Below are 54813 nucleotides of genomic sequence, written 5' to 3' on the forward strand. Positions count from 1 at the left end.
GTTCCGTTCCAGCCCCGGTTCCAGCCCCCGCTCCTGCTCCCGCGACGCCCGCGACTCAGACGACACCTGCGGCTCCTGCAGCTCCTGCGACTCCTGCCGCCTCATCTGCGGTAGCGGCCCCAGCGACGGCGGCCGCCGCGGGCGCGGAAGCGGGCGCCAAGAGCTCCGAAACGAAAACCCCCGAGGACACGTCGGCGACGGCACAGTCCGAACAGAACGTGGTCGCGCCCGCCCCGGTCGCGCCCGAATACCGAAACGAAATGCCGATCTTCGCCGCCCTGCCGGCACAGATTCGCCAGGGCGATCTCGCGATGCTCGGCAACCTGCACCGCCGCGTCGGTGATACGAGTGCCGGCCGCGAGGCCTGGGCGCGAGCCATCTACACCGACCTCGACATCAGCCAGGACGGCAGCGCCGCCCCGCACAGCCAGGGGCACCTGAGCGGCCTGCAGGCCGGCACCGACCTGCTGGCCAGCGACGGCTGGCGCGTCGGCATCTTTGCCGGCGCGCTGGACGGGGGCGCCGACGTGAGCGGCAACGCGCGCGGCACCTTCGGCCGGGTCGGCAGCACCGATCTGCAATCGAGCTACCTCGGCGGCTATGCGACCTGGAAGGATGCAAGCGGCTGGTATGCCGACGCCGTGCTGCAAGCGGGCAGCCACCGCTACGACGTACGGCCCGACGGCAGCCTCACGACATCGGGCAAGGCGCGCAGCTTCTCCGCATCGATCGAAACCGGCAAGTCCTTCGCCCTGGCCGAGGACTGGACCATCGAGCCGCAGGCACAGCTTGTCCGCCAGAAGACAAGTTTCGACGATGTGTGGACCCTCGGCGCGCGCGTCCATCAAGACGCCGAAGGCGGCTGGATCGGCCGCCTCGGTGTGCGCATCAAGGGCGACATGGCCACCGGGGCGGGGCGGCTGCAGCCTTATGCACGGGTCAACGTCTATAGCGCGAGTTCGGGCGCCGACGTGGTGACTTTCATCGGCCCCGCCGCCAGCACCCGCATCGCCAGCGCGAGCGGCTACACCTCGGCGGAAGTGGCGGCGGGCTTCTCGCTGGCGCTGACAACCGTCACCACGTTGTATGGCGAAGTCGGGCATTTGTTCAGCACCGGCGGCGACGCCCAGGTGAAGTCGTCGGTGCAGGGCACGATCGGCCTGCGTGTGAGCTGGTAGCGCAAACCCGTGCCCCGGCCTCAGATCGCGTATTCGCTCTGGACCATGCCGTTTGCATACGCCGCGGTGCGCAGGTGCCGCAGGGGGAGGTCGCTCTCCAACGGGCCGAACAGAGGAATGCCGCTGCCCAGAAGGACCGGAATTCGCGTGACGATGAGCCGATGGATCAGGCGGGCCTGCAGGAACCCCTGGATGGTCCGTCCGCCGTCGATGTACAGGTGCCTGGCGCCTTCGGCGGCGAGCTGCTCCAGGATCCGATGCGGTGGGCCCTCCATCCACGCGCCCCGGCCTGCGAGCCTGGCCGGGATGTTCGCGCTTCGGGTGCTCAGGACCACCACGCGCTTGCTGCCGAACGGCCAATCGCCTTCGAAACCCAGGACCGTCTCGTAGGTGTGCCGGCCCATGACGATCGTATCGACCGAATCCAGGAACGCCTGGTAGCCGAAGTCACCCCCATCGACGTCCTTTTCCATGGGCAGCCAGTCGAGGTCGCCGTTGGGTCGCGCGATGAATCCGTCGATGCTCGCGGCAATGAATACGGATGCTTTCACGGGGAGATGAGAAGCGGAGGTGGCATCGAGCATACCGCCTGAAGGCTTCGATCTTCAACGGCCCGCGTAGTGCGCCGCCGCCATCACGAACGGAAGAACCAGTTCGGGAACCAGGTAGGCCAGCCAGACGGAACGGGGCTCGGGCAGACCCACCTTGGCCATGGACACCAGCCTGCCGATGCCCGCGAGAAGCACGCCCAGGGCCAGCAGATAGACCAGCACGCCCTGCTCCCGGACGGTGACCGCGGCCCAGAAGCAGATCACGCCGACCGAGAAGTAGACACCCGCCATGAAGCGGTGGACATTGTCCAGGCGCGCGCTGGTGTCCGGCTGCCCCAGGAACATCTGAAGGGCACCGCCGAACAGGGCGATGGCGGCCACCAGGAACAGGCAGGCCCGCACGATGAGCTGGCTGGCGAGCAGCGGTGCGTCGGGTGTCATGGTTCCTCTCGCTCTCTCTGCGGCGCGTAGCCAAGCGTCTTCATGGCCGCACCGAGGGCCTTGCGGCTCTTCTCCATCTCGGCCCAGGGCCGATTGCCGGTGGGAAGGCGGTGCGCGATGTTCCGCACGGTCCACTGCGCGGCGCTCGTGAGCTCGGGAAGCTCGTCCCACGCCAGCGGCACCGAAACACCGAGCCCCGGGCGCGACCGTGCCGACCAGGCGCTCACCGTCGTGGCGCCGAAGCCGTTGCGCAGGTAGTCGACGAAGATCTTGCCGACCCGGTTGCGCGGCCCGCTCCTGGCGACGAAGCGCTCGGGAATCGTGCCGGCCAGGTGCTGCACGACCGCCTGCGAGAAACCCTTCACGGCGTCCCATCCGTAGTGCCGCTTGATCGGCACCAGCACATGCAGTCCCTTGCCCCCGCTGGTCTTCAGGAAGGCCGGCAGGCCCAGCTCGGTGAGCAGCGTCCGCACCAGCATGGCGGCCTCCTGCATCCGCTCCCAGGGCACGCCCTCGCCCGGGTCGAGGTCGAAGGTCATGCGGTCGGGCGTGTCGATGGCCTTCGAGGTGGCGTTCCAGGTGTGGAACTCGATCACGTTCATCTGCGCCGCCGACAGCAGGCCGCGCGCGGTGTCGATCTGCAGCAGCGGCTCGTGGTCGCGGTCGAGCGAGGGGTCGAGCAGCTTCACGCCCGGCATCTCGCCCTGCTGCGCATGCTTCTGGAAGAACAGCTCGCCGCCGATGCCTTCGGGCGCGCGCACCAGCGCCACCGGCCGGCCCTTGAGGTGCGGCAGCATCGCTTCGGCCACCTGGTCGTAGAAGGCCACCAGTTCGCCCTTGGTGATGCCGCTCTTCTTGTCGATCACGCGCTCGGCGTGGGTGATGCGCAGGTCCATGGACTTCCTTGCTCCTTTCCCGGCGTCGGCGCCTGCCGGCGCCGCTTCGGGCGGCTCGGCGCGCTCGCGCCGGATCTGCGCCGCCGGCTTGTCGCTGCGCAGCCCCTGGAACACCGAGTGGCGGATCCGGCCCTCGCGGGTCCACTCGCCGAAGGACACTTCGCAGACCAGCACCGGCTTGACCCATTGCGCCTTGGCGCCGGCCGGCCTCTCGCTGAACGGGCAGGTGTCGCTGGCTTGCTTGTCGAGCCGGGCCTTGATGTCGGCGAGCCGGCTTTCGTCGAAGCCGGTACCGACGTTGCCGCAATAGGCCAGCCGGCCCTCGTCGTCGTGCACGCCGAGCAGCAGCGAACCGAAGCCCGAGCGCGCACCCTGGGGCGCGGTGTAGCCGCCGATGACGAACTCCTGCCGCTGCTGGTTCTTGAGCTTGATCCAGTCGGAGGATCGGCGCGACACGTAGCCCGAGCCCTTGCGCTTGCCGACGATGCCCTCGAAGCCCAGCTTGGCCGACGCCGCCAGCAGGTCGCGCGGTGCCGCCTCGAAAGCCTCGCTGAACCGCAGCGGCGCCGGTGGCTCGCTGCCCAGCAGGCGCGCGAGTTGCGCGCGCCGCTCCTCGACCGGCAGCGCGCGCAGGTCGAGGCCGTCGAGGAAGGGCGCGTCGAACAGCCAGTAGACGATGGCCGAGGTGGCGCCGCGGTCGAAGGCGTTCTGCAGCAGCTGAAAGTCGGGTGCGCCGTGGTCGCCCTCGACCACGATCTCGCCATCGAGCCAGGCCGAACGCGTCTTGAGCCTCGCGAGCGCCTTCGCCAGCACCGGCAGCTTCGCGGTCCAGTCGTGGCCGTTGCGCGTGATGCATTGCACCTTGCCGCCATCGATGCGCGTCAGCAGGCGGTAGCCGTCGAACTTGAGTTCGTAGAGCCAGTCGCCGGACGTGGCGGGCGCTGCGGCGGCCAGGCTCGCCAGCTGCGGTGCCAGCGCTGGCGGCAAGGCGGCCTTGCGGCCCGCATGCTTCGCGGGGCTCTTCGTCGCGGCAGGGGCCGCGTGCGGCGCCGGGTCATCGACGCCGCGGCCGCTCAGCACACTGTCGGGCTCGGCCTCGACCACGTCGTAGTCCGCCAGCGGTCGCGCCTCGGCGTCCCTTTCCTTGATCAGCAGCCAGGGTGTCTGCTTCTCGCCCTCGCCGCGCATGCGCACCAGGGCCCAGCGGCCGCGCAGCTTGCCGCCGCGCAGGGAGAACTTGAGCTGCCCCTCCGCCAGCGCCTGGCGCGGATCGCCCTCGGGCGACCACTCGCCGCGGTCCCAGACGATCACGGTCCCGGCGCCGTACTGCTTCGGCGGGATGGTGCCTTCGAAGCCGCCATAGGCGATCGGATGGTCCTCCACCTGCACCGCCATGCGCTTGACCGTGGGGTCCAGGCAGGGCCCCTTGGGCACCGCCCAGCTCTTCAGCGTGCCGTCGAGTTCGAGCCGGAAGTCGTAGTGCAGATGGCTCGCGTGGTGCTTCTGCACGACGAAGGACAGCACGCCCTGGGCCGGCTTGCCGACGGCGCGGGGTTCGGGCGTCTTCTTGAAATCGCGCTTGCCGTGGTACGGCGCCAGGGCTTCGCGCGCTCGGGAGGCTGCGGGCATGGATATCCTCCAGCCACGAATCCTAATGCGGGTCGCGTCCGCCGCTGTAAGAAAGGGCGGCCGAGCGTGGCGTCAGGACGCGACCCGCGAAGCGAGGCCTGTTCGTGAAACACCGCGGAACCGGCTTTGCCGGGCCGCTGGTGTTGCCCCCGGTAGGGGGTGGGCGTCCCGACACGAAGTGCGGGACAACCTGGGGGCGAGTCACCCCTTCTTGGCGACCAGCGTGAGGATGTCGTAGCTCGCGACCAGCTCGCCGTCCTGGTTGGTCACCTCGACGTCCCAGGCGACCACGCCCTGGCCGACGCCGTTGGCGTCCTTCTTCTGGCGGTCGATCTTGCGCTTGCAGGTGAGCCGGGCGCGGATCGTGTCGCCGATGCCCACGGGCTTGACGAAGCGCAGCGTGTCGAGGCCGTAGTTCGCGAGCACCGGTCCGGGCGCCGGCGAGACGAACAGCCCGGCCGCCGCCGACAGCACGAAGTAGCCGTGCGCGATGCGCTTGCCGAACGGGCTTTCCTTGGCCGCGATCTCGTCGAAGTGCATGTAGAAGTAGTCGCCCGAGATGCCGCCGAAAGCCACGATGTCGGCCTCGCCGACGGTGCGGCGGTGCGTCAGCAGCGAGTCGCCGATGGCGAGGTCCTCGAAGTGCTTGCGGAACGGGTGCAGCTCGGATTCATTGAGTTTGGCGCCGCGCATGTATTCGCCGGTGACGGCCGCGATCATGCTGGGCGAGCCCTGCAGCGCCGCGCGCTGCAGGTAGTGCTTGACGGCACGCAGGCCGCCGAGCTCCTCGCCACCGCCCGCGCGGCCCGGGCCGCCGTGCTTGAGGAAGGGCAGCGGCGAGCCATGGCCGGTCGATTCGGCGGCGGCCTCGCGGTCCAGCACCAGCATGCGGCCGTGGTGCGCCGCTGCGACCGGGATCACCCTGGCCGCCGTCGCCGGGTCTTTGGTGACCAGCGTGCCGACCAGACTGCCGCGGCCGCGCGCGGCCAGCGCCAGCGCTTCGTCGAGGCCGTCGTAGGCCATCAGCGTGCTGACCGGGCCGAAGGCCTCGATGTCGTGCACCGCGTCATTGCCGAGCGGATCGCGCGCGAGCAGCAGGGTCGGCGCGAAGAACGCGCCTTCGGCCACGCCCTCGCCCTGCGGCGCAAAGCCGTCGCGCTCGCCATAGACCAACTCGGCGCCCTCCATCAGCAGCCGCACGCGCTCGGCCACGTCGGCCTGCTGGGCGTGCGAGGCCAGCGCGCCCATGCGCACGTCCTCGCGCGCCGGGTCGCCGACCACCGTCTTGGCGAGCCGCGCGCGCAGCTTCTCGGACACCGCATCGAGGTGCTGGCGCGGCACGATGGCGCGCCGGATCGCGGTGCACTTCTGGCCCGCCTTGACCGTCATCTCGCGCGCCACCTCCTTCACGAAGAGATCGAACTCCTCGTCGTCGGGCGACACGTCCGGCGCCAGGATCGCGCAGTTCAGCGAGTCGGCCTCGGCGTTGAAGGGAATCGACTGGCGCACGATGTTCGGGTGCACGCGCAGCTTGGCGGCGGTGTCGGCCGAGCCCGTGAAAGTCACGACATCGCTGCCGTCGAGCCGGTCGAGCAGGTCGCCGGTGCTGCCGATCACCAGCTGCAGGCTGCCCTCGGGCAGCAGGCCCGAGCGATGCATGAGGCGCACCAGCGCTTCGGTCAGGTAGCTGGTCGAGGTGGCCGGCTTGCCGATGCAGGGCATGCCCGCGAGGAAGCTCGGCGCCCATTTCTCGAGCAGGCCCCAGACCGGGAAGTTGAAGGCGTTGATGTGCACCGCGACGCCGCGGCGCGGCACCAGGATGTGGGTGCCCGCGAAGCCGCCCTTCTTGCCCAGCGGCATCGCCGGGCCTTCGTGCACCAGGTTGCCCGAGGGCAGTTCGTTGCCGCCGATGCCGGCATACGCCGCCAGCGTGCCGGCGCCGCCCTCGATGTCGACCCAGCTGTCGGCGCGCGTGGCGCCGGTGTGGACCGAGATCGCGTAGAGCTCTTCCTTGTGCTCGGCGAGGTACTTGGCGATGGCGCGCAGGCGCTGCGCGCGCTGCTGGAAATCCATTGCCAGCAGGTTCGTCAGGCCGACCGTGCGGGCGTGGTCCAGCGCCTCCCCGAAGTCGATGGCCTCGGCATGGGTGCTCGCCACGGCACGGCCATTGATGGCGCTGCGCAGCACTTGCGCGCCCTGCGCGCCGAGCCAGCGGCCGCCGATGAAGCTCTGAAGGATCTGGGTCATGGGGTTCTCCCGGAAGGGTTGGGTTAGGCGGTCACGGCGACCGCGGCGTTCTTGTTGCCGAGGCCGAGGTAGGTGTCGATGATCCGGCGGTCGTGCAGCAGGTCCTGCGCCGGGCCGGTGAGCGCGACCGCGCCGGTTTCCAGCACATAGCCGCGGTCGGCGACCTGCAGGGCGGCACGTGCGTTCTGCTCCACCAGCAGCACCGAGACGCCGTGCGCGCGCAGCGAGGACACCACGTGCAGCACCTCGCGCACGATCAGCGGCGCCAGGCCGAGCGAGGGCTCGTCGAGCATCAGCAGGCGCGGCCGCGCCATCAGCGCGCGGCCGATGGCCAGCATCTGGCGCTCGCCGCCCGACAGCGTGTTGGCGAGCTGCGCGCGGCGCTCCTTCAGGCGCGGGAAGATCGCGAAGACCTCCTCCATGCGTTCCTTCTGGTCGCGGCGGCCGGTGCGCCAGCGGTAGAAGCCGCCGAGCAGCAGGTTGTCCTCGACCGGCATCTCGCCGAACAGCTCGCGCCGCTCGGGCACCAGCGCCACGCCGCGCGCGACCATCGCCTCGACGCTGGGCCTGGCGATGCGCTCGCCCGCGAGGGTCAGGCTGCCGCTGGAAGGCAGCAGGCCCATCGCGGCGCACAGCAGCGTGGTCTTGCCGGCGCCGTTGGGGCCGATGACGGTGACGATCTCGCCTTCATCGACGCGCAGCGCGACGCGGTGCACCGCCTCGACCGCACCGTAGGCGACGCTGAAGTCCTGCAACTCGAAAAGTGGATTCGTCATGCGGCCACCGCGATCGGTTCGTCGTCGCTGCCGCCCAGGTAGGCGTCCAGCACACGGGGGTTGGATTGCACCTGGGCCGGCGTGCCCTCGGCGATGACGGCGCCGAACTCCAGCACCGTGATGCGGTCGGCCAGGTTCATGACGAATTCCATGTCGTGCTCGACCACCAGGATGCCCAGGCCTTCGGCGCGCAACTGCGCGAGCAGATCGGCCAGCGCCTGCTTCTCGAGGTGGCGCAGGCCGGCGGCCGGCTCGTCGAGCAGCAGCGCAGCCGGCTGGCCCGCCAGGGCGCGCGCGATCTCGACCACGCGCTGCTGGCCCAGTGCCAGCGAAGCGGCCGGCGCATCGGCATGCGCGCCGAGGCCGCAGCGCTCGATCTGCCGCCTGGCTTCGGCCAGCAGCGCCGCCTCCTCGGCGCGGTCGAGCCGCAGCATCGAGGCGATCCAGCCCCGGTGCCCGCGCCGGTGCGCGCCGAGCGCCACGTTCTCGAGCACGCTGCGCGTGCCGAGCAGCCGCACGTGCTGGAAGGTGCGCCCCAGGCCGCGGGCCGCGAAGTCGCGCGAGGGCTTGCCGGTCATGGCAGCGCCCAGCAGGCGGACTTCCCCCTCGGTCGGGTCGTCGACGCCCGAGATCATGTTGAAGAAGGTGCTCTTGCCGGCGCCATTCGGGCCGATCAGCGCATGCACCTCGCCGGCCTTGAGCGTCATCGCAACCGCATTGTTGGCGACCAGGCCGCCGAAGCGCTTGGTCACGCGGTCGGCCTCGAGCAGCAGCTCGCCGGCGGGCGGCAGCTCGCGGCTCGCGAGGGTCGCCAGGCCTTTGGCCGGCTTGACCGGGGTCGGCTTCAGGAAGCGCCCCGTCACGCGCGCCAGCGTCGGCCACAGGCCTTCGGCGAAACGCTGCAGCACGAACAGCATCAGGAGGCCGAACACGATCACCTCGAAGTTGCCGCTGGCGCCCAGGAGCTTGGGCAGGATGTCTTGCAGCTGCTCCTTGACCAGCGTGATCAGCGTCGCGCCGAGCACCGCGCCCCACAGGTGGCCCGATCCGCCCACCACCGCCATGAACAGGTACTCGATGCCGATGTTGATGTTGAAGGGCGTCGGATTCACGAAGCGCTGCATGTGCGCGTAGAGCCAGCCCGACACGGCCGCCAGCAGCGCGGCGAGCACGAACACCTTGACCCGGTAGCGCGCCGTGTCGACACCCATCGACTCGGCCATCACGCGGCCCGACTTGAGCGCGCGGACGGCCCGGCCCTCGCGCGAGTCGAGCAGGTTGTGCAGCGCCCAGAGCGCGAGCAGCAGCACGGCCCAGATCAGGGGCCCCAGCGCACGCGGCGACGCCAGCGACAGGCCGCCGATCGTGAGTGCCGGCACGCCCGTGATGCCGGTCTGCCCACCGAGGAACTCCAGGTTGCCGAACAGGAAGTAAAGGCTCAGGCCCCAGGCGATCGTGCACAAGGGCAGGTAGTGGCCCGAGAGCTTCAATGTGATCGCGCCCAGCCCCCAGGCCACGGCGAAGGTCAGCACCAGCCCGAACAGCAGCCCGACCCAGGGCAGCAGCGCGGGCGCCACCAGGCCGCCGAGCGCCGCGGTGGCCGCCGGCGAGGTGCAGACCCAGGCGGTCGCGTAGGCCCCGATGGCGACAAAGGCCGCCTGGCCGAAGGAGGTCATGCCGCCGACGCCGGTGAGCATCACGAGCCCGGCCGCGACCAGGGAATAGAGCGCGATGTAGCTGAACAGCGTGACCGTGAACTCGGGCAGCCAGGGCCAGCTGAGCGCCAGCGCGGCAATGCACAGAAGCGTGAGATGACGCCGGGTCATTCTTCATCCTCCACGTGACGGCTGCGGAGCGACCGCCACCACAGGACGGGAATGATCAAGGTGAACACCAGCACTTCCTTGAAGGCGCTGGCCCAGAACGAGGAGAAGGCCTCGAGCTGGCCCACCAGCAGTGCGCCGACCAGCGCGATCGGGTAGCTGGCGAGCCCGCCGACGATCGCGGCGACGAAGCCCTTGAGGCCGATCAGGAAGCCGGTGTCATAGTAGACGGTGGTCAGCGGCGCGATCAGCAGGCCCGAGACCGCGCCGATCAGCGCCGCGAGTGCGAAGCTCAGGTCGCCCGACAGGTCGGTCGGAATGCCCATCAGCCGCGCGCCGACGCGGTTCATCGCGGTGGCGCGCAGCGCCTTGCCGACGATGGAGCGCTCGAAGAACAGGAACATCAGGACCACCAGTACGAAAGCGACGCCCACCACCACCAGCGACTGGCCGGTGATCGGCACGCCGCCGAGGTCGAAGCGCGCTTCCGAGAAGGCCGGCGTGCGCGAGCCTTCGGCGCCGAAAAAGAGAAGGCCGAGGCCGACCAGCACGCCGTGCAGCGCCACCGAGACGATCAGCAGGATCAGCACGCTCGCGTGCGCCAGCGGGCGATAGGTCAGCCGGTACAGCAGCGGGCCGAGCGGCGTGATGAGAAAGAGCGTCGTGACCGCCTGCAGCGCGAGCGAATCCGGGCGCAGGCCCAGCACCAGGCCGGCGGCCAGCGCGGGGAAGAACAGCGTCCAGACCAGCGTGGACTTCCACTCGACCGTGGCGCCGCGCTTCCAGCGCCAGGCCTCGACCACCAGCGTCGTCGCCGCCAGCGCGACCAGCAGCCACAACGTGGCCGGCACGCGCCCGGCCGTCAGCGCCGCCATCGACAGCGCGCCGAACGCGACCAGTTCGCCCTGCGGGATGAAGATCACCCGCGTGACGGAGAACACCAGCACCAGGGCCAAGGCCATCAGTCCGTAGACCGCGCCGTTGACGATGCCGTCCTGCCCCAGCAAGAGGGCGATCTGCAAATCCATTTGAGCTTTCTAAAGCGCGGCTTAAGGCCAAGCGAAGCGAAGGCTGTTCGGGAAACACCGCGGAACTGGCTTCGCCAGGCCGCTGGTGTTGCCCACTTGAGGGGCTGAGGAGCCGCGGCTCCAAGCCTGCCTGCGCAGGCTTGGACGGCTCCGAAGAGCCGCTGCCTCTGGCAGCGACACGGGGCGGGCGACGAAGTGAGCCGGCATCGGGGGTGGGTCAAGGATTCGGGGGCAGGTACTTCCAGGCGCCGTTTTCGATCTTGACCATCACGCGCGCGCGCTGGTCGAGGCCCAGGTGGTCGTTGGCCGTCATGTTGAACACGCCATGCGCGCCGGGCAGCTCCTTGACCTGCTCGAGCGCATCGCGCAACGCGGCGCGGAACTCGGGCGTGCCGGGCTGCGCCTTCTTGAGCGCGACCGGAACCGCGGCCGCCATCAGCAGGCCGGTGTCCCAGGCATGCGCGCCGAAGGTCGACACCGTGCCCTTGCCGTTGGCGGCCTCGTAGGCGGCCACATAGGCCAGCGCCGACTTCTTCACCGGATTGCCCGCGGGCAACTGGTCGGCGACCAGCACCGGGCCGGCCGGCAGCAGCGTGCCCTCGACGTCCTTGCCGCCGACGCGCAGGAAGTCGGCGTTGGCAACGCCGTGGGTCTGGTAGACCTTGCCCGTGTAGCCGCGCTCCTTGAGGCTCTTCTGCGGCAGCGCCGCAGGCGTGCCGGAACCGGCGACCAGCACCGCATCGGGCTTGGCCGACATCAGCTTGAGCGTCTGGCCCGTGACCGAGGTGTCGGTGCGCGCATAGCGTTCGTTGGCGACGATCTTGAGCTTCTTCAGGTCGGCCGCCTTGGTGAACTCCTGGAACCAGCCTTCGCCGTAGGCGTCGGAGAAGCCGACGAAGCCCACCGTCTTGACGCCGCTGGCGGCCATGTGCTCGGCGATCGCGAGCGACATCATGATGTCGTTCTGCGGCGTCTTGAAGACCCAGCGCTTCTTGCCGTCCATCGGCTCGATGATGCGCGCCGAGGCGGCCATCGAGATCATGGGCGTCTGGCTTTCGGCGGCGACGTCGATCATCGCCAGCGAGTTGGGCGTGGTGGTCGAGCCGAGGATCACGTCGACCTTGTTCTCGGAGATCAGCTTGCGCGTGTTGTTGACCGCGGCCGTGGTGTCGCTGGCGTCATCGAGCACGATGTAGTTGATCTTCTGGCCGCCGATGGTCTTGGGCATCAGCGCGATCGTGTTCTTCTCGGGGATGCCGAGCGATGCGGCCGGGCCGGTGGCCGACACGGTGACGCCGACGTTGATGTCGGCCTGGGCCAGCGCCGAGGCCAGCAGCAGCGCTGCGAGGGCAATGGGTTTGAGAAGTTTCATTCGGGTTGTCTCCGGTTTTTTCGAGGGGGTTGAGGATAAGGGTGAATACTGGCGCGAAGTGCCGGGGCTTCAGCCGTCGACCGCGGCCACGCGCACCGGCAGTTGCACCGCCGGCAGGCCGCCGAGGAACAGGTCGGCCACCACCGGCGCCATCGAATCGTAGTCAAGCTCGCCGTCGGGGCGCATCCAGATGAACATCCAGTTGATCATGCCGAACAGCAGCATGGTCAGCGGCTTGGCGAGCGCGCCCTCCTGCAGGTCGGGCCGCAGTTCGGCCACCACGCGCGCGAAGCCGGCGACCACGGTGCGCTGGGTGTCGAGCACGCGCTGGCGGTCGTCTTCCTCGAGGAACTTGACGTCCTCGGTCAACACGCGGTGCGCATGCTTGGCGCCGGCGTATTCCTCCACGAAGCGGCGGATCAGCTCGCGCAGGCGGGCCTCGGGCGCCAGGCCCTGCCGCTCGACGTCGCTCACCAGGTCCTCGAGGCGCGACACGTGGTTCTCCGCGATGCTGACCAGCAGGCTGTACTTGTCGCGGTAGTAGTGATAGAGCAGCGCCTTCGAGAAACCGCAGGCCTCGGCCACCTGGTTCATCGAGGTGGCCGAGTAGCCGCGGTTGGCGAACAGCAGCGCGGCATGCGCGAGGATCATGTCGCGCTGGTCGTCGTATCCGGCAGAACGTCCGCGGGCCATGTCAGTGCTCCACCACGCGACCGCGTGGCCCGTGACGCATGAAACCGGCGCAGCCAAATGCCAGGGATGCCGCGGAACTGGCTTTGCCAGGCCGCCGGAATCGCCCCCCTTGAGGGGGGAGGCACCGCAGGTGCATCGGGGGGTGTTTCATGGCCTTAGCGTTCGTCGAACGAGAGCACCACGCGCTCGGTCAGCGGGTGGGCCTGGCAGGTCAGCACGAAGCCGGCCGCGAGCTCGTTCTTGTCGAGCGCGAAGTTTCGCTCCATGCGGACCTTGCCTTCCATGACCTTGGCACGGCAGGTGCCGCAGACGCCCGAGGTGCACGAGAAAGGCACCTCCATGCCGGCCGCCGAGGCGCAGTCGAGGATGCTGGGCTGGTCTTTTCGGAACTCGATCTCGCGCTGCAGGCCGTCGCGCACGATGACGATCTTCGCCACCTCGGCATCGCCGGGCCGGGCCTCGTGGATCACCGCGCCGACCGGCGCGCCTTCGGGCGCGGCGACGCCGAAGCGCTCGATGTGGATGCGTTCCTCGGGCACGCCGGCGGCCAGCAGCGCGGCCTCGGCCTCGTCGTTCATCTGGAACGGGCCGCAGATGTAGGCATGGTCGATGCTGCCCGCCGGCACCACGCTCGCCAGGAACTCGCCGAGCTTGGCGCGGTCCATGCGGCCCATGTGGAGCGGCGCGTCGGTCGGCTCGCCCGAGAACACGTGATGCAGCACCAGCCGCGTCATGTAGCGGTTCTTGAGGTCCTCGAGTTCTTCCTTGAACATCGTGGACTGCAGCTTGCGGTTGCCGTAGATCAGCGTGAAGCTCGACAGCGGCTCGCGCGCCAGCACGGTCTTCATGATCGACAGGATCGGCGTGATGCCGCTGCCGCCGACGATGCCCACATGCTGGCGCCGCGCCTCGGGCTCGATCGGCACGAAGAAGCGGCCCTGCGGCGCCATCACGCTGATGGTGTCGCCCGGCTGCAGCTTCTCGTTGATCCAGTTCGAGAAGGTGCCGCCCTTGACCTTGCGCACGCCGACGCGCAGTTCGCCGTCGTCGACGCCGGCGCAGATCGAGTACGAGCGGCGCAGGTCTTGCCCCTCGATGTCCTTGCGCAGCGTGAGGTACTGGCCCTGGGTGAAGCCGAAGGCCTCGCGCAGGTCGGCGGGAACGTCGAAGGAGACGATGACGGCTTCGTCGGTGTCGGGCTCGACGGCACGCACGCGCAAGGGATGAAAGATGACACTCATGGGAGGCCCGTCAGATCGGTTTGAAATGTTCGAAGGGTTCGCGGCAGCTCACGCAGCGGTACATCGCCTTGCAGGCGGTCGAGCCGAAGGCCGACAGCCGCTCCGTGTTGCTGCTGCCGCAGCGCGGGCAGGCGATCGCATCGACCCTGCGGCCGAAGAAGCGGATCGGCACCGTGCCGTCGGGTGACGCCGGTCCGGGCGGCGCGATGCCGTAGTCGGTCAGCTTGCGCTTGCCCTCGGCGCTGATCCAGTCGGTGGTCCAGGCCGGTGCGCGCTGCAGCGTGACGTAGGCCGGGCCAAGGCCGGCCTTGTCGATCGCCGCCAGCACGTCGTGCTCGATCACCTCGGTCGCCGGGCAACCCGAATAGGTGGGCGTCAGCACGACCTCGAGCGCATCGCCGTGCGCGATCACGTCGCGCACGATGCCCAGGTCGCGCACCGACAGCGCCGGCACCTCGGGGTCGAGCACGGTGCCGAGCACGTCCCACGCCTGCGCGCGGCGGGTGTCGGCTGCGACGGGCGAAGTCACCACACGCCTCCGGGGAAAGTGCGCTGCAGGTGCTGCATTTCCGCCAGGATGTATCCCATGTGCTCGCTGTGCACGCCGCGCTTGCCGGTGCTGCGGAAGGCCGCTTCCTTGGGTTCGGCCAGTGCCGCTTCGCCGAGGATCGTGCGCATCTCGGCCAGCCACGGCGCCTGCAACTCCGACCAGCGCGGGCCCAGCCCTTCAGAGGCTGCGGCTTCGTCGACCGCGTCCGACTCGAACATCTCGGGCACATAGCGCCAGAGGTCTTCGAGCGCGCGCTCGATGCGCCGGCGCGATTCCTCAGTGCCGTCGCCCAGGCGCACCACCCAGTCGGCCGCATGCTGCTGGTGGTAGCGCGCCTCCTTGACCGCCTTGCCGGCGATGCCCGCGAGTTCGGCGTCGCCGGAGTCGCGCAGCCGCTCCCACAGCAGCTTCATCAGCGTCGCGACCATCGCGTTGCGCAGCACCGTGAAGGCGAAGTCGCCGTGCGGCAGCTCGACCAGCGTGAGGTTGAGGTAGTCCTTCTCGTCGCGCAGGAAGGCCAGCTGGTCCTCGTCGTGGCCCCGTCCCTCGATGCGGCCCGCGTGCGTCAGCACGGCACGGGCCTGGCCGATCAGGTCGAGCGCCATGTTCGACATGGCGATGTCCTCCTCGAGGATCGGCGCGTGGCCGGACCACTCGGAGATCCGCTGGCCGAGGATCAGGCAGGTGTCGCCGAGGCGCAGCAGGTACTGCACGGCCGGCGTGGATTCGATGGCGATGGAGGCTTGCATTTCAGTAGTCCCTGGCGCAGCGCGCCTTGCACAAGAAACCGGCGCGGCCCAGAGCCAGGGATACCGCGGAACTGGCTTTGCCAGGCCGCTGGTATCGCCCCCTTGAGGGGGAGGCGCCGCAGGCGCTTCGGGGGAGTCTCTTCATTTCACATGTGGTCCACGGAACCCGGGAGCTTGTAGAAGGTCGGGTGGCGGTAGACCTTGTCTTCCATCGGATCGAAGTACATGTCCTTGTCGGCCGGGTCGCTGGCGACGATCTGGTCGGAGCGCACCACCCAGACGCTGGTGCCTTCCTGGCGCCGCGTGTAGACGTCGCGCGCCATCTGGATCGCCATCTTCGGGTCAGCCGCGTGCAGGCTGCCGCAGTGCTTGTGGTCGAGGCCCGAGCGGCTGCGCACGAAGACCTCCCAGAGGGGCCATTCGGCGGCGGAGGCGGGTGTGGGGTTCGTCATGGAGTCGTTCCTTGATTCGTTTTCGGTAGGCGGCGCGTCTCAGGCCGCGAGCGGTGTCGGCTGCGCCCGCTTGGCGGCATGGGCGAGCGCGGCGTCGCGCACCCAGGCGCCGTCTTCCCAGGCCTTCACGCGGGCGCCGAGGCGCTCGCGGTTGCAGGGGCCGTCGCCGCCGATGACACGCCAGAACTCGCTCCAGTCGATCGCTCCGTGGTCATGGTGCTGGCGCTCCTCGTTCCACTTCAGGTCGGGGTCGGGCAGCGTCACGCCGAGCACCTTGGCCTGCTCGATCGCCGCGTCGATGAACTTGGCGCGAAGATCGTCGTTGGTGAAGCGCTTGATGCCCCAGCGCATCGACTGCGCCGAGTTCGGCGACTGGTCGTCCGGCGGACCGAACATCATGATCGAGGGCCACCACCAGCGGTTGACCGCGTCCTGCACCATCGCCTTCTGCGCCTCGGTGCCCTGCTGCATCATGGTCAGCAGCGCCTCGAAGCCCTGGCGCTGGTGGAAGCTCTCTTCGCGGCAGATGCGGATCATGGCGCGCGCATACGGCGCGTACGAGCAGCGGCAGATCGGCACCTGGTTCATGATCGCGGCGCCGTCGACCAGCCAGCCGATCGTGCCCATGTCGGCCCAGGTCAGCGTGGGGTAGTTGAAGATCGAGCTGTACTTGGCGCGGCCCGAGTGCAGCGCATCGACCATCTGGTCGCGCGAGGTCCCGAGCGTCTCGGCGGCCGAATACAGGTAGAGGCCGTGGCCGGCCTCGTCCTGCACCTTGGCCAGCAGGATCGCCTTGCGCTTGAGCGTGGGCGCGCGCGTGATCCAGTTGCCTTCGGGCAGCATGCCGACGATCTCGGAATGCGCGTGCTGGCTGATCTGGCGCACCAGCGTCTTGCGGTAGTGCTCGGGCATCCAGTCCTTGGCCTCGATGAAGCCGCCTTCGTCGATGCGGGCGTCGAAGCGCTGTTCGAGCTGCAGTTCCTCGGTGGAACGCACGGCCTTCTTGCCGTCGCCGGGCTCCTTGCCCATCGTATCCATGGCTTGCGTGTACATCTTGATCTCCTTGAAGGGCTCAGAAACTTCAGTATTTCAGCTGTTTGCTGGACTCGAGATTCCGGTCGACGGCTGCCGGCGTCAGCCATTCGCTCTTGCAGCCAAAATCCTTGAACAGCACCATCTGGTCGCTGTAGTGCGCTGCCTTGCGGCCGTCGGGCGCGACGAAGCCGCTCTGGCCGGGTGGCGCCGCCGTGCACATCGAAACGGCGCCGGCCGCGAACACCACCTTGTCGTTCTGCGTGCCGCGGTTCATGAAGCTCGGCAACGTCAGAAGCTCATCGGCGCCGGCCTGCGGCGCGCCGATGAAGTTGCTGGTCAGGAAGACGTGCTTCGTGACCGGCGTCAGCCATTTGGCGGTGTCGGTCCCGAAACGGGCCGTCAGCTCCGACATGGCTTGCGCCAGCGTGGCCCGGATGACCGCGTTCTTGTCTTCGCCATTGAAGAAGTCGTAGGTCTGCGGCACCCCGGCCTTCGCGCCGAGCAATGCGTTGTAGAGCAGCTTCGAACCGTTGCCGGGGCGGATGCTGGCGACCTGGGTCGCGCCTGCGTAGCCGCCGTTCGCATAGGCCGCGAACACCTCGGGCGGAAGGTCGTCCTGCAGCACCTTCCTGTAGATGATGGGCAGCCAGGTCATCATGAGCGTGGTGGCCGGGCTCTGGTAGACGCCCTGCTCGGACGGGTCGTCATTCAGCTTGTTCCAGCCCGCCAGGATCTGTGCGCCGCGCCGCGCCGGGTCGGCGGCCGGCAGGCCCTTGGTGGCCTCGACGATGAAGGGGACGAAGTAGCGCGCGTTGGTGTCGGCGTAGGCGGTGGCGCGGGTCAGCGCCCACAGCTCGTCGGGCGTGTGCCTGGGCTTGGCCTCGAGCCGGGCGGTGATTTCGTTGACGCGGTCTGCCGCGCCATAGTTGCCGCCGTCGCTGACCGCGCCGGGTGCCGACTGGTTGTTCCAGTTGGCAACGAAGCCCTGCGCCGGATTGAACACCTTCGGATCCTCGCTGAAGGGCCGGATGCCCAGCCACTCCATCGTGCCATCGCCGAGTGCCGGCAGGCGCAGGTCCTGTGTCGCCGGCCGGATCGGCAGGCGGCCAGGCGAGACATAGCCGATGTTGCCGCCGGCGTCGGCGTAGTACCAGTTGATGGTGATCGCGACGCGCGACGCCTGGGCCAGCCACTCGTCCCAGTTCCTGGCTTGCATGGAGTGGATCCAGCCCAGCAGGGACTCGAGTTCGTAGCCGTCCCAGCTCCGCTTCATCGCGTAGGCCGTGTGGTTCGGGAGGTCGAAGTCGGTGACGATGCCGTGCACCGTGGCGTACACGTCGACGCTCTGGTCGGCCTGGCCCTTGACCTTGATGACTTCGGTGCGCCGGCTCATCGGGCGCATCGCGCCATTGAAGACGTATTCGTGCGGGTTCGCCGGGTTGAGCTTCTCCTGGTACATGTCGTTGACATCCAGCGGGCCCGCGGTGGCGCCCCAGGCGATCTTGCCGTTGGTGCCGAAGAGCACGACAGGATGCGCAAACGGCGTGTTGCCGGTCACGTCGTAGCCGGCCCCATGCAGGCCGATGGCGAAGACATAGGCCGGATTGAACCAGTTGAACTGCGGACCGTTGATCAGCACCGTGCTGCCGTCGCTGGTTTTCGCCGGGCCCGCGATCCAGAGGTTGCTCGCGATCGGGCGCTCCCAGGGTTGGGCGACGCCGCGCCGCGCCGCGTCGGTATCGCTGCGGGCGACCAGCAGTTCGGGCGAGACCGGGCCAAGCCGCGCCAGCGGATCGCTGCCTCCGCTGACGGCGGGCAGCGCGGCGGCCTGCGAGCGGCCGCTGGTACGCGGCACGGTGGTCGGCGCCAGCGGGTCCTCTACCCAGCGGATCTGGTCGAACAGCTGTCGGCCGACCGTATCGCCACGCGCCTTCTTGAGCACCTCCAGCAAGCGGAGATTGGCGATCTCGCTGCTTGCGTTCGAATAGCGGTTGGCCATCGTGCCGACCCAGATCATCGCCACGTCGTAACCGGTCCAGTCGTTCTTCGGCACGAAGCCGGCGTCGATGAATTGCTTGGGCAGCAGCGTGTCCCGGTTCGCGAGCACTTCGTTGACCCGCGCATTGAAGCCCGCCGCATAGCCGTCGAAGATGGCCTTGTCGTCGGCGGAGAGCCTGGCCATCTGGGCCTGGATCGACGCCGGGGTGAAATTGGAGCGGCTGCCCTTGTCGAGCGCCACATAGGCCGGCCCCATCACCTCGGACACGGTGCCCAGCACCGCACGGCGCGCCATCTCCATCTGGAACAGCCGGTCTTCCGCGACCACGTAGCCGTAGCCGTAGAACAGGCCGCGCACGTCGTCGGCATACACGTGCGGCACGCCGTAGGTGTCGCGCTTGACGGAGGCCGTGCCGGTGGACGGCGGCGGCGTCGTGGCGCAGCCGGCCAGCGCGAGTGCGACGCAGAGGGCGCTGAGGGTCTTGAGGTTCACAGGGTTCGATCGGTGGGTTGACTTGGCCGGAAGGGAGTTCGCCCTCAGCGCGGCCGCTGATCGATCACGCGCCGGGCCTTGCCGGTCAGCGTGCGTTCGATGGCGTCGGGCCTGAGCACGTTCACCCGGGTCGTGATGCCCACGAGGGTCTTGATCCGCTGCTGCAGCCACTGCGTGATCTCGCGCACCTCGGCCTCGTCGGTGGAAGCCGCCGCCAGCGGCTGCAACTCGCACTGCACCTCCACGGTGTCGAGCAGGCCGTCGCGGCTGACGCTGATGAGGTACTGGCCCGAGAGCTTGGCGTGCTGCAGCACGATCTCCTCGATCTGCGTCGGGAACACGTTGACGCCGCGGATGATCAGCATGTCGTCGGAGCGGCCGACGATCTTGCCCATGCGGCGGAACGAGCGCGCGGTCGGCGGCAAGAGTCGCGTGAGGTCGCGCGTGCGGTAGCGGATGATCGGCAGCGCCTCCTTGGTGAGCGAGGTGAAGACCAGCTCGCCCTCCGAACCGTCGGGCAGCACCTCGCCGGTTTCGGGGTCGACGATCTCGGGATAGAAATGGTCTTCCCAGATCACCGGGCCGTCCTTGGTCTCGACGCATTCGCTGGCCACGCCCGGGCCCATCACTTCCGAGAGGCCGTAGATGTCGACCGCGTCGATGCCGGCCTTGCCCTCGATCTCGTGCCGCATGGCTTCGGTCCAGGGCTCGGCGCCGAAGATGCCGACGGTCAGCGAGCTCTCGCGCGGATCCATGCCCTGGCGCACGAACTCCTCGATGATCACCTGCATGTAGCTCGGCGTGACCATGATGATGTCGGGCCGGAAATCCTGGATCAATTGCACCTGCTTCTCGGTCTGTCCGCCCGACATCGGGATCACGGTGCAGCCCGCGCGCTCGGCGCCATAGTGGGCGCCGAGGCCGCCGGTGAAGAGGCCGTAGCCATAGGCCACGTGCACGATGTCGCCGCGCCGTCCGCCGGCGGCGCGGATCGAGCGCGCCACCAGGTCGGCCCAGTGGTCGATGTCCTGCCGGGTGTAGCCCACCACCGTCGGCTTGCCGGTGGTGCCCGAGGACGCATGAATGCGCGCCACCTGCTGGCGCGGCACCGCGAACATGCCGAAGGGGTAGTTGTCGCGCAGGTCCTTCTTGGCCGTGAACGGGAACTTCGCCAGGTCGCTCAGTTGCTTGAGGTCGGCCGGGTGCACGCCCTTGGCGTCGAAGGCCTGGCGGTAGTGCGGCACGTGGTCGTAGGCGTGCTGCAGGGTCCAGCGCAGGCGCTGCAGCTGCAGGGCCTCGATCTGGTCGCGGCTGGCGGTCTCGATGGCGTCCAGGTCGCCGGGTGCGGGTTGCTTGACAGGCATTCGTGTCTCCTCGGCGGGCTCAGGCGGCGACCGCCGGCTTGCCCTTGATGGTGTAGGAGCGGCCGCGGAACATCGCGATACGCTCACCGCGCTGGTTGGTGATCTCGCTGTCGTAGACGCCGGTCCGGCCGGCCTTCGACAGCTCGAAGCTGCGCGCGGTCAGCAGGTCGCCCTCGCGCGCCGGCGCCACCAGGTCGATCGAGAAGCCCGAGGCCACGGTGAGCTCGTTGTAGGAATTGCAAGCGTAGGCGAAGGCGGTGTCGGCCAGCGCCGCGAGGAAGCCGCCATGGCAGGTGGCGTGGCCGTTGAGCATGTGGCCGCGCACGGTCATCGTGACCGTGGCCTGTCCCGGCGCGACTTCGGTCACGTCCATGCCCAGGCCCTGGACCGCGCGGTCGTTGGCGTACATGCGCTCGCGCACGAGCTCGGCGGTTTCCTGGGGCGTCGGTTCGGTGGCAATGTTCGACATGTGGGTTCTGTTCAGCGATCGGTGAAGAGAGGGGCGCGCTTGGCGCCGAAGGCAGTGACGCCTTCGAGGTAGTCGTGGGCGCTCCCGAGCTGCGCCTGCACCCGGGCCTCGGCGTCGAGGGCCTGGTCGAGCGTGAGGTGCTGTGCACCGTCGATCGCGGCGCGCGTCTCGGCCAGCGCCTTCACGGGCATCGCCGCCAGGCGCTGCGCCAGCTTGGAGGTCTCGTCGGCCAGCGCCGTGTCATCGACGCACTTCCAGATCAGGCCGATGCGCTCGGCCTCGGCCGCGGGCAGCTTGTCGCCCAGCATCGCCAGGCCCAGCGCGCGCGCGCGGCCCACGATGCGCGGCAGCAGCCAGGTGCCGCCGGTGTCGGGCACGAGGCCGATCTTGGCGAAGGCCTGGATGAAGCTGGCCGATTGCCCGGCCAGCACGAAGTCGCAATTCAGCGCCAGGTTGGCGCCCGCGCCGGCCGCCACGCCGTTGACCGCGGCGATCACCGGCACCGGCATCGAGCGCAGCCGCTGCACCAGCGGCTTGTAGAGCAGCTCGATCGTGCGCCCCAGGTCCTTGGGCGGCTCGCCGGGCGCCGAGGGCGCGACCATCGGATCGGCCAGATCCTGCCCGGCACAGAAGCCGCGGCCGGCACCCGTGAGCACCACGCAACGCACTTCGGCGTTGGCCGCCGCGGCATCGAGCGCCTGGCGCAGTGCCTGGTGCATGGCTTCGGTGAAGCTGTTGAGGGCGGCAGGACGGTTCAGCGTCAGCGTCAGGACCGGGCCCTGCTGCGCGGCAAGCACGAGTGAATCGGACAAGCTGTGTCTCCAGTCTTGAGTCTTGGCGTGGGGCGGGGGTCTTGACCGGCGTCAAAGGTATCGTTGACTGACCGGTCGGTTAATCATAGGATCGACCAAGGCTTGATGCAAGTCAAAATCGCCAAGGGATAACCCTTAGCCTCGTTTCCATCCAACACCAACGGAGATCGCCTTGCCTTGTTATTCCATCGAAGGGGTGGTGCCGGTCGTCGACCCGAGCGCCTTCGTCCACCCGACCGCGGTGCTGATCGGCGACGTGATCGTCGGACCGGACTGCTATGTCGGGCCCTGCGCCGTGCTGCGCGGCGACTTCGGCCGCATCGTGCTCGAGCGCGGCTCGAACGTGCAGGACACCTGCGTGCTGCACGGCTTCCCGGCCCAGGACACGGTGGTCGGGGAGAACGGCCACATCGGCCACGGCGCGGTGCTGCACAGCTGCGTGGTGCGGCGCGATGCGCTGGTGGGGATGAACGCGGTGGTGATGGACGAGGCCGAGATCGGCGAGGCGGCCATCGTCGCGGCCTGCGCCTTCGTGCCGGCCGGCAGGAAGATCCCGGCCCGCTCGCTCGCCGCCGGCGTGCCCGCCAAGGTGTTGCGCGAGCTCAGCGACCAGGAGGTGGCCTGGAAGCTCGAGGGCACGCGCACCTATCAGGCGCTCACGCTGCGCAGCCTGGCGACCATGCAGGAAGTGACCGCGCTGGCCGAAGTCGAGGCCGACCGGCCGCGGCTCGACGCACCAGACGTGCGCCCGCTGATCGCGACCAAGCGAAGCTGATCAGGGCTTGCGCGTCAGGTCGCGCTCGCTCTCCACCGCGAAATAGAACCATTCGGTGTCCGGCAGCGCCTCGGCGTTCGGGAACACGACGACGCCGTCGCGCTCGGCGCGCAGCAGGCTGCCATCCGCGCGCACGCCGATCGGCTCGCCGCGCGCCACCGGATCGAAGGTGGCCCATTCGCGAACGAAGCGGTCGTCCGCATGCAGCCGATCGGTCACGCTGACGAGGCGCAGCAGCGACGGCCGCGAAGGCGGCGGCCGCTGCGGATCGGGGGCCAGCATGCCCAGCAGCCGCAGCGTGGCGAGGATCGCCGCATGCGCCACCTCGGGCGCGGCCGGGTCCTCGTGCTGGCCGCATTCGAGCGTGACGCCGTAGCCGCCGCGGCTGCGCATGTATTCGTTGGTGCCCCAGCCGAAGGCCAGCGCCGCCTCGTCGGCCGGCCGTCCGCCGGCGCGCTGCGCGAGCCCGGCGGCATAGATGTCGAGCCAGCCCTCGACCACGCGCGGCGTACCCAGGTGCAACGCCAGCTGCCCTTCCTCGAAGGCGCGCGAGAAAGGCTCGAGCGCGCCCTGGTTGTCGCGCGGCCCGATCATCGCGAAGGCCTCGCCCTCGCTCTGGAAGGAATGCAGGTCGAGCAGCACCTCGTGGCGATCGAGCAGCGGGCACAGCAGGTCGGTGATGCGGGCCTCGTAGTCGGCCGGCTCGGCGCCCGGCGCGGTCGGCCGGAACAGGCGGTTGAGGTTGCGCTCGCCCTCACGGCGCAGCCGCCGCCGCGCCAGCGGATTCGCGACCGGCACCAGGGTGAGCTGGCCGCGCAGCAGCGCCAGCGAACCGGCGTCCAGCTCGGCCGCGATGCGCTCGATGCCGGCGGTGCCACAGGTCTCGTTGCCGTGCACGCCGCCCAGCACCATCAGCCGCGGCCCGGGCTGCAGGCTCGCGTAGCCGTGGATGCGCAGGAGGTCGGGGGGCGCTGTCATTTCGCCGGCGATCGATCGGGCTTGCAGCGACCCGCTCAGGCCTTCACGGTGGTGGCCAGCTGTTCGCGCATCGCAGCGACCACACCGGCGTAGTCCTTGGCATTGAAGATCGCGCTGCCTGCCACGAAGGTGTCGGCGCCGGCGCTCGCGACCCGCGCAATGTTGTCGACCTTGATGCCGCCGTCGACCTCGAGACGGATGTCGCGGCCGGTCTCGTCGATGCGCTTGCGCGCGAGTTCGATCTTGCGTAGCGCCGAATCGATGAAGCTCTGGCCGCCGAAGCCCGGGTTCACGCTCATGATCAGGATCAGGTCGATGTCGTCGATCACCCAGTCCAGCGCCTCCAGGCCGAGGGCCGGGTTGAACACCAGCCCGGCCTTGCAGCCGGCCGCCTTGATGGCCTGGACGCTGCGGTGCATGTGCGGCGAGGCGTCCGGATGGAAGCTGATGTAGTCGGCGCCGGCCTGCGCGAAGGCCGCGGCCAGCGCATCGACCGGTTCGACCATCAGGTGGACGTCGATCGGCACCGGCCGGCCGTCGGGCGTCCTGGCATGCGGCTTGAGGGCCTGGCACACCATCGGACCGAAGGTCAGATTCGGCACGTAGTGGTTGTCCATGACGTCGAAATGGATCCAGTCGGCACCGGCGGCGATCACGTCGCGCACTTCGTCGCCGAGGCGTGCGAAGTCGGCCGAAAGGATGGAGGGGGCGATTCGGAAGGGGCTGCTCATGGGCTCGGATTGTCGCAGCAGGGCAGCCTTGGGGGGGCRGCGMCCCACACGCAGTGGGGGAGCGTGGGGGCGAGGCCGGCGCCGGGCCGCCCCAAGGCGGCCTGCGGCCCCCTCGGGGGGCAGCGACCCACACGCAGTGGGGGAGCGTGGGGGCGATGTACCATGACCGGGATGTCCAGCCTTCCGATCAGCGTGGAGATCGAACCTCGCTACCTGCCAGACCAGTCCTCGCCCGAGGACCGCGTCCATACCTTTGCCTACGCGGTCACGGTGACCAACCACGGCCAGGTGCCGACGCAGCTGATCGCGCGCCACTGGGTCTTCGCCGACGCCTCCGGCCACACGCAGGAGGTCGACGGCCTCGGCGTCATCGGCCAGCAGCCCCTGCTGGCGCCAGGGGAATCCTTTCGCTACACCAGCGGCTGCCGGCTGCAGGCGCCCAGCGGTACCATGCATGGCAGCTTCTTCTTCGTGACCGAGCGCGGCGAGCGCTTCGACGTTCCAATCCCCACGCTGGTGCTGGAAGCCGACGCGGGGGACATGCCCTCCTCGCGCGTGCTGCACTGAGCACGCATTTCACTTTCGAGCCATGAACGCCTTGCGCGCTCTGGATGTTCCGCGGGGGCTCTGTCCCACGAGCTGAATCGATGACGTCTTTCATTCCCTACGATCTGCTGGGCTTCTGGTCGGAGTGGGTGCGGCCCTCGGCCGGCCTGCCGACCGTGCTGTGGTCGCTGCTGCTGGCGACCTCCGCCGCCGCCGGCCACCTGGTGCAGCGCTACATGGGCCTGCCCAAGGTGGTCGGCTATTCCATCGTCGGCACCGTGGTCGGCTTCGCCGGCTTCGAGGGCGCGATCTGGCCGCTGCAGGGCATCAGCCTGTTCCTGCTCGAGCTCGGCGTGGCGATCGTGCTGTTCGAGGCCGGCGGCCGGCTGCCGCTGCGCTGGTTCCGGCACAACCCGATGGTGCTGGTGCAGAGCCTGCTCGAAGCCACGCTGACCTACTTCGGCGTCTTCTGGGCGCTGCACTGGCTCGGCATCCCGGACCCGGTGGCGAACCCGATCGCGCTGATGGCGATCGTGGCCTCGCCGGCCGTGCTGAGCCGGGTGGTGATGGACACCCGGGCCTCGGGCCCGGTGACCGAGCGCGCCATGACGCTGGCGACGCTCAACACCTTCTACGCCCTCGTGCTCGGCTATGCACAGGCCAGCCTGATCGAGCATGCGCCCACGGGGCTGCTGCAGAAGCTCAATCCGGTCGGCGTGGTGCTGGGGCTCTCGTTCGTGGTCGGCGCGCTGATGGCGCTGTCGCTGCGCTCGGCGTTGCGGGTCATGAGTCCGGCCAGCGAAAACACCTCGATCCTGCTCCTGGCCATCATTGCCGCCGGCGCCGCGCTGGCCGCGCATTTCGGCGGCTCGGCGCCGCTCGCGGCCCTGATCGGCGGCGTGCTGCTGAAGGCGCTGAACCCCAAGCCCTGGGCCTGGCCGCGCCAGCTCGGTACCGCGGCCTCGCTGCTCACGATGCTGATGTTCGTGCTGGTCTCGATCGTCGCCGCGCAGGCCGACTGGAGCCTGCCGGTGGCCAGCGTGGTGCTGAGCGTGATCGGCGTGCGCGCCTTCGCCAAGATCGCCGGCGTGGCGATCGCCAATCCGGGCAGCGGTGCGAGCTGGAAGCAGGCCCTCTGGGTCGGCTGCGCGATGTCGCCGCTGTCGTCGATCGCGCTGCTGATCACCTCCGCCTTCGTCACCGCCTCGCCGCTGCTGGGCCCGATGATCACGCAGATCGCCCTGCCGGCGATCCTGCTGATGGAGGTGCTCGGCGCGGTGCTCGCCACCATCGCCATCCACGGCGCCGGCGAAAGCTCCAAACCCTGGACGCCGGAGGTCTTCGGCACCGTGGAGGACACGCAACGATGAGCGCAGCGATGAACCCACGCACCATCGATCCGCGGACCGGAGCGCCCGCCAACACCCCCGCCAGCCGGGTGGTTCCGCTCGAGCCCTTCAACAAGTCGGTGGCGCTGTCGCTCGGCGTCGAGCTCGAGCTGCAGCTCGTCAACACCCACGACTACGACCTCGCCCCCTATGCCGAGGACATGCTGCGGCTGATGGCGAAGTCGCCGCTGCCGCTGCCGGGCAGCGTGGTCCCCGAGATGACCTCGAGCATGATCGAGATCTCCACCGACGTCTGCCACTCGGCGCTCGACGTGATCGCGCAGCTGACGCCGATCCGCGACGCGCTGGTGCGCAATGCCGACAAGCTCAACATCGCGGTGGTCGGCGGCGGTACCCACGCCTTCCAGCAATGGCACGAGCGGCGCATCTACGACAAGCCGCGCTTTCGCGCGCTCTCGGAGCTCTACGGCTACCTGTCGAAGCAGTTCACGATCTTCGGCCAGCACGTGCACATCGGCTGCCCCGATGCCGACTCGGCGCTGCTGATGCTGCACCGCATGTCGCGCTACATCCCGCATTTCATCGCGCTGTCGGCGTCCTCGCCCTTCGTGCAGGGGCAGGACACGCAGTTCGATTCGGCGCGGCTCAACTCGGTGTTCGCGTTCCCGCTGTCGGGCCGGGCGCCCTTCACCCTCAGCTGGCGCGAGTTCGAGAACTACTTCATGCGCATGACCCGCACCGGCGTGGTCCGCAGCATGAAGGACTTCTACTGGGACATCCGGCCCAAGCCCGAATTCGGCACCATCGAGATCCGGGTCTTCGACACGCCGCTGACCGTCGAGCGCGCCGCCGCGCTGGCCGGCTACGTGCAGTCGCTGGCGGCCTGGTTCCTGCAGGAACAGCCCTTCACCCCGACCGAGGACGACTACCTGGTCTACACCTACAACCGCTTCCAGGCCTGCCGCTTCGGCCTCGACGCGCTGTATGTGGACCCGGCCAGCGGCGAGCACATGCCGCTGCGCGACCACATCCTGATGACCATGACCCAGCTCGAATGGCACAGCGAAGCGCTCAATGCCACGCAGGCGCTCGGCGAGCTGCGCACCAGCGTGGAAGCCAACCGCAACGACGCGCGCTGGCTGCGCGAACGGCAGGGCAAGGAGCGGCTCCTGGCGGAGGTCGTGCGGCAGGCGGCGCTGCGCTTCCGGACTTCGGCGGTATGAGGACCGCATGAGCAGCACCGGCGAATTCGACCTGATCGCGCGCTACTTCACGCGCCCCGCGCAGCGCTCGCCGCTGGGCGTGGGCGACGACTGCGCATTGCTCGCCCCGGCACCGGGCATGCAGCTAGCCGTGTCCTCCGACATGCTGGTCGAAGGGCGGCACTTTCTTTCGACGGTCGACCCGGCGCGGCTCGGCCACAAGGCGCTGGCGGTCAACCTCAGCGACCTCGCAGCCTGCGGCGCGAAGCCGCTGGCCTTCACGCTGGCGCTGTCATTGCCCTCGGTCGACGAAGTCTGGCTCGAAGGCTTTTCGCGCGGCCTGTTCGCGCTGGCCGATGCGCACGGCTGCGAGCTGGTCGGCGGCGACACCACGCGCGGGCCGCTCAACCTCTGCATCACCGTGTTCGGCGAGGTGCCGGCCGGTGCGGCGCTGTTGCGCTCGGGCGCCAAGGCGGGCGACGACATCTGGGTCAGCGGCACGCTCGGCGATGCGCGGCTCGCGCTCGAGGTGTTCCGCGGCACGCTGGCGCTGCCGGCCGAGCTGTTCGAACTGGCACGCGGCCGCATGGAGCGGCCAACCCCGCGGGTCGCGCTGGGCCTGGCCCTGCGCGGCATGGCCTCGGCGGCGGTCGACGTCAGCGACGGGCTGGTCGGCGACCTCGGCCATGTGCTGCGTGCAAGCGGCGTCGGGGCGCGGATCGACGCCGACGCGGCGGCCGCCCTGCTGGCGCTGGGCGCCCACCCGCAAGCCGCGGCGGCCGGCCTCGACCGGGACGCCCGGCGCGCCTGCGCCCTGGCGGGCGGCGACGACTACGAACTCGCCTTCACGGCACCCGCTTCGGCGCGCGCCGCGGTCGAGCAGGCGGCCCGCGCGAGCGCCACGCCGGTCACGCGCATCGGCGTCATCGAGCCCGAGGCGGGGCTGCGCCTGGTCGATGCCCAAGGCGCCCCCGTGGCGCAGCGCTTCGCGTCCTTCGACCACTTCGCCTGAGCGGGCTCGGGCCGTTCAGGCGCGCCGCCGGCGTTCCATCGGTACCTCTTCGAGCACCGCGAACGCGGAATCGATTTCGAGCTCGTTCAGCACGCAGGTCAGTCCGCGGTAGAGCTGGTCGGGAGACACCGGCTTGTGCAGCAGCGGAACGCCGCTGGCACGGGCCTCGCGCAGCCGCTGCGGTGCGGTGTCGCCGGTGATCAGCAGCGCGGGCAGGCGCTCGCCGAACTCGGCCCGCAGCGTGGTGATCGCCTCGGCACCGGTGCGGAGTTCGCGCAGGCGATAGTCGCTGATGACCAGCCCCGGCGGGTTCGCGCGCGCCAGCGCCAGGGCCTCCTCGATCGAGTCGGCGACGTCGCATTCGCAGCCCCAGGCGCTCAACAGCTGCCGCATGCCGGCGCGCACCGCTTCGTCGTCATCGATCACCAGCACCCGGACGTCGAAGACGCGCGCGTGGCCCGCGGCAACCTCCAGCCCGGCGCTCGCCACCCCCATCTGCGCGAGCGGCAGCGCGAGCCGGAAGACGCTGCCGCGCTGCGGCTCGGACACCAGCGACAGCGTGTGGCCCAGGGCACGCGCCAGGCCCTGCGCGATGGCCAGGCCCAGCCCCAGGCCCTTGCGCCGGTCGCGCTCGGCATTGCCGAGCTGATGGAACTCGCGAAAGATCTCGCGATGCTGGGTCGGCTCGATGCCGATGCCGGTGTCCCAGACCTCGATCAGCAGCTCGCTGCCGCGCCGGCGGGAGGCGACCAGCACCCCGCCGCTGTCGGTGTAGCGGATCGCATTCGACACCAGGTTGCGCAGGATCAGCGCCACCAGCGCCGGGTCCGAGCGCACCGCCGCATGGGTCTCGCGCGAGCGGTAGACGATGCCCTTGGCGTCGGCCTGCGGCGCCAGTTCGTTCTCCATTCGGTTGAGCAACGGCTGCAGCGGGAAGTCCTGCATCTGGGGCTCGACCACGCCGGCCTCGATGCGCGAGAAGTCGAGCAGGGTGTCGAGCATCTCGGCCGAGGCATGCCAGGTGGCGCGGGCGTTGGCCAGGGCGTCGTACTGGGCGGCCGACAGCTTGCTGCGGGCCAGCACCTCGAGGAACAGTCCCTGCGCATGGATGGGCTGGCGCAGGTCATGGCTGGCGGCGGCAAGGAACTTGGACTTGGCCAGGTTGGCCTGGTCGGCCTTCAGCTGCGCCGCCTGCGCATGGCCGGTCTCCACCTGCAGCCGTTCGATCAGTTCGAGGTTCTCGAAGCGCAGGTCGATCGCCGCGCGCGCCGCCCGGGCGCTGTTGCGCGCCTGGCCGAGCAGCGTGGCGACGTAGAGCACGGCAGCCACCCCCAGCGCGTTGTAGGCCGGGTCGCCCAGCAGCACCAGCTTGGCGGCCACCACGGCCACCTCGACCGTGCCGAACACGACGAACACCGGCAGCACCGGCGACAGCGAGGACATCGAGCTGCCGGCGACGCCCGCGAGCACCGCGATCACAAGAATGCTGCCGGTGACCGAGGTGGTGCCCAGCGCCACCCACGCCAGCGCGCCCCACGCGGCGGCGTCGATGAAGTTGAGCGTCATCTGCCGCCACACCAGGCGGCGCGCGCGCTCGTACGAGATCTCGCAGGCCAGCGTGCGGCGGGCATCACGGGCGCAATACAGCTTGATCAGGATCACCGTGCCGGCCCAGAGCCGCAGCGCCAGCGCATTGCTGTCGTTGGAGAGCACCCAGACCAGCAGCAGCGCGACCAGGATCGTCGGGATGACCGAACTGCCGATGTTGCCGAGCTGCAGCCGGAGCTGCTCGACCAGCGTGCGCCCATCGGCCAGGCGCGGGAATCTGGACATCAGGCGACCAGCCCCCTGCGGCGCGCCGCGAAGCCCGCTTCCGAACGGCTCGACACCTGCAGCGCCGCCAGCACCGCCTGCACGTGCCCGCGCACCGTGTTCTCCGACAGCCCGAGGCGGCGTCCGATGACCTTGTTCGGCAGGCCCTGGCACAGCAGGTCGAGCACCTCGGACTGGCGTGGCGTCAGCAACTGGGGCGACCCGCCGCCCGTCGGCGCCGGCGTGCCGGCGGTGGTCGGCTCGCCGCGCCGCAGTTGTTCGATCACGGTCAGGATGTTGTCGGCGGTGCCGGCCTTCGAGACGAAAGCCGCCGCGCCGCGCTCCGACGCCATCCGCACGTTGTGCGGCCCGGCATCGGAGGACAGGATGACCACCGCCGCCTGCGGCCATTTGCGCTTTACGAGCGCGATGCCCTCGAGCCCGTTGAGCCCTTGCAACTGGATATCGAGCAGCACCAGCGCGGGTTCGTCCATCGCCGAGCGAAGCCCCTCTTCCAGGGAGCTCGCCTCGGCCACCTCCAGCTCGGGAATGCCGGAGGCGAGCACCATGCGGAGCCCGCAACGGAACAACGCGTGGTCGTCGATGAGAAGAATTCGGGCGGGCAGCATGACGCGACGATTCTGCGCGAAGTCGAACCGGTCCAAATGGACTATTTACCCACGGCCGCCTTGCCGCGACGATTCAGGCGCCAAAGCCAATCCGTTGACGAACCACTGCCTGCGCCCCGCCGAATGAAGCCCTTGATCGACATCCAACGCATCGGACCGGATGCCTACTGCCACCGCATCAGCGCTCAGGGCGGTGCGGCGCAGGAGGCCAGCCGCGACTTCGTCGCGCTGGAGCATTGCCTGCGCGATGCGGGCGAATCGCTGGGCCGCTATTTCGCGCAGGTGGAACTCAAGTTCGACGGCCTGTTCCTGGGCGCCTGCGCCGTCGATGCGCTGCGCACCACCCCCCAGGCCGTGGCCCGCCGCATTTCGCAGCATTTCCAGCCGGCCTGATCGCCAGTCTCAGGCCGACGCCGGGCCGCCAGCGCGGCGAAGTCCGCGCTTCGCACGGACGGGCGGCCTGCAGCTTCCCCTTGGGGGGCAGCGACCACACGAAGTGAGGGAGCGTGGGGGCTCATCAGCCCCGCGCAGCAACAAAACGCTGCGCCAGCAGGGCCGCCAGCGCCGGCGCCAGCGCAAAACTTGCGAACAGCCACGCGGCCGCCGATTGCGCGCCCGCCGCGCCGCCGGGTTCGGTCAGCCCTGCGGCATTCGCCACCAGGCCGGCCACTGCGGCGCCGATCGCCATGCCGTAGAGCTGCACGGTCGTGATCGATGCCGACGCCAGGTTCTCCTCGCCAGGCCGCGCCAGCGTCAGCACCCGGGTCAGCAGATGCGGCCACCCCATGCCCACGCCAAAGCCGGTGCAGGCCAGCGCAAGACCGAGGCCGAGCGTCTGGAACACCGGCGTGAAGCGCACCACGGGCACGAGCAGCAGCAGCCCGAGCAGGCCCAGCGTGCTGACCACCGGGCCGAGGCGCAGCATGCGGTCGGCGCGCGGACCCGTGCGGCCCGCGGACAGCAGCGATGCGGCGCTCCAGCCGCCCGCCATCGCGGCCGTGAGATAGCCCGCGGCCAGCGGCGAATGGCCGTGCAGCGTCTGCAGGAAGTAGGGCACGAAGATCTCCGTGTCGGTGCCGATCAGGAGCAGCGCGACGCAGGCATAGATCGCACCGAACGCGGTGAAGGGCGCGTAGGCGCCGGTGGGCAGCAGCCGGACCGTCGCCCGCCGGTCGACGCGCGCCAGCACCACGCCCAGTGCCAGGCCGAAGAGCACCAGGCCGATCTGGCCGGGCAGCGTGTCGAACAGGCTCGCCGTCGCGACGCAGAGAGCCGAGGCGATCAGCAGCAGGATCTGGCCGATCGGCAGGGCGGCGCGCGGGGCCTCCCGCTCGGCCGCGCCGGCACGCGACGGCAATTGCACGCTGACGATCAGGGCCTGGACCAGCGCGACCGGAAGCAGGGCCCAGAAGGCCCAGCGCCAGTGGCCCAGTTGCGCGAAGACGCCGCCGACCGCGGGACCGCACAGGGTCGCGACGCCCCACATGCCTGAGACCAGCGCGACCGCGCGCGGCCACAGGCTGGCCTCGAACATGAAGCGGATCAGCGCATAGCTCAACGCCGCCAGCACGCCGCCGCCCAGCCCCTGCACGGTGCGCCCGGCCAGCATCCAGGCCATGCCAGGGGCCGTCGCGCAGCCGACGCTGCCCAGCACGAAGACCGCCAGCGCCGCCAGGTAGGTCCGGCGCGGCCCCAGTTCCTGGAGCAGGCGCACCGACAGCGATGCGCCGAGGATCGACGCCGCCACGAACAGCGTGGTGTTCCAGGCGTACCAGGCGACGCCGCCGATGTCCTGCACGACCGAGGGCAGCACCGTGGTCACGATGTGCACGTTGATCGCATGCAATGCGACCCCGCCAGTGACGGCGACGGCCCGCCAGGCGTTGCGCCCCGAGAACAATTCGCCCCATGAAGCGGTGCGGGTCGGGACGGCAGCGGAAGAAAGCGAGGTCATGGCGGAACGAGGCTGCCGGGCAGGCATATTATCAAAGCAACTGCTTGCATATTAGCAGTCACTCGCAATTAGACAAGTAAAATCTTGGGGAATATGACGTCCAGTTCCACGGCCGACCGCATCCTGCTGCTGCTGAAAAGCCGCGGCCCGACGTCGACGGCCGCGCTGGCCGCCTGGCTGCAGACCACGACCGAGGCGGTGCGACAGCAGGTGCACAAGCTGGCCGACGCCGGGCTGGTGCGCGGCGTCAGCGAGGCGCCCTCCGGCGTCGGGCGGCCGGGCCAGGCCTGGTCGCTGAGCGCCAGCGGGCACGCGCGTTTTCCCGACCGGCACGCCGAACTCACGCGGACGTTGATCGACACGGTGCGCGAGGTGTTCGGCGAAGCCGGGCTCGAGCAGCTCATTGCGCGGCGCGAGAGCGCTTCCCGCGCTGCCTACCTGGAAGCCTGCCGGGACCTGCAGGATCTGGAGCCGCGGCTGCGCAAGCTCGCCGCGCTGCGCGACGACGAAGGCTACATGGCACGGCTGGAGCCCGACGGCCACGATTGGCTGCTGATCGAGGACCACTGCCCGATCTGCGCCGCCGCCGAGACCTGCCAGGGCTTCTGCCGTTCCGAACTCGATGTGTTTCGCGAGGTCGCCGGTCCGCAGGGCCGCCTGCGCCGCGAGGAACATCTGATCGCAGGCGCGCGCCGCTGCGTCTACCGCATCACGCCGCTCCCCGCCTCCGGGCCAAAGATGCGCGACACTGCGGGCTGATGCAAGCCGATCCCGATTCGCCCTCTCCCGCCGTCCCGTTTCGCCCGACGCTGCGCTTCCTGTTCGCGCATCCCGCGCACCTGATCGCCCTGGGCTTCGGCTCCGGCCTGCCGCGCCACGCACCCGGCACCGTGGGCACGCTCTGGGCCTGGGTCGCGTTCCTGGTGATGGAGCGCTGGCTGTCGAGCGCCGCGATCGGCTGGGTGATCCTGGCCTCGCTGCCGATCGGCTGGTGGGCCTGCACGGTCACGGCGCGCCACATGCGGGTGGCCGACCCCGGCAGCATCGTCTGGGACGAGGTGGTCGCCTTCTGGATCGTGCTCTGGCTGGTGCTGCCCGGCGGCCTGCTGGCCCAGCTCATCGCCTTCGGCCTGTTCCGCTTCTTCGACGCCGTCAAGCCGGGCCCGGTCGGCTGGGCCGACCGGTTGTTCAAGCCCCACGGGTCCGACGCCGGGACGATGCGCTGGAGTGCCGCGGGCCTGGGCATCCTGTTCGACGACCTGGTGGCGGCCTTCTGCACGCTGCTGGTCATCGCCGCCTGGCGTGCATGGTGAAGTGACGATGAACCCCTCCCCGATCCCCCCTCCCGACCTCGACGTTCCCGCACTGGTGCTTCAGCTGGCCGAACTGCTGCAGCACCGGCGCTGGATGATGGCCACCGCCGAGAGCTGCACCGGCGGCCTGATCGCCGGCGCCTGCACCGATCTCTCCGGCTCGAGCGCCTGGTTCGAGCGCGGCTTCGTGACCTATTCGAACGCGGCCAAGGCCGAGCTGCTCGGCATCGACGCAGCACTGATCGAGGCCCACGGCGCGGTCAGCGAGCCGGTGGCGCGGGCCATGGCCGAAGGCGCGATCGCGCGCTCGCAGGCCCAGGCCGCGGTCGCGGTCACCGGCGTCGCCGGGCCCACCGGCGGCTCGCCCGACAAGCCGGTCGGCACCGTCTGGTTCGGCTGGTCGGTGGACGGCCGCGTGCGCACCGAGCGCCGCCGCTTCGACGGCGACCGCGCCACGGTGCGCGCGGCCACGGTGCAATACGCGCTGCAGACGCTCGCAGAGCTGGTGCGGAGAGCCTGAGCCCCCACGCTCCCTCACTTGGTGTGGTCGCGGCGACCGGCTGAATTAGGATGGCGCATGCGCACCGAACAAACCCTCCGCCGCCTCTATGACGCGTTCGCCGTGCTCGACGCCGACACCATGGCGAGCTGCTATGCGCCCGAGGCGCGCTTCGACGACGAGGCCTTCTCGCTGCGCGGAGCGCGCGAGGTCGGCGGCATGTGGAAGATGCTCTGCGGCGGCACAAAGGCCAAGGGCGCCGCGGTCTGGAAGCTCAGCTACCGCGACCTCGAGGCCGACGCCACGAGCGGCAAGGCGCACTGGGACGCGCACTACCTCTTCAGCGCCACCGGGCGCATCGTCGACAACGCGATCGACTCGCGCTTCACCTTCACGCCCGAGGGCCTCATCGCCACGCAGCGCGACCGCTTCGACTTCTGGCGCTGGTCGCGGCAGGCACTGGGCGCGCCCGGCCTGCTGCTGGGCTGGTCGCCGATGCTGAAGAAGAAGGTGCGCACCACCGCCGCGGCGAACCTCGCGGCCTTTCTCGCCCGCAACCCCTGACCTGCCTCCACGGAACACCCATGACCGACATCACGATCGCCGACAACCCCGCCGAGCACCGCTACGAGGCCCGCATCGGCGGCGAACTCGCGGGCTACTGCGAATACAACCTGCTGAGCGAGGCCATCATGTTCACCCACACCGAGGTGCTGCAGGCCTTCGAGGGCAAGGGCGTGGCATCGGCGCTCGCGCGTCACGTGCTCGACCAGGCACGGGCCGACGGCAAGCACGTGATTCCGGTCTGCCAGTTCATCGCCGGCTATATCCGCAAGCACCGCGATTACGCGGACCTGGTGCGCCCGGACGTGCAGCGGGCGTTCAAGATCTGAGGGCTCAGGCCCCCACGCTCCGCACTGCGTGTCGTCGCTGCCCCCCGAGGGGGCGCAGTCCGGCTTGGGGCGGCCCGGCGCCGGACTCCGGCCCCCACGCTCCGCACTGCGTGTCGTCGCTGCCCCCCGAGGGGGCGCAGTCCGGCTTGGGGCGGCCCGGCGCCGGACTGGCTCAGTCGCAGCGGTAGGTGACTTCCCCGGTCGGGGTGCCCGGCCCCTTGGCATCCAGGAAGCGCATCGGTGCGCCGAAGTTGCGGCAGTAGGCCTCCGCCTCCTGCGCGGTGGGCGACTTGAACACGCCGTCGCCGAGCCAGGTGACCCGCGGGGCGGGTCGCGACGCGCATCCGGCGGCGATGGCCGCAAGCGTGAGGAGGGAAAGGGTGGCGAAGGGTCGCATCGGGAAGCGCATGGTGGTGGCCGGACCGGCTCAGCCCTGATAGAACACTTCGACCTTGCCCTTGAGCTTGATCAGCAGTGGCTTGCCCTTGCGATCGAGCGTCCTGCCTGCGGGCACCTTGATCCAGCCTTCGCTGATGCAGTACTCCTCGACGTCCTTGCGCTCCTTGCCGTTGAATCGGATGCCGATGTCGTGTTCGAAGACTTCGGCGACGTGATGCGGGCTGCGCGGGTCGATCGACAGATGGTCGGGCAGCGGTGGCGGGGTGGGAGTGGTTTCGGTCATGAATGTGGATTTCTCGAAGGGCTCCATTTTGAAGCGTCCGGCGCCGGCAGCCAGGCGAACGCCACGGTGGCGGCGACCAGCAGCCCCGCGATGGTCGCCAGCACGGCGCGGAAGGCCTCGATGCCATGGGCCGCACCCCACGAGGCCGCGGCGCCCGTGACCCACTGCATCAGCGCCACGCCGAGGAACATCGCCATCGTGAAGACCGCCATCGCGCGGCCCGTGATCGCCGCCGGATAGGCCGCCCGCACGTCGGCGTATTGCCAGACGATGAAGCCTCCGAGCAGCCCGATCAGGATCGTGGCGCCGACATCGACCCAGGCCTGCGTGAAAAAGGCAATCGCCGCGAACAGCCCGGCGTAGACCAGGCTGCAGCCGATGATGCGGCGACGCCGCGCCGGACCGTCCCGGTCCAGCTGACCGAACAGGGGCGGCCCGACCAGCGAGACCAGCGAGACGACCAGCGCCACATGGCCGCTCTGCACCAGCGAATAGCCATGGCGCTCGATCAGGAGCGGCCCGAGCCAGAGCCCGCGCAGCGAGATGAAGGCCGCATAGGTCACGGCCCCCAGCACCATGATGCCGAACGTGTGCGGCAGCGCGAACAGGGCGCCGAACTGCCGCAGCGCCTGCGCCACCGACTCCTTCGGCGGGCTGTCCGGCCGCGCCGGCTCGCGCACCCGGTGCCAGATCGCCAGCCAGGCCAGCGCCGAGGCCGCCGCCAGGACGACGAAGCCCATGCGCCACGAGCGCTCCTGCACCAGCCACGCGAGCGGCGTGCCGGTCAGCAGCATGCCGACGCTGCCGATGCCCAGCACCAGCCCCGACACCGAAGCGAATCGCGCAGCGGGGAAATGCCGCGCGATGAACACCGTACAGACCAGGAAGGCCGGCGCGCAGCCGATGCCGATCAGCACCTGGCCGGCCACCAGCACCCCGTAGTCGGTGGACAGCGCCGACAGCAGTGCGCCCGCGATGGCGAGCGGGAACGCGGTCAGCACGGTGCGGCGCACGCCGTGCAGGTCGATGCCGATGCCCATGAAGAGCTGCATCGCGCCGAACGCGAAATGGAAGGCGGCCGAGAAGAGGCCGAGCGCCTGCGGCGAGAGCACGAACTCCGCCTGCAGCTGGCTGGCCATGATCGCGCCCACGGTGCGAAAGGCCTGGCTCAGCGCGAACGCGGTGCACAGCGCCAGGACCATGGCCCAGGCGGCGCGCGCAGACAACCCACCCGGTGCGGCGTTCAAGTGCCCGCCTTCGCCAGACGGATGTTCCAGGAGCCGCGCTGGGCGCCCCCGGCCGGCGCAGCCAGGCCCGTTGGTGAAACACCGCGGAACCGGCTTCGCCGGGCCGCTGGTGTTGCCCCCGGTAGGGGGTGGGCGGCTACACGAAGTGAGCCAACCTGGGGGCGAGCCCCTACGCCCCGTGGCACTTCTTGAATTTTTTTCCGCTGCCGCAGGGGCAGGGATCGTTGCGCCCCGGGGTCGCTTCCTTGCGGATCGTCTCCACGCGCGGCCCCATGCTGCGCCACAGCTGGCGCAGGTCGTACACGGCCCAGATCGCGGCGCCGAAGTCGTCGACCCGCTGCTGGCTCACGCTGGGCGGGCCGTCCTCGGCGTACATCGAGAGCGCGGGCTTGCCGGTGTCGTCTTCGGTCAGCGTGACGATGGCGTCGAGCGCCTCGTCGAGCATCTGCGCCGCTTCCTTGTCGCGCGGCGGCGCCCAGTCCTCGGGCCAGTTCTCGACCGCGAACATGAAGCCCAGCGCCCAGACCTGGGCGAAGGACGGGATCGCCTCGCCGGCCATCTCGGCGCGCTCTTCCTCGGGCAGCGCCGCGATCGCGCCGCGGGTGTCGAGCACCTCGGGCTGCCAGGTGCGCTCGTCGTCGAGCGACTGCACATCGGCGTCCAGGCCGCTTTCGATCTCGCGCCAGCGCCGCTTCCAGCGCCAGACGAACTCCATGTGCTGCGCCGGCACGAAGCCCTCGCCGAGCAGCACCGGCCAGTATTCCGCCGGCTCGATGGGGCGCCGGGTGCAGACCAGCGCGGCCATGAAGCCCTCGCAGAACTCCCATTGCGGCGTCTCGTCGTCGTGCTCGCGCAGGGCGTCGAGGACCTGGTCCTGGGCGTCGAAATCGTCGGGGCCGAGCGGTGCGTTGTCGGGCTGGGCGGGGGTCGGGGTGTCGGGCTGGGTTGTCATGGCGTTACGAATGCAGCCCTCTATGATGCAGCAAGGCTTCCGGAGACTCCCTATTTCGACATCGACGATTGCGCCGTTCCCGGCGCGCTACACCGCGTTCGCGCTGTGCGCGGCCGGCCTGGTCGCGAGCGTGGTGGCGGTTCTGCTCGTGCCGGACCGCTGGACCGCATGGATCGCCCTCGCGGTTTTCGGCGTGCTCTGCGGCACCGGCGTGCACGACCTGCGCCAGACCCGCCACGCCATCCTGCGCAACTACCCCGTCATCGGTCACTTGCGCTTCCTGCTCGAGTACATCCGGCCCGAGATACGGCAGTATTTCATCGAGAGCGACGCCGAAGCCGCGCCGTTCTCGCGCGCCCAGCGTTCGCTGGTCTACCAGCGCAGCAAGGGCGAGCCCGACAACCGGCCCTTCGGCACCCAGCTCGACGTCGCGATCGCCGGCTACGAGTGGATCAACCACTCGATGCAGCCGACGAAGCTGGCCGACCACGACTTCCGCATCGTCATCGGCGCGACGCCGAACCCGGCCTCGCCCGCGGGCGAAACCTGCACCCGGCCCTACAGCGCCAGCGTCTTCAACATCTCGGCGATGAGCTTCGGCGCGCTCTCGGCCAATGCCATCAAGGCGCTCAACCAGGGCGCGAAGATGGGCGGCTTCGCGCACGACACCGGCGAGGGCTCGATCTCCTCGCACCATCGGGTGCACGGCGGCGACCTGATCTGGGAGATCGGCTCGGGCTACTTCGGCTGCCGCAACGACGACGGCTCGTTCAGCGAGGAGCGCTTCGTCGCCAATGCGGGCGACCCGCAGGTCAAGATGATCGAGATCAAGCTGAGCCAGGGCGCCAAGCCCGGCCACGGCGGCGTGCTGCCGGCGCCCAAGGTGACGTCCGAGATCGCGGCCGCGCGCGGCGTGCCGGTGGGCGTCGACTGCGTCTCGCCGTCCTCCCACAGCGCCTTCTCGACGCCCACCGAGATGATGCATTTCATCGCCCGGCTGCGCGTGCTGTCGGGCGGCAAGCCCACCGGCTTCAAGTTCTGCCTGGGGCATCCGTGGGAATGGTTCGCGATCGTCAAGGCGATGCTGGAGACCGGCCTCACGCCCGATTTCATCGTGGTAGACGGTGCCGAAGGCGGCACCGGCGCGGCACCGGTCGAGTTCAGCGACCACGTCGGCGCGCCGCTGCAGGAAGGCCTGCTGCTGGTCCACAACACGCTGATCGGCGTCGGCCTGCGCGACCGCGTCAAGATCGGCTGCGCCGGCAAGGTGATCACCGCCTTCGACCTGGCGCGCATGATGGCGCTGGGCGCCGACTGGTGCAACGCGGCGCGCGGCTTCATGATGTCGCTGGGCTGCATCCAGGCCCAGGCCTGCCACACCGGCTTCTGTCCGACCGGCGTGACCACCCAGGACCCGGTACGCCAGCAGGCGCTGGTGGTGCCGACCAAGGCCGACCGGGTGCGCAACTTCCACCGCAGCACGCTGCATGCGCTGCAGGAACTGGTGCAGGCCGCCGGCCTCGACCATCCGCAGCAGATCACGGCCCACCACATCGTGCGCCGCATCTCCGACACCGAGGTGCGGCTGCTCAGCAACCTGGTGATGCAGGTGCAGCCCGGCGCGCTGCTCGGGCGGTTCGACGGCCAGCACAGCGTGTTCCGCACCTACTGGCCGCTCGCCAGCGCGCAGAGCTTCCAGCCTCTCGCCATGTCCCCATGAACCCGGTCAGACGGGGCGGATCGCCCACACGCGTCCAGATGCGCAAGGGCATGGCGTCGGCACCGGCGCCGCTGGAACCGGGCACGGCGCCGCAGCCCGGCGACTACGCCGAGTTCCTGCGCACCGCGCTGCCGCAGCAGGCGCGGGCGGTCGCCAGCCATCGTTTCGGCAACGAGCGGGTCTGGCTCAAGAAGGCCGGCCCGCGCCACGGCAAGCTGCGCTACCACCTGCTGGCGGCCATCGCCGGGGCGCTGCGGCTCGACGTCTTGCGGCCGGTGCCGAATCCGGGCGGCGAGGCGGCGATCGCGATCGAGGCCGACCGGCTGCGCCAGCTCGGTGCCGCGGGCCTGCGGGTGCCGGCGGTGCTGGCGCAGCAGGGCGACGGCCTGCTGATCTCCGACCTCGGCCAGAGCGGCCGCCCTCCGGTGGTGCTGCAGGAGCGGCTCGACCAGGCCGCCGCCGTGGGGCCGGTGGCGCTGCTGGCGACCTGGCGCGAGGGCCTGGCCGCGATCGCCATCGTGCATGCGCGCGAAACCTACCTGAGCCAGGCCTTCGACCGCAATCTGGTGCAGTGCCCGGACGGCACGATCGGCTACATCGATTTCGAGGACGACCCCGGAGAGACGCTGCCGCTGGCCGAATGCCAGGCGCGCGACTGGCTCAGCTACCTGCATTCCACCGCGATGCTGGTCGACGCCGCGTCGCCGCATGCGGCCGCCGCGCACTGGCACGCGATGCTGGACCAGGCGAGCGACGAGGTGCGCGACCGCCTGGCGGTCGCGGCGCGGCGCATGCGCTGGCTGCGGCACCTGCCCGCGGGCCGGCGCTGGGGGCGCGACACGCAGCGGGTGCGGGCCGTGGCGCGCTTGCTGGCGCGGTGGTACGGCGGCTAGGGCCGGCGCCAGTCCCTGGACACCTCGACGCCCCACGGCGCGAGCCGCTTGCGCATCGACAGCACGGCCCGGTCCTTGCTCAGCAGCCGTGCCCGCTGCGCCACCGCGAGGTCGATGAAGATCTGGTCGTCGGGGTCGCGGCAAGCGCAAGGCGCGCGTGCCGGCACGCCGTCGACCTGGCGCGTGCGGGCGTCGAAGGCCGCCAGGACCTCGCCCGCCGCCCGCCCCCGCGTCTTCAGGCGGGCGGCGATCAGCGGATAGTCGAGCACGCGCGCGAGTTCGTCGCGCATCGCCGCGGTGACGACCCATTGCAGCTCGCCGGCGTCCAGCGCCGCAGCAAGCGCCGCATGGCCGGGGTCGTCGAACACCAGCAGGTCGAGCGCGATGTTGGTGTCGATGACGACACCAGGCCGGCGCCGGGCCGCCCCAAGGCGGCCTGCGGCCCCCTCGGGGGGCAGCGACCCACACGCAGTGGGGGAGCGTGGGGGCTCAGGCCGGCGCCGGGCCGCCCCAAGGCGGCCTGCGGCCCCCTCGGGGGGCAGCGACCCACACGCAGTGGGGGAGCGTGGGGGCAATTCAGTCACGCCGCCTCAGCCGCGCTTCGGGATGCCTAGGCCGGCCGCGACCGCGGGCCGGGACAGGAACTTATCGAGGGCTCGCATCACGTTCGGGAAGTCGGCCATGCCGACCAACTCGCCGGCCTCGTAGAAGCCGATCAGGTTGCGTACCCAGGGAAAGGTCGCGATGTCGGCGATCGAGTAGCCGTCGCCGAGGATCCAGTCGCGCCCTTCGAGCTGCCGGTCGAGCACCTTCAGCAGGCGCCTGGCTTCGGCCACATAGCGGTCGCGGGGCCGCTTGTCCTCGTAGTCCTTGCCGGCGAACTTGTTGAAGAAACCGACCTGGCCGAACATCGGACCGATGCCGCCCATCTGGAACATCAGCCACTGGATCGCTTCGTAGCGGCCGGCGGGTTCCTGCGGGATGAACTTGCCAGTCTTGTCTGCGAGGTAAAGCAGGATCGCGCCCGATTCGAACAGCGCCAGCGGCCTGCCGCCCGGCCCGTTCGGATCGAGGATCGCCGGGATCTTGTTGTTCGGACTGAGCGAGAGGAATTCCGGCGAGGTCTGGTCGTTCGATTCGAAGCTGACCAGGTGCGGCTCGTAGGGCAGGCCGGTCTCCTCCAGCATGATCGACACCTTGACCCCGTTGGGCGTCGGCAGGGAATAGAGCTGCAGCCGGTCCGGATGAACGGCGGGCCATTTCTGGGTGATCGGGAAGGCGGACAGATCGGTCATGAAAATGCGGGTTTCTGCGAGAGCCGCATTCTGGCCCGAAACGCCAATCCGGGCCGACGCGTCAGACCTTCCGCGCCGACCCCGCCACCATGTCGAACCTGAACAGCCGGCATTCGATCGGCCCGTTCCACATCGGCACCCGGCGCGACTCCTTGAGCCGCATGCGCTTGGGCAACTGCAGGTCGGGCGTCAGCACCCAGGCGGTCCAGCCGGCGTAGTTCTTTTTCCAGTGGCTGGCGAGCTGGACGAAGAACTCGCCGCCATCCTCGGTCTGCGCGTCCTCGCGGCCGCGCGCCACGCCGCCGACCTCGATCCGCTCGCCGTAGGGCGGGTTCAGCACGATCACGCCCGACTCGGCCGGCGGCATGCGCTGCAGCGCATCGCCGCCGCGGAACTGGATCGCCGCCGACACGCCCGCGCGTTCGGCATTGCGCTCGGCGAAGTCGACCATGCGGTGCGAGACGTCCGAGCCGAAGATCGCCGGCGCGGGCTGCGTCGGCGCCGGCACCGCCCCGGCCTTCAGGGCCGCCCACACATGCGGCTGGAACGGCAGCAGCTTCTCGAAGCCGAAGCGCCGCAGCGAGCCGGCCGCGATGCCGGACGCGATCTGCGCCGCCTCGATCGCGATCGTGCCGCTGCCGCAGCAGGGGTCGTACAGCGGCTCGACAGAGACCGCACCGGTCTCCGGATTCCACCAGCCGCTGGCCGCCAGCATCGCCGCGGCCAGGGTTTCCTTGAGCGGCGCATCGCCCTTGTCCTGCCGCCAGCCGCGCTTGAAGAGCGGCTCGCCCGAAGTGTCGATGTAGAGCGTGCAGAGGTCGGTCGTGAGGTGCGCGAAGACGCGGCAGTCGGGCCACTGGGTCTCGATGCTCGGCCGCACGCCGCCCGCCTTGGCGCGGAAGCGGTCGGCGATCGCGTCCTTGATGCGCAGGGTGGCGAAGTTGAGGCTCTGCAGCGGGCTGTGCTGCGCCGTGGTCTCGATCTTGAAGGTCTGCTTCGGCGTGAACCAGATCTCCCAGGCGACGCCGCTGGCGATCGCGTAGAGGTCGTTCTCGCTGCGGTAGGGCGCCTGCGCGAGCTCGATCAGCACGCGCTGCGCGAGCCGGCTGTGGAGATTGAGCTTGAGCGCGTCGCGCCAGTCGGCGCGCACCCGCACCCCGCCGCGCAGCGTGAGCAGGTCCTGCCCCACGCGGCCGGTCAGCGCATGCACTTCCTGCGCCAGGAAATCCTCGACGCCGGCGGCGCAAGGGAGGAAAAGCGAAAGATCGTTCACCGTGCGATTGTCGCCTCGACGGAGCCCCCCGCCAGCGGCTTGCTGTTCTATAGTGGACCGGCCGATGAGCTCCTCGCCCCTCCCCGCATCCCCCGAGGCCTCCAGCGCCAACGGGTTTGCCATCCGCTGCGAGGTGCTGCGGCTCAGCGCCCAGCCCAGCGGGCTGGTGCTGCTCTTCCAGTTCCTGCTCGACTGCGGCGTGGCGGCGCTGTTCGCCTGGCAGTACTCGGTGCCGCACGCGATCGTCTGGATTGCGCTGATCGCCGCCACCACCGCCTACCGCGGCTTCTTCCCGCAGCGGCTGCCCCAGCCGCTGACCCCCGCGAACCTGCCGCCCGCCCTGCGCCTGCACACGCTGCGCATCGCGGTGCACGAAGGCGCCCACGGCCTGGCCGGCGTCCTGCTCTTCAACCCGGCCGATCCCACGGCGCAGCTGATGATCGGGCTGGTGGTGATGGCGATGACGCTGTCCTCGGCCTTCTCGGTCTCCTACTACACCCCGGCCATGCAGCTTGCGATCGCGCTGCTGCTGGCGCCGGTGATCGTCATGGGCCTGGCCTTCGGGGCGCCGACCATGAAGGTGCTGTCGGTGCTCGGCATCGGCCTGCTCGCGATGGTCTGGAAGCTGGTGTCCGAGCGCGCCCGCCAGCTCGAGGAGAACATCGGCCTGCGCCACAACGAAAGCACGCTGCGCGCGCGGGCGCTGGCCGGCCTGCACGCGTCGCAGCAGGCCCAGGCCGAGCGCCTGCGCTTCTTCTCGGCCGCCAACCACGACCTGCGCCAGCCCGTGATGGCGATGGGCCTGCATGCCGAGGTGCTGCGCCAGCAGTTGAGTGCCGGCGAGGACACGCTCAGCGTGCTGGGCACCGTCGCCGCGCTGTCGAAGGCCCAGCAGGCGCTCGAGGGGCTCACCGACCAGCTGCTCGAGATCGGGCGCATCGAGGCCGCCGCCGACCCGATCTCGCCGGTGGCGGTCGCGCTGGCGCCGCTGTTGCACGAGTTCGCGCGCCAGGCTGCCAGCGGCCGCGTGCGGGTGCGCTGCCCGGCGACCGCCGTGGTCTGGACCGATGCGGTCGCGCTGCGCCGGATCCTCGGCAACCTGGTCGACAACGCGCTCAAGTTCACGCCCCGGGGCCGCGTGCTGCTGGCCTGCCGCCAGCGCGGCGAGGCCTGGCGGATCGAGGTCCGGGACGCCGGCATCGGCATCCCGGCAGAGGCCCAGGAGCGCGTGTTCGGCGACTTCGAGCAGATCGGCAACGTCGAGCGCAACCTGCAGCGCGGCCACGGCCTGGGCCTGGCGATCGTGCGGCGGCTGGCATTGCGGCTGGGCGTCGAGATCATGCTGCGCTCGGCGCCAGGACGCGGGTCGGTGTTCGCCTTCGTGCTGCCGGCCGCGCCGCAGGGCGTGCCGCTGGCGCCCTCGCCCGCCGCGGGCGTCGAGCCCGCATTGACGCCGCAGACGCGGAGGCTCGCTCCCGGGCTGGTCGTGCTGGTGGTCGAGGACAACCTCGTGGTGGCCGACAGCATCGCGGCGCTGCTGCGCCTCTGGGGCGCGCGGCCCGAGGTCTGCACCAGCGCCGCCGAGGCGCTCGCGCTGCCCGATCTCTCGGTCTTCGGCATCGCGCTGTGCGACATCCGGTTGCCCGGCGAACTCGACGGCATCGCGCTGGCGACCGAGCTGCAGCGCCGACGCCCCTCCCTCGCCATCGCGCTGGTCTCGGCCGACATCGACGACGCCACCCAGCAACTGGCCCGCGAGCGCGGCTGGCAGGCGCTGCGCAAGCCGGTGCAGCCCGCGATGCTGCACGCGCTGCTGCGGCAGGCGCAACGCTGAACCGCCTATGCTTCGGCCATGCCCGACGCGCTGCCGACACCCTTGGTCGATTCCAACGACGCCCCGCGCTACGGCCCGGTGGCGATCGCCCTGCACTGGCTGCTCGCGCTGACGATCCTCGGCGCCGTCTGCCTCGGCCTGTCGATGACCGGTCTGCCGCTCTCGCCGCTGCGACTCAGGCTCTACAACTGGCACAAGTGGGCCGGCATCACGATCCTGGCGCTGTCGGCCGTGCGCCTGCTGTGGCGCCTGTCCCACCCGCCGCCGTCCCTGCCGGCGCGCATCCGGGCGGCCATGCCGGGCTGGCAATGGGCGGCGCACCGCGGGTTGCACCTGCTGCTCTACCTGCTTTTCTTCGCCGTGCCGCTGCTGGGCTGGGCCTACAGCTCCTCGCTGGGCTTCCCGGTCGTGTGGCTGGGGGTGCTGCCGCTGCCGGACTTCGTGCCGGTCGACAAGGATTTCGCCGAGGCGGTGCTCAAGCCGCTGCACAAGATCGGCGCCTTCGGCCTCGCCGCGGCGGCGCTGGTCCACGCCGCGGCCGCCCTCAAGCACCACTTCGTCGACCGCGATGGCCTGCTCGACCGCATGTCGCCCCTTTCACCCCGGCAACGTCTCCCATGACCCTCCTTGCCATGGCCTGCCGCGGGTGGTGCGCGGCGGCGCTGATCGTCGCCGGCACGGCCGCCGCCGAGCCGCCGGCACCGGCGAAACTGCTGCCGGCCCCGAGCCGGATCGCCTTCGTGTTCAAGCAGATGGGCGTGCCGGTGGAAGGCGTGTTCAGGAAGTTCGATGCCCGGATTGCCCTCGACCCGCGCAAGCCCGAAGACGGCAGCGTCGCGCTGCAGATCGATGTCGCCAGCGCCAGCCTGGGCATCCCGCAGACCGATGCCGAGCTGCCCAGGCCCACCTGGTTCGACAGCGACCGTTTCCCGAAGGCGGAATTCCATTCCAGCGCCATCAAGGCGCTGGGCAGCGGCCGCTTCGAGGTCGCCGGCCGGCTGACCATCAAGGGCAGCAGCCGGGACGTGGTCGTGCCGGTGGAGATCATGCAGTCCTATGGCCAGTCGACCGCGACCGGAAGCCTTACGATCCAGCGCCTCGCCTTCAGGATCGGCGAAGGCGAATGGACCGACACGTCGATGGTGGCCGACGACGTGCAGGTGCGCTTCAAACTGGTGCTGACCGGCCTCGGCCCGCTGTGAAATCCTTCGATGTTTCCACCTTCATCCGAAAGCGCGCCATGAAGAAATTGCTCACACTCGCCGCGCTGGCGACCGCGGCGGCACTGGCCGGCGCCCAGCACGCACCCGAGGCGGCCGCCAAGCCGGCCGGCGGCCCTGCCAAGGGCGCGAGCTACGTGGTCGACCCGACCCACACCTTCGTCAACTACGAGATGGGCCACTACGGCACCACCACCAACCGCGGCCGCTTCAGCACCAAGGACGGCCAGGTCAAGATCGACCCTTCGGGCACCGCCGGCAAGATCGACATCACGATGGACATCAGCTCCATCAACACCGGCGTCGACCTGCTCAACCGGCACCTGCTGAGCAAGGACTTCTTCAACGTGGCCGAGTTTCCAACCGCCCGCTTCGTCGCCGACCAGATCGACTTCAGCGGCGACAAGGTCACGCAGGTCAACGGCACGCTCACCTTGATGGGCAAGAGCCGCCCCGTGGCGCTCAAGGCCAACCGCTTCAACTGCTACCTGAGTCCGCTCATCAATCGCCAGATCTGCGGCGGCGACTTCGAGACCACGGTGGAGCGCAGCCAGTGGGGCATCAGCTGGGGGCTCGCCTTCGGCTTCGAGGACAAGGTGAGGCTGCTGGTGCAGGTCGAGGCCATCAACATCCAGTAGCGCTACAGCAGGCTCTCCGGCGCCAGCGGCGCGAGCAGTTCCAGCATCACGCGGTCCCACAGGCCCGAGTCGGGCTCCACGGTGAGCACGTCCTCGGCCTCGCCCTCGCGGCTGACCCATTCGAGCGCTTCGCCGCCGTCGGCGAAGCGCACCCGGTAGGCGCCCTGCTGCTTCAGCACGTCGAGCAGCTTCAGGACCTGCTGCGCCAACTCGGGGCTGGCGATGAACAGGCCGATCTCCGTGTTGTGGGTGTCCGAGCGCGGATCGAAGTTCATCGAGCCCAGGAACAGCGCCCTGCGATCGAAGATCGCCGCCTTCGCGTGCAGCCGGCCGACCTGCGAGCCGAACAGGCCGAGCCGCACGCTGCGCTTGGTGCGTGCCGAGCTCAGCTCGTGGATCTCGACGCCGAGCCGCAGCATGTCGGGCCGGTAGCGCCGGTAGCCGGTCTGGACCAGCGGCTCGTCGGTGGCCGCCAGCGAATTGGTGACGACGCTGATCCGGACCCCGCGCCCGCGGACCTCGCGCATCACCTCCAGCCCCGCCTGGCCCGGGATCAGGTAGGGCGACACCAGCGTGACTTCGGCGCGCGAGCGCCGCATCTGCTCGATCACGTTGTAGCGCACGCTGTCGACGTCGAGCAGCGGCACCCCGCCATAGGAGGCGGTCTTGCCGACCACACGGTCGGGCGAGTCGGCATAGGCCTCGGCCAGGGTCCAGATCAGGCCGAGCCGGGCGCCGTCCTTCAGCTCCGGCCCCAGCGGCGCGTAGCCCAGCACGTCGTTCGGTGCCGGCGGGCGCGGCGCCGCCGTGGTTGCGGGGCCGGTGGCCTGATCGAAGCGCTGCTGCAGCTCCTCGCGCGGCAGCGAGGATGCGACCACGCTGCCGATCGGCCGCACGTAGGGGCTGTTCCAGTACAGGTCGAACAGGCTGCCGAGGCGTTTCACCAGGGCGCCGGCGACGAAGGTGTCGATGTCCAGGAAGTTCGCGCCGGCGGTCTGCGTGAAGTACTGGCTGCCGATGTTGCGCCCGCCTGCCACCGCCATCGCGCCGTCGGCGATGAAGAGCTTGTTGTGCATCCGGCGATTGACGCGGTCGAAGTCGAACAGCGAGCTCGAGAAGCGCTGCAGCAGGCTGCCGCGGCCGGCTGGGAAAGGGTTGAACAGCCGCAGCTCGAGGTTCGGCGTGGCGGCCAGCGCCAGCAGCAGGTCGTCCTCGCCCGAGGTGTAGAGGTCGTCCATCAGGAGCCGCACGCGCACGCCGCGCAGGGCCGCATCGCGCAGGGTGCGCAGGAAGTAGCGGCCGGTGTCGTCGTTCTCGATCTGGTAGTACTGGACGTCGAGCGTGCGCTCGGCGCGGCGCGCGAGCTGCAGCCGCGTGTCGAGCGCGAAGTCGCCGCCGGGCATGAGCCGGAAACCGCTCAGATCCGGATCGGGCGACGAGGCCTTGACGATCCGGCCCAGCGCGGTCGCGCCCGAGGCCGTGATGGCACTCGAGGGCGGGCGCTCGACATCGGCCGGCAGCATCGCGCAGCCGCCGACCAGAAGCACCGCCGCCGCCAATGCCGCACCGAGCCGCCACCCGCGCACCAGCACGCCCTAGAGCGCCTTGCGCAGATTGGCCGGCGCGATGCGCAGCGCCTCGCGGTACTTCGCGACGGTGCGGCGTGCGCATTCGATGCCCTGCTCCTTGAGCATCTCGGAGATCTGGCTGTCGGACAGCGGTTTCTTGAGGTCCTCGGCGCTCACGAACTGCTTGATCAGCGCCCGCACCGCGGTGCTCGAGGCATTGCCGCCGGTCTCGGTGCCGAGCGCCGAGCCGAAGAAGTACTTGAGCTCGAACGTGCCGTAAGGCGTCGCCATGTACTTGGCGGTGGTCACGCGGCTGATGGTCGATTCGTGCAGGCCGAGTTCGTCGGCGATCTCGCGCAGCACCAGCGGGCGCATCGCCAGCTCGCCGTGCACGAAGAAGCTCTTCTGCCGCTCGACGATCGCGTTCGACACCCGCAGGATGGTGTCGAAGCGCTGCTGGATGTTCTTGATGAACCAGCGCGCCTCCTGCAACCGCTGCGAGAGCGCCTGGCTGCCCTCGCCCTTGTGCTGCTTGAGCGCGCCCGCATAGATGTCGTGCACGCGCAGCCGCGGCATGACCTCGGGGTTCAGCATGACGCGGAACTTGATGTTGGTGCTGGTGCCGTTGGCGATGCGCGTGACGATCACGTCCGGCACCACCACGTTGCGCTCGACGTCGACGAAGCGGCGGCCCGGCTTGGGCTCGAGCCGGGCGATCAGCTGCAGGGCGGCGCGCACCTCTTCCTCGTTGCTGCGCGCGAGCGTCGCCAGCCGCTTGAAATCGCGCCGCGCCAGCAGCTCCATCGGCTGCTTGCAGACCGCGATCGCGGTCTGGCGCACCCGCGCCTCGTCGGCACCCTCGCCGGGGTGCGCCAGGGCGCGCAGCTGGATCGTCAGGCACTCGCCGAGGTTGCGGGCGCCGACGCCGACCGGCTCCAGGCTCTGCAGCAGGCCCAGCGCGACCTGGAAGTGATGCACCAGGTCGTCGAACTGGTCGTTGTCGTCGCCGGCCAGGCCCGAGGCCAGGGCCGGCAGCGAATCCTCGAGGTAGCCGTCGTCGTTGAGCGACTCGATCAGGAAGCGCAGCGCGGCGCGGTCGGTCTCGCTGAGCCTCAGGCCCAGCGCCTGCCGATGCAGGAAGGACTGCAGCGACTCGTGGCTGCGCGCCAGTTCGGTGGCGTCGGTGCGTTCGTCGCCGAGGTTGTTGGCGCGCGCGGGCGCATCGCCGCCCCATTCGCTGTCGTCGGGCGCCACGTCGACCGTGCCGTCGCCTTCCCAGTCGGGCTCGGCGTCGGCGGCGTCGAGCGGCGCCGTCTCGGCCTCGGGTGTCGCGACCGCAACCTCGGCGGCAGCGGCCGCGGGACCGGGGGCGTAGTCGCCGTCGCCTTCGGCCTGCCGGTCGTCGTCGCGCACCGGCGCATCGGCGGCGTCCAGCCCGAACTCCTCGCGCGCCGCCTCTTCGGCCGTCCGCTCGAGGAAAGGGTTGTCGTCGAGCATCTGCTCGACTTCCTGGCTCAGCTCGAGGGTGGACAGCTGCAGCAGCCGGATCGATTGCTGCAGTTGCGGCGTCAGCGCCAGATGCTGGGAGACGCGAAGCGAAAGCCCCTGCTTCATCGAGATAAGGCCCCTACATCCGGAAATGTTCGCCCAGGTACACGCGTCGCACCTCGGCGTTGTCGACGATCTCCGAAGGCGTGCCTTGTGCCAGCACATGCCCGTCGCTGATGATGAACGCGTGATCGCAGATGCCAAGCGTCTCGCGTACGTTGTGGTCGGTGATGAGCACGCCGAGGCCGCGCTCCTTCAGGAAGCTGATGATCCGCTGGATCTCGATCACCGCGATCGGGTCGATGCCGGCGAAGGGCTCGTCCAGCAGGATGAAGCGCGGCTGCGTCGCCAGGGCGCGCGCGATCTCGACCCGGCGGCGTTCGCCGCCGGACAGCGACAGCGCCGGTGAATCGCGCAGGTGGTCGACGCGCAGGTCGGCCAGCAGTTCGCCCAGCCGCTCGTCGATGTGCGCCTTGCTGAGCGGCACCATCCGGCCGTGTTCGTCGGGCTCGCTCTGCAGCTCGAGCACTGCGCGCACGTTTTCCTCGACCGTCAACTTGCGGAAGATCGAGGCCTCCTGCGGCAGGTAGCTCAGGCCCATGCGCGCGCGACGGTGGATCGGCATGTGGGCGATCGGCTCGCCGTCGATCCAGATCTCTCCGGCATCGGCCCGCACCAGCCCGACGATCATGTAGAACGAGGTGGTCTTGCCCGCGCCGTTGGGGCCCAGCAGCCCGACCACTTCGCCCTTCTGCACGGCGAGCGACACATCCTTCACGACCGTGCGGCTGCCATAGCTCTTCTGCAGGCTGCGCGCCTCCAGCCGGCTGACCGGCTGGCCATCGCTTCCATTCAACCCGGCGGTTTCGATCACTTCTTGGACTCTCCGCCGAGCGTGGTGGTGGAACGCAGGCTGTTGCCCGGAGCCGGAGCCGGGGTCGCCGCGGGCTTGGCACCGCCGCTGCCGGGCGCCGGGGCGGCCGCCTTGGGCGTCAGGATGACCTTGACGCGGCCGCTCGCCTGTGTCGCCACGCCGGCGTTCGGCGGCAGCGAGGAGCCGTTGACCGTGAAGGTGTCGTTGCTCTGGTCGTAGACGATCAGCGGGCCGCTGCTCTCGTCGCTCACCGTGGCGCCGATCAGGCGCCGCATGACCGCGCGGCGGATGAACTTCACGTTGTCGGCGCGGCTGTCGTACTCGATCACTTCGCCCTCGCCCTCGATCCACTCGTCGGTGCCGGCGTTGCGTTTCTGCTTGAAGTACGCCAATTTGCCGGGTTCGGCCGTGACCACGCCGTACTGGTAGCCCTCGGGGTCCTGGCGAACGTCGATGCGGGTGCCCCGGATCTGGATCGTGCCCTTGTTCACGACCACGTTGCCGGTGAACACGCTGGTCTGCTTGAGGTCGTCATAGCGCATCGCGTCGGCCTCGATGTTCATCGGCTTGCTCCGGTCGGCCTGCTCGGCCTGCGACAACGACGCGCATCCGGCCAGCGCCAGCGCCAGGCAAAGCACGCGACCGAATCGACGAGGAGAAATGGAGGTGAAGGAGAAGGGCGATGTCATAGAGGCACGAAACTTGCTGTGCGATTGTATGCGTCCCGTGGACGCCGCCTCGCGCGGCCTTGACGAAAAAGCCCGCAGAAGCGGGCTTCAATGACGAGATCGTGGCGGCGACGGCAGGCGACAGGCGCCGCCACCCTGCGCGCCACCGGGCCGCTCAACCCTTGCGGGCTTCGGCGATCAGGAAGTCGACCACCTGGAGCGCGCGCTCGAGCGAGCCCGCCGTGTCGCCATCGACGTACCAGCGCCCGGCCACGCCGAGGGCCGGCACGCCGGCCACCTGGTAGTCGGTGGTGAGCTGGGTGGCGCGCTTGGCCTTGCCGACCACCGAGAAGGACTTGAACAGCTCGGCGAACTTCTTCGCATCGAGGCCGGGCTGCTTTTCCACCCAGGCGAGGATCGCGGCGTCGCCAGTCAGGTTCAGGCGCTGCTGGTGGATGGCCTGGAAGACCTTGGGCTGGAATTCGTCGACCTTGCCCATCGCCTCGAGCGCGTAATAGAAGCGTTGCTTGGCCTCCGTGTCGTTGCCGACGAACGGCACCGGGATGCGACGGAAAACGACATAGGGCGGCAACTTCTTGACCCAGGCTTCCACCTGAGGCTCGAAGGCCGCGCAGTGCGGGCAGTTGTAGGAAAAGAACTCGAGCACCTCGACCTTGCCGGCGGGCGCATCGACCGGCGCCGGCTTGCGCAGGACGATGTAGTCGGTGCCGGCCTTGATGGGACGGGCCTGCTGCGCATGCGAGGGCGCAGCCAGCGGAAGAAGCCCCAGCGAAGCGGCGGCCAGCGAAAAATCACGACGTTTCATGTTTCAAATCCTTCTGTACGGCTTGAAAGAGCCCGCGATGCGGGATGGAGTTCCCGGATCGGGCGAACTGGAGACGATGCAGCTTCAACGCTGGACGCGGACCAGGGCCGATTCGAGGCCCCCGCCGTCGAGCCGTTCCTTGAGCTGGTCGGCGTCGTCCTTCTTGTTGAACGGACCGGCACGCACGCGGTAGACGGTGCGGCCGGCCTGCTCGCGCTCGGTCACGCGCGCCTCCACGCCCATCAGCGAAAGCTTCGCGCGCTGCGCATCGGCATCCTCCTGGGTGCGGAAGGCACCGGCCTGGACGAAATACATGAACGGGTCGGTGCTGGTGCCGGTGGCCGCTGCAGCCCCGGTGCCGGAGCGCGCCTTGGCGAAATCACCGATCGGGTCGTTCGAGGGCGGCAGCGCGTTGGCTTCGGCCGGAACCGGCGCGGTGCGCGCCGGCCGCGGCGCGGCCGTCGAGTCGCCGCGCGCACCGGGCGCCACCACCACCGGCACCGGGCCGGCGGGCGGATTGGGCGCCGCCACTGGGGCGGGCGCGACCGGCCCCGCGGCCGCCGGCGCACGCGCCGCGGCACCGGCCTTGCCGGCCAGCGGCAGGTTCGGATCCCAGTCGCGGTTCTTGCGCGCCTCGGCCTCGTCCTGCTCGGCGCCGCCGCGCTGGGTCTTGGTCATGAACGGGATCGGCACCTTGGTCACGTAGACCGCGATGCCGAGCGCGATGCCGAGCCCCAGCACCAGGCCCACGATCAACCCGATGACGATGTTGCCGCTTTGTCGTTTTTTCATGGTGGAGGAGGGAATCACATCTTTTGCGGCGCGCTGACGCCCAGAACAGCGAGCCCATTGTGCAGCACCCGCGCGGTCGCCGCGACCAGCGCCAGGCGGGCCCGCTTGACCGGCTCGTCGTCGACCAGGATGCGCTCGGCGTCGTAGTAGCTGTGGTAGCTCGCGGCCAGTTCGCGCAGGTAGAAGGTGACGTCGTGGGGCGCGAAATCCCTGGCCGCGGCGGTCAGCATCTCGGGGTACTTGGCCAGTTGCAGCAGCAGCGCCTGCGAGGCCGGGCTTTGCAGCGCAGACAGGTCCACGCCGTCGAGCGTCGCGGCATCGCCGCCCCAGGCCGCCAGCACCGAGCAGATGCGCGCGTGGGCGTACTGCACGTAGTAGACCGGGTTGTCGTTGTTCTGCGCCAGCGCCAGGTCGATGTCGAAGGTGTATTCGGTGTCGGGCTTGCGGCTCAGCAGGAAGAAGCGCACCGCATCGGTGCTGGTCCATTCGATCAGGTCGCGCAGGGTGACGTAGCTGCCGGCGCGCTTGCTGATCTTCACCTCTTCGCCGCCGCGCACCACGCGCACCATGGTGTGCAGCACGTAGTCGGGGTAGCCAGCCGGGATCCCGACCCCGGCCGCCTGCAGCCCGGCGCGCACGCGCGCGATCGTGCCGTGGTGGTCGGTGCCCTGGATGTTGACCACCTTGTGGAAGCCACGCTCCCATTTGGCGATGTGATAGGCCACGTCGGGCACGAAGTAGGTGTAGGTGCCGTCGCCCTTCCTCATCACGCGGTCCTTGTCGTCGCCGTAGTCGGTCGACTTCAGCCACAGGGCGCCGTCCAGCTCGTAGGTCTTGCCGGCATCGACGAGCTTCTGCACCGTGGCCGCCACCCGGCCGCTGGTATAGAGGCTGGACTCGAGGTAGTAGTTGTCGAACCGGACCTGGAAGGCCTTCAGGTCGAGGTCCTGCTCATGGCGCAGGTAGGCGACCGCGAACTGGCGGATCGAGTCGAGGTCGTCGACGTCGCCGCTGGCCGTGTACTCGCGGTCGTCCGAACGCACGGTCTTGCGCGCCTTGAAGTCGGCCGCGATGTCGGCAATGTATTCGCCGTTGTAGGCCTGCTCGGGCCATTCGGGGTCGCCCGGCTTGAAGCCCTTGGCGCGCAGTTGGGTGCTGGTGGCCAGCGTCTGGATCTGCACGCCCGCGTCGTTGTAGTAGAACTCGCGCCAGACCTGGTCGCCCTGCGTCGCCAGCAGGTTGCAGATGGCGTCGCCGAGGGCGGCCTGGCGGCCGTGGCCGACGTGCAGCGGC

55 protein-coding genes (1 of these 55 only partly in view) are annotated in these 54813 nt (G+C 69.8%); 18 read left to right on the forward strand and 37 right to left on the reverse strand.

The annotated features are described in order from the left end of the window. A partial coding sequence (locus AC1D2O_RS26425) for an autotransporter family protein (RefSeq protein WP_478158165.1) occupies positions 1–1178 on the forward strand: 1178 nt, incomplete at its 5' end. A 20-nt stretch (positions 1179–1198) separates the two neighbouring features. Here the strand turns inward: AC1D2O_RS26425 and AC1D2O_RS26430 are convergent. The 18 genes from AC1D2O_RS26430 to AC1D2O_RS26515 form a co-directional block, all read right to left on the reverse strand. After that, positions 1199–1762: a dihydrofolate reductase family protein gene (locus tag AC1D2O_RS26430; RefSeq protein ID WP_478094774.1), complete on the reverse strand. Its 564-nt coding sequence runs from the start codon at positions 1760–1762 to the stop codon at positions 1199–1201. A gap of 21 nt (positions 1763–1783) precedes the next feature. Beyond that, positions 1784–2170, reverse strand: a complete 387-nt coding sequence (locus AC1D2O_RS26435) for a DUF4345 family protein (protein WP_478089790.1) — start codon at positions 2168–2170, stop codon at positions 1784–1786. After that, positions 2167–4695, reverse strand: a complete 2529-nt coding sequence (gene ligD, locus AC1D2O_RS26440) for a DNA ligase D (RefSeq protein WP_478158166.1) — start codon at positions 4693–4695, stop codon at positions 2167–2169. Before ligD ends, AC1D2O_RS26435 begins: the two co-directional genes overlap by 4 nt. Positions 4696–4896: 201 nt before the next feature. Beyond that, the gene (gene paaZ / locus AC1D2O_RS26445) at positions 4897–6942 is read right to left on the reverse strand and encodes a phenylacetic acid degradation bifunctional protein PaaZ (protein ID WP_478089788.1); all 2046 of its coding nucleotides are present in this window, start codon (positions 6940–6942) and stop codon (positions 4897–4899) included. 23 nt (positions 6943–6965) lie between these two features. Continuing rightward, on the reverse strand, positions 6966–7718 hold the full coding sequence (locus tag AC1D2O_RS26450; protein WP_478089787.1) for an ABC transporter ATP-binding protein: 753 nt from the start codon (positions 7716–7718) through the stop codon (positions 6966–6968). After that, complete coding sequence (locus AC1D2O_RS26455) at positions 7715–9544, reverse strand: branched-chain amino acid ABC transporter ATP-binding protein/permease (RefSeq protein ID WP_478089786.1); 1830 nt, start codon at positions 9542–9544, stop codon at positions 7715–7717. Before AC1D2O_RS26455 ends, AC1D2O_RS26450 begins: the two co-directional genes overlap by 4 nt. Further along, positions 9541–10569: a branched-chain amino acid ABC transporter permease gene (locus AC1D2O_RS26460; protein WP_478089785.1), complete on the reverse strand. Its 1029-nt coding sequence runs from the start codon at positions 10567–10569 to the stop codon at positions 9541–9543. The genes AC1D2O_RS26455 and AC1D2O_RS26460 overlap by 4 nt, the downstream gene beginning before the upstream one ends. A 217-nt stretch (positions 10570–10786) precedes the next feature. After that, a complete protein-coding gene (locus AC1D2O_RS26465; RefSeq protein ID WP_478089784.1) occupies positions 10787–11941 on the reverse strand; it encodes an ABC transporter substrate-binding protein in 1155 nt (384 codons plus the stop codon). Positions 11942–12010: 69 nt separating this feature from the next. Then, positions 12011–12634: a TetR/AcrR family transcriptional regulator gene (locus AC1D2O_RS26470; protein ID WP_478158167.1), complete on the reverse strand. Its 624-nt coding sequence runs from the start codon at positions 12632–12634 to the stop codon at positions 12011–12013. A 155-nt stretch (positions 12635–12789) separates the two neighbouring features. Beyond that, positions 12790–13875: a 1,2-phenylacetyl-CoA epoxidase subunit PaaE gene (gene paaE / locus AC1D2O_RS26475; RefSeq protein ID WP_478089782.1), complete on the reverse strand. Its 1086-nt coding sequence runs from the start codon at positions 13873–13875 to the stop codon at positions 12790–12792. 10 nt (positions 13876–13885) lie between these two features. Next, positions 13886–14407 (reverse strand): 1,2-phenylacetyl-CoA epoxidase subunit PaaD, encoded by a 522-nt coding sequence (gene paaD, locus AC1D2O_RS26480; protein ID WP_478089781.1) that lies wholly within the window; start codon positions 14405–14407, stop codon positions 13886–13888. Next, complete coding sequence (gene paaC / locus AC1D2O_RS26485; protein ID WP_478089780.1) at positions 14401–15174, reverse strand: 1,2-phenylacetyl-CoA epoxidase subunit PaaC; 774 nt, start codon at positions 15172–15174, stop codon at positions 14401–14403. Before paaC ends, paaD begins: the two co-directional genes overlap by 7 nt. 146 nt (positions 15175–15320) lie before the next feature. Further along, positions 15321–15626: a 1,2-phenylacetyl-CoA epoxidase subunit PaaB gene (gene paaB / locus AC1D2O_RS26490; protein ID WP_286372007.1), complete on the reverse strand. Its 306-nt coding sequence runs from the start codon at positions 15624–15626 to the stop codon at positions 15321–15323. 39 nt (positions 15627–15665) lie between these two features. Further along, on the reverse strand, positions 15666–16679 hold the full coding sequence (gene paaA, locus AC1D2O_RS26495) for a 1,2-phenylacetyl-CoA epoxidase subunit PaaA (RefSeq protein WP_478158168.1): 1014 nt from the start codon (positions 16677–16679) through the stop codon (positions 15666–15668). 28 nt (positions 16680–16707) lie between these two features. After that, positions 16708–19152, reverse strand: a complete 2445-nt coding sequence (locus AC1D2O_RS26500) for a penicillin acylase family protein (protein WP_478090374.1) — start codon at positions 19150–19152, stop codon at positions 16708–16710. Positions 19153–19196: 44 nt separating this feature from the next. Beyond that, positions 19197–20516 carry a phenylacetate--CoA ligase PaaK gene (paaK, locus tag AC1D2O_RS26505; protein ID WP_478090375.1) on the reverse strand — a complete coding sequence of 440 codons (1320 nt, stop codon included), beginning with the start codon at positions 20514–20516 and terminating at the stop codon, positions 19197–19199. 19 nt (positions 20517–20535) lie between these two features. Then, positions 20536–20985, reverse strand: a complete 450-nt coding sequence (gene paaI, locus AC1D2O_RS26510) for a hydroxyphenylacetyl-CoA thioesterase PaaI (protein WP_478090376.1) — start codon at positions 20983–20985, stop codon at positions 20536–20538. 11 nt (positions 20986–20996) lie between these two features. After that, on the reverse strand, positions 20997–21797 hold the full coding sequence (locus AC1D2O_RS26515; protein WP_478090377.1) for an enoyl-CoA hydratase-related protein: 801 nt from the start codon (positions 21795–21797) through the stop codon (positions 20997–20999). A 172-nt stretch (positions 21798–21969) separates the two neighbouring features. Here AC1D2O_RS26515 and AC1D2O_RS26520 point away from each other — a divergent pair, with 172 nt between their 5' ends. Next, positions 21970–22572 carry a phenylacetic acid degradation protein PaaY gene (locus AC1D2O_RS26520; RefSeq protein WP_478090378.1) on the forward strand — a complete coding sequence of 201 codons (603 nt, stop codon included), beginning with the start codon at positions 21970–21972 and terminating at the stop codon, positions 22570–22572. Here AC1D2O_RS26520 and AC1D2O_RS26525 read toward each other — a convergent pair whose 3' ends face one another. Together AC1D2O_RS26525 and rpe are read right to left on the reverse strand one after the other, a co-directional pair. Continuing rightward, positions 22573–23550 (reverse strand): M14 family metallopeptidase, encoded by a 978-nt coding sequence (locus tag AC1D2O_RS26525; RefSeq protein WP_478090379.1) that lies wholly within the window; start codon positions 23548–23550, stop codon positions 22573–22575. Between the two features lie 35 nt (positions 23551–23585). Then, entirely contained in the window at positions 23586–24281 is a 696-nt protein-coding gene (gene rpe, locus AC1D2O_RS26530) for a ribulose-phosphate 3-epimerase (RefSeq protein ID WP_478090380.1), read from the reverse strand. A gap of 171 nt (positions 24282–24452) precedes the next feature. Here rpe and apaG point away from each other — a divergent pair, with 171 nt between their 5' ends. From apaG to thiL, 4 genes are all read left to right on the forward strand, one after another. Continuing rightward, positions 24453–24848 carry a Co2+/Mg2+ efflux protein ApaG gene (apaG, locus tag AC1D2O_RS26535; protein WP_478090381.1) on the forward strand — a complete coding sequence of 132 codons (396 nt, stop codon included), beginning with the start codon at positions 24453–24455 and terminating at the stop codon, positions 24846–24848. A gap of 80 nt (positions 24849–24928) precedes the next feature. Then, complete coding sequence (locus tag AC1D2O_RS26540; RefSeq protein ID WP_478090382.1) at positions 24929–26197, forward strand: cation:proton antiporter; 1269 nt, start codon at positions 24929–24931, stop codon at positions 26195–26197. Next, the gene (locus tag AC1D2O_RS26545) at positions 26194–27399 is read left to right on the forward strand and encodes a YbdK family carboxylate-amine ligase (RefSeq protein WP_478158169.1); all 1206 of its coding nucleotides are present in this window, start codon (positions 26194–26196) and stop codon (positions 27397–27399) included. The genes AC1D2O_RS26540 and AC1D2O_RS26545 overlap by 4 nt, the downstream gene beginning before the upstream one ends. A gap of 7 nt (positions 27400–27406) precedes the next feature. Then, a complete protein-coding gene (gene thiL, locus AC1D2O_RS26550) occupies positions 27407–28390 on the forward strand; it encodes a thiamine-phosphate kinase (RefSeq protein ID WP_478158170.1) in 984 nt (327 codons plus the stop codon). 15 nt (positions 28391–28405) lie between these two features. Here thiL and AC1D2O_RS26555 read toward each other — a convergent pair whose 3' ends face one another. Together AC1D2O_RS26555 and AC1D2O_RS26560 are read right to left on the reverse strand one after the other, a co-directional pair. After that, positions 28406–30223 carry an ATP-binding response regulator gene (locus tag AC1D2O_RS26555; protein ID WP_478087261.1) on the reverse strand — a complete coding sequence of 606 codons (1818 nt, stop codon included), beginning with the start codon at positions 30221–30223 and terminating at the stop codon, positions 28406–28408. Beyond that, positions 30223–30831, reverse strand: coding sequence for a response regulator (locus AC1D2O_RS26560; protein WP_478087259.1), 609 nt, complete (start codon positions 30829–30831; stop codon positions 30223–30225). Before AC1D2O_RS26560 ends, AC1D2O_RS26555 begins: the two co-directional genes overlap by 1 nt. 123 nt (positions 30832–30954) lie before the next feature. On the opposite strand from AC1D2O_RS26560, the gene AC1D2O_RS26565 reads away from it, so the two are divergent. Beyond that, a complete protein-coding gene (locus tag AC1D2O_RS26565; protein ID WP_478087257.1) occupies positions 30955–31224 on the forward strand; it encodes a hypothetical protein in 270 nt (89 codons plus the stop codon). A gap of 124 nt (positions 31225–31348) precedes the next feature. On the opposite strand, the gene AC1D2O_RS26570 is transcribed toward AC1D2O_RS26565, so the two are convergent. Continuing rightward, entirely contained in the window at positions 31349–32785 is a 1437-nt protein-coding gene (locus tag AC1D2O_RS26570) for an MFS transporter (protein WP_478087255.1), read from the reverse strand. Positions 32786–32878: 93 nt separating this feature from the next. Here AC1D2O_RS26570 and AC1D2O_RS26575 point away from each other — a divergent pair, with 93 nt between their 5' ends. From AC1D2O_RS26575 to AC1D2O_RS26595, 5 genes are read left to right on the forward strand one after another with little or no spacing between them, the layout of a single operon-like run. Further along, positions 32879–33544 (forward strand): helix-turn-helix transcriptional regulator, encoded by a 666-nt coding sequence (locus tag AC1D2O_RS26575; RefSeq protein WP_478087254.1) that lies wholly within the window; start codon positions 32879–32881, stop codon positions 33542–33544. After that, positions 33544–34098 carry a phosphatidylglycerophosphatase A family protein gene (locus tag AC1D2O_RS26580; RefSeq protein WP_478087252.1) on the forward strand — a complete coding sequence of 185 codons (555 nt, stop codon included), beginning with the start codon at positions 33544–33546 and terminating at the stop codon, positions 34096–34098. Before AC1D2O_RS26575 ends, AC1D2O_RS26580 begins: the two co-directional genes overlap by 1 nt. Positions 34099–34105: 7 nt before the next feature. Then, on the forward strand, positions 34106–34618 hold the full coding sequence (locus tag AC1D2O_RS26585) for a CinA family protein (protein WP_478087250.1): 513 nt from the start codon (positions 34106–34108) through the stop codon (positions 34616–34618). A gap of 57 nt (positions 34619–34675) precedes the next feature. Beyond that, a complete protein-coding gene (locus tag AC1D2O_RS26590; RefSeq protein ID WP_478087248.1) occupies positions 34676–35161 on the forward strand; it encodes a nuclear transport factor 2 family protein in 486 nt (161 codons plus the stop codon). 20 nt (positions 35162–35181) lie between these two features. Then, positions 35182–35490, forward strand: coding sequence for a GNAT family N-acetyltransferase (locus AC1D2O_RS26595; RefSeq protein ID WP_478087247.1), 309 nt, complete (start codon positions 35182–35184; stop codon positions 35488–35490). A gap of 172 nt (positions 35491–35662) precedes the next feature. On the opposite strand, the gene AC1D2O_RS26600 is transcribed toward AC1D2O_RS26595, so the two are convergent. The 4 genes from AC1D2O_RS26600 to AC1D2O_RS26615 all read right to left on the reverse strand — a co-directional run bounded on the left by AC1D2O_RS26600 (position 35663) and on the right by AC1D2O_RS26615 (position 38371). Continuing rightward, positions 35663–35887 carry a hypothetical protein gene (locus AC1D2O_RS26600; RefSeq protein ID WP_478158171.1) on the reverse strand — a complete coding sequence of 75 codons (225 nt, stop codon included), beginning with the start codon at positions 35885–35887 and terminating at the stop codon, positions 35663–35665. Between the two features lie 30 nt (positions 35888–35917). Continuing rightward, the gene (locus tag AC1D2O_RS26605; protein WP_478087244.1) at positions 35918–36172 is read right to left on the reverse strand and encodes a DUF3297 family protein; all 255 of its coding nucleotides are present in this window, start codon (positions 36170–36172) and stop codon (positions 35918–35920) included. Continuing rightward, positions 36169–37374: an MFS transporter gene (locus tag AC1D2O_RS26610; protein WP_478158186.1), complete on the reverse strand. Its 1206-nt coding sequence runs from the start codon at positions 37372–37374 to the stop codon at positions 36169–36171. Before AC1D2O_RS26610 ends, AC1D2O_RS26605 begins: the two co-directional genes overlap by 4 nt. A gap of 214 nt (positions 37375–37588) precedes the next feature. Beyond that, the gene (locus AC1D2O_RS26615; RefSeq protein ID WP_478087243.1) at positions 37589–38371 is read right to left on the reverse strand and encodes a UPF0149 family protein; all 783 of its coding nucleotides are present in this window, start codon (positions 38369–38371) and stop codon (positions 37589–37591) included. Positions 38372–38381: 10 nt separating this feature from the next. On the opposite strand from AC1D2O_RS26615, the gene AC1D2O_RS26620 reads away from it, so the two are divergent. After that, positions 38382–40091, forward strand: a complete 1710-nt coding sequence (locus tag AC1D2O_RS26620) for an FMN-binding glutamate synthase family protein (protein WP_478158172.1) — start codon at positions 38382–38384, stop codon at positions 40089–40091. Then, a complete protein-coding gene (locus AC1D2O_RS26625; RefSeq protein ID WP_478158173.1) occupies positions 40088–40984 on the forward strand; it encodes a BUD32 family EKC/KEOPS complex subunit in 897 nt (298 codons plus the stop codon). The genes AC1D2O_RS26620 and AC1D2O_RS26625 overlap by 4 nt, the downstream gene beginning before the upstream one ends. On the opposite strand, the gene AC1D2O_RS26630 is transcribed toward AC1D2O_RS26625, so the two are convergent. The 3 genes from AC1D2O_RS26630 to AC1D2O_RS26640 all read right to left on the reverse strand — a co-directional run bounded on the left by AC1D2O_RS26630 (position 40981) and on the right by AC1D2O_RS26640 (position 43552). Then, a complete protein-coding gene (locus AC1D2O_RS26630) occupies positions 40981–41442 on the reverse strand; it encodes a putative toxin-antitoxin system toxin component, PIN family (RefSeq protein ID WP_478087264.1) in 462 nt (153 codons plus the stop codon). The two genes, AC1D2O_RS26625 and AC1D2O_RS26630, sit on opposite strands and share 4 nt — an antisense overlap. A gap of 132 nt (positions 41443–41574) precedes the next feature. Further along, positions 41575–42279 (reverse strand): glutathione S-transferase N-terminal domain-containing protein, encoded by a 705-nt coding sequence (locus tag AC1D2O_RS26635; RefSeq protein WP_478087237.1) that lies wholly within the window; start codon positions 42277–42279, stop codon positions 41575–41577. A gap of 61 nt (positions 42280–42340) precedes the next feature. Beyond that, complete coding sequence (locus AC1D2O_RS26640; RefSeq protein ID WP_478087235.1) at positions 42341–43552, reverse strand: THUMP domain-containing class I SAM-dependent RNA methyltransferase; 1212 nt, start codon at positions 43550–43552, stop codon at positions 42341–42343. 64 nt (positions 43553–43616) lie between these two features. Between AC1D2O_RS26640 and AC1D2O_RS26645 the strand changes: the two genes are divergently transcribed. From AC1D2O_RS26645 to AC1D2O_RS26660, 4 genes are read left to right on the forward strand one after another with little or no spacing between them, the layout of a single operon-like run. Continuing rightward, complete coding sequence (locus tag AC1D2O_RS26645; RefSeq protein WP_478087233.1) at positions 43617–45386, forward strand: sensor histidine kinase; 1770 nt, start codon at positions 43617–43619, stop codon at positions 45384–45386. An 18-nt stretch (positions 45387–45404) separates the two neighbouring features. Beyond that, complete coding sequence (locus AC1D2O_RS26650; RefSeq protein WP_478087231.1) at positions 45405–46007, forward strand: cytochrome b; 603 nt, start codon at positions 45405–45407, stop codon at positions 46005–46007. Beyond that, the gene (locus AC1D2O_RS26655; protein ID WP_478087229.1) at positions 46004–46588 is read left to right on the forward strand and encodes a YceI family protein; all 585 of its coding nucleotides are present in this window, start codon (positions 46004–46006) and stop codon (positions 46586–46588) included. Before AC1D2O_RS26650 ends, AC1D2O_RS26655 begins: the two co-directional genes overlap by 4 nt. A gap of 38 nt (positions 46589–46626) precedes the next feature. Then, a complete protein-coding gene (locus tag AC1D2O_RS26660; protein WP_478087227.1) occupies positions 46627–47244 on the forward strand; it encodes a YceI family protein in 618 nt (205 codons plus the stop codon). Positions 47245–47246: 2 nt separating this feature from the next. Here AC1D2O_RS26660 and AC1D2O_RS26665 read toward each other — a convergent pair whose 3' ends face one another. The 7 genes from AC1D2O_RS26665 to argS all read right to left on the reverse strand — a co-directional run. Continuing rightward, a complete protein-coding gene (locus AC1D2O_RS26665; protein ID WP_478087262.1) occupies positions 47247–48767 on the reverse strand; it encodes a phospholipase D family protein in 1521 nt (506 codons plus the stop codon). A 72-nt stretch (positions 48768–48839) separates the two neighbouring features. Further along, positions 48840–50426: an RNA polymerase factor sigma-54 gene (locus AC1D2O_RS26670; RefSeq protein ID WP_478158174.1), complete on the reverse strand. Its 1587-nt coding sequence runs from the start codon at positions 50424–50426 to the stop codon at positions 48840–48842. A 13-nt stretch (positions 50427–50439) separates the two neighbouring features. After that, on the reverse strand, positions 50440–51234 hold the full coding sequence (lptB, locus tag AC1D2O_RS26675; protein WP_478087224.1) for an LPS export ABC transporter ATP-binding protein: 795 nt from the start codon (positions 51232–51234) through the stop codon (positions 50440–50442). Beyond that, positions 51231–51923 (reverse strand): lipopolysaccharide transport periplasmic protein LptA, encoded by a 693-nt coding sequence (lptA, locus tag AC1D2O_RS26680; RefSeq protein WP_478087222.1) that lies wholly within the window; start codon positions 51921–51923, stop codon positions 51231–51233. Before lptA ends, lptB begins: the two co-directional genes overlap by 4 nt. A gap of 154 nt (positions 51924–52077) precedes the next feature. Continuing rightward, entirely contained in the window at positions 52078–52728 is a 651-nt protein-coding gene (locus AC1D2O_RS26685) for a thiol:disulfide interchange protein DsbA/DsbL (RefSeq protein WP_478087221.1), read from the reverse strand. 84 nt (positions 52729–52812) lie between these two features. Continuing rightward, positions 52813–53520: an SPOR domain-containing protein gene (locus tag AC1D2O_RS26690; protein WP_478158175.1), complete on the reverse strand. Its 708-nt coding sequence runs from the start codon at positions 53518–53520 to the stop codon at positions 52813–52815. Positions 53521–53534: 14 nt separating this feature from the next. Then, on the reverse strand, positions 53535–54813 hold the 3' portion of the coding sequence (argS, locus tag AC1D2O_RS26695; RefSeq protein ID WP_478086674.1) for an arginine--tRNA ligase. The gene runs 395 nt beyond the window's last position; only the last 1279 of its 1674 coding nucleotides appear in the window; its start codon lies beyond the right edge, outside the window; the stop codon is at positions 53535–53537.

Source organism: Variovorax sp. P1_G12, from assembly GCF_056405555.1.

Excerpts from the sequence above, each read along its gene's own strand:
- AC1D2O_RS26430 (WP_478094774.1), bottom strand. The coding sequence starts at position 1,762 with ATGCTCGATGCCACCTCCGCTTCTCATCTCCCCGTGAAAGCATCCGTA.
- AC1D2O_RS26435 (WP_478089790.1), bottom strand. The coding sequence starts at position 2,170 with ATGACACCCGACGCACCGCTGCTCGCCAGCCAGCTCATCGTGCGGGCC.
- ligD (WP_478158166.1), bottom strand. The coding sequence starts at position 4,695 with ATGCCCGCAGCCTCCCGAGCGCGCGAAGCCCTGGCGCCGTACCACGGC.
- paaZ (WP_478089788.1), bottom strand. The coding sequence starts at position 6,942 with ATGACCCAGATCCTTCAGAGCTTCATCGGCGGCCGCTGGCTCGGCGCG.
- AC1D2O_RS26450 (WP_478089787.1), bottom strand. The coding sequence starts at position 7,718 with ATGACGAATCCACTTTTCGAGTTGCAGGACTTCAGCGTCGCCTACGGT.
- AC1D2O_RS26455 (WP_478089786.1), bottom strand. The coding sequence starts at position 9,544 with ATGACCCGGCGTCATCTCACGCTTCTGTGCATTGCCGCGCTGGCGCTC.
- AC1D2O_RS26460 (WP_478089785.1), bottom strand. The coding sequence starts at position 10,569 with ATGGATTTGCAGATCGCCCTCTTGCTGGGGCAGGACGGCATCGTCAAC.
- AC1D2O_RS26465 (WP_478089784.1), bottom strand. The coding sequence starts at position 11,941 with ATGAAACTTCTCAAACCCATTGCCCTCGCAGCGCTGCTGCTGGCCTCG.
- AC1D2O_RS26470 (WP_478158167.1), bottom strand. The coding sequence starts at position 12,634 with ATGGCCCGCGGACGTTCTGCCGGATACGACGACCAGCGCGACATGATC.
- paaE (WP_478089782.1), bottom strand. The coding sequence starts at position 13,875 with ATGAGTGTCATCTTTCATCCCTTGCGCGTGCGTGCCGTCGAGCCCGAC.
- paaC (WP_478089780.1), bottom strand. The coding sequence starts at position 15,174 with ATGCAAGCCTCCATCGCCATCGAATCCACGCCGGCCGTGCAGTACCTG.
- paaB (WP_286372007.1), bottom strand. The coding sequence starts at position 15,626 with ATGACGAACCCCACACCCGCCTCCGCCGCCGAATGGCCCCTCTGGGAG.
- paaA (WP_478158168.1), bottom strand. The coding sequence starts at position 16,679 with ATGTACACGCAAGCCATGGATACGATGGGCAAGGAGCCCGGCGACGGC.
- paaK (WP_478090375.1), bottom strand. The coding sequence starts at position 20,516 with ATGCCTGTCAAGCAACCCGCACCCGGCGACCTGGACGCCATCGAGACC.
- paaI (WP_478090376.1), bottom strand. The coding sequence starts at position 20,985 with ATGTCGAACATTGCCACCGAACCGACGCCCCAGGAAACCGCCGAGCTC.
- AC1D2O_RS26525 (WP_478090379.1), bottom strand. The coding sequence starts at position 23,550 with ATGACAGCGCCCCCCGACCTCCTGCGCATCCACGGCTACGCGAGCCTG.
- rpe (WP_478090380.1), bottom strand. The coding sequence starts at position 24,281 with ATGAGCAGCCCCTTCCGAATCGCCCCCTCCATCCTTTCGGCCGACTTC.
- apaG (WP_478090381.1), top strand. The coding sequence starts at position 24,453 with ATGTCCAGCCTTCCGATCAGCGTGGAGATCGAACCTCGCTACCTGCCA.
- AC1D2O_RS26540 (WP_478090382.1), top strand. The coding sequence starts at position 24,929 with ATGACGTCTTTCATTCCCTACGATCTGCTGGGCTTCTGGTCGGAGTGG.
- AC1D2O_RS26545 (WP_478158169.1), top strand. The coding sequence starts at position 26,194 with ATGAGCGCAGCGATGAACCCACGCACCATCGATCCGCGGACCGGAGCG.
- thiL (WP_478158170.1), top strand. The coding sequence starts at position 27,407 with ATGAGCAGCACCGGCGAATTCGACCTGATCGCGCGCTACTTCACGCGC.
- AC1D2O_RS26555 (WP_478087261.1), bottom strand. The coding sequence starts at position 30,223 with ATGTCCAGATTCCCGCGCCTGGCCGATGGGCGCACGCTGGTCGAGCAG.
- AC1D2O_RS26560 (WP_478087259.1), bottom strand. The coding sequence starts at position 30,831 with ATGCTGCCCGCCCGAATTCTTCTCATCGACGACCACGCGTTGTTCCGT.
- AC1D2O_RS26565 (WP_478087257.1), top strand. The coding sequence starts at position 30,955 with ATGAAGCCCTTGATCGACATCCAACGCATCGGACCGGATGCCTACTGC.
- AC1D2O_RS26570 (WP_478087255.1), bottom strand. The coding sequence starts at position 32,785 with ATGACCTCGCTTTCTTCCGCTGCCGTCCCGACCCGCACCGCTTCATGG.
- AC1D2O_RS26575 (WP_478087254.1), top strand. The coding sequence starts at position 32,879 with ATGACGTCCAGTTCCACGGCCGACCGCATCCTGCTGCTGCTGAAAAGC.
- AC1D2O_RS26580 (WP_478087252.1), top strand. The coding sequence starts at position 33,544 with ATGCAAGCCGATCCCGATTCGCCCTCTCCCGCCGTCCCGTTTCGCCCG.
- AC1D2O_RS26585 (WP_478087250.1), top strand. The coding sequence starts at position 34,106 with ATGAACCCCTCCCCGATCCCCCCTCCCGACCTCGACGTTCCCGCACTG.
- AC1D2O_RS26590 (WP_478087248.1), top strand. The coding sequence starts at position 34,676 with ATGCGCACCGAACAAACCCTCCGCCGCCTCTATGACGCGTTCGCCGTG.
- AC1D2O_RS26595 (WP_478087247.1), top strand. The coding sequence starts at position 35,182 with ATGACCGACATCACGATCGCCGACAACCCCGCCGAGCACCGCTACGAG.
- AC1D2O_RS26600 (WP_478158171.1), bottom strand. The coding sequence starts at position 35,887 with ATGCGACCCTTCGCCACCCTTTCCCTCCTCACGCTTGCGGCCATCGCC.
- AC1D2O_RS26605 (WP_478087244.1), bottom strand. The coding sequence starts at position 36,172 with ATGACCGAAACCACTCCCACCCCGCCACCGCTGCCCGACCATCTGTCG.
- AC1D2O_RS26610 (WP_478158186.1), bottom strand. The coding sequence starts at position 37,374 with ATGGTCCTGGCGCTGTGCACCGCGTTCGCGCTGAGCCAGGCCTTTCGC.
- AC1D2O_RS26615 (WP_478087243.1), bottom strand. The coding sequence starts at position 38,371 with ATGACAACCCAGCCCGACACCCCGACCCCCGCCCAGCCCGACAACGCA.
- AC1D2O_RS26620 (WP_478158172.1), top strand. The coding sequence starts at position 38,382 with ATGCAGCCCTCTATGATGCAGCAAGGCTTCCGGAGACTCCCTATTTCG.
- AC1D2O_RS26625 (WP_478158173.1), top strand. The coding sequence starts at position 40,088 with ATGAACCCGGTCAGACGGGGCGGATCGCCCACACGCGTCCAGATGCGC.
- AC1D2O_RS26635 (WP_478087237.1), bottom strand. The coding sequence starts at position 42,279 with ATGACCGATCTGTCCGCCTTCCCGATCACCCAGAAATGGCCCGCCGTT.
- AC1D2O_RS26645 (WP_478087233.1), top strand. The coding sequence starts at position 43,617 with ATGAGCTCCTCGCCCCTCCCCGCATCCCCCGAGGCCTCCAGCGCCAAC.
- AC1D2O_RS26650 (WP_478087231.1), top strand. The coding sequence starts at position 45,405 with ATGCCCGACGCGCTGCCGACACCCTTGGTCGATTCCAACGACGCCCCG.
- AC1D2O_RS26655 (WP_478087229.1), top strand. The coding sequence starts at position 46,004 with ATGACCCTCCTTGCCATGGCCTGCCGCGGGTGGTGCGCGGCGGCGCTG.
- AC1D2O_RS26660 (WP_478087227.1), top strand. The coding sequence starts at position 46,627 with ATGAAGAAATTGCTCACACTCGCCGCGCTGGCGACCGCGGCGGCACTG.
- AC1D2O_RS26665 (WP_478087262.1), bottom strand. The coding sequence starts at position 48,767 with ATGCTGCCGGCCGATGTCGAGCGCCCGCCCTCGAGTGCCATCACGGCC.
- AC1D2O_RS26670 (WP_478158174.1), bottom strand. The coding sequence starts at position 50,426 with ATGAAGCAGGGGCTTTCGCTTCGCGTCTCCCAGCATCTGGCGCTGACG.
- lptA (WP_478087222.1), bottom strand. The coding sequence starts at position 51,923 with ATGACATCGCCCTTCTCCTTCACCTCCATTTCTCCTCGTCGATTCGGT.
- AC1D2O_RS26685 (WP_478087221.1), bottom strand. The coding sequence starts at position 52,728 with ATGAAACGTCGTGATTTTTCGCTGGCCGCCGCTTCGCTGGGGCTTCTT.
- AC1D2O_RS26690 (WP_478158175.1), bottom strand. The coding sequence starts at position 53,520 with ATGAAAAAACGACAAAGCGGCAACATCGTCATCGGGTTGATCGTGGGC.